This window comes from Pseudomonas tohonis, assembly GCF_012767755.2.
Taxonomy (GTDB): Bacteria; Pseudomonadota; Gammaproteobacteria; order Pseudomonadales; family Pseudomonadaceae; genus Metapseudomonas; species Metapseudomonas tohonis.
Window position 1 is genome coordinate 2313988 of the sequence record NZ_AP023189.1, and the last position, 56121, is coordinate 2370108.

Annotated in this window: 56 protein-coding genes and 2 other annotated features (2 of these 58 cut by a window edge); of the genes, 23 read left to right on the forward strand and 33 right to left on the reverse strand. The window is 56.5% G+C overall.

Annotated features, from left to right (window positions below; genetic code table 11):
* On the reverse strand, positions 1-1873 hold the 5' portion of the coding sequence (locus HSX14_RS10630) for a heavy metal translocating P-type ATPase (RefSeq protein WP_173178454.1). It extends 404 nt beyond the left edge of the window; 1873 of the gene's 2277 nt are visible here — the first part of the coding sequence; the start codon lies at positions 1871-1873; its stop codon lies off the left edge, out of view.
* A 191-nt stretch (positions 1874-2064) separates the two neighbouring features.
* Here HSX14_RS10630 and cadR (HSX14_RS10635) point away from each other — a divergent pair, with 191 nt between their 5' ends.
* Complete coding sequence (cadR, locus tag HSX14_RS10635; protein ID WP_074918645.1) at positions 2065-2517, forward strand: Cd(II)/Pb(II)-responsive transcriptional regulator; 453 nt, start codon at positions 2065-2067, stop codon at positions 2515-2517.
* Between the two features lie 238 nt (positions 2518-2755).
* On the forward strand, positions 2756-2956 hold the full coding sequence (locus HSX14_RS10640) for a heavy-metal-associated domain-containing protein (RefSeq protein WP_003246756.1): 201 nt from the start codon (positions 2756-2758) through the stop codon (positions 2954-2956).
* Between the two features lie 19 nt (positions 2957-2975).
* On the opposite strand, the gene HSX14_RS10645 is transcribed toward HSX14_RS10640, so the two are convergent.
* Genes HSX14_RS10645 through bufA2 form a run of 4 tightly spaced genes read right to left on the reverse strand, consistent with a single transcriptional unit; the run spans position 2976 to position 5273 of the window.
* Positions 2976-3290: a hypothetical protein gene (locus HSX14_RS10645; RefSeq protein ID WP_004374672.1), complete on the reverse strand. Its 315-nt coding sequence runs from the start codon at positions 3288-3290 to the stop codon at positions 2976-2978.
* 50 nt (positions 3291-3340) lie between these two features.
* Positions 3341-4135, reverse strand: a complete 795-nt coding sequence (locus HSX14_RS10650) for an HvfC/BufC N-terminal domain-containing protein (protein ID WP_062832780.1) — start codon at positions 4133-4135, stop codon at positions 3341-3343.
* Positions 4132-4968, reverse strand: a complete 837-nt coding sequence (gene bufB, locus HSX14_RS10655; RefSeq protein WP_003452318.1) for an MNIO family bufferin maturase — start codon at positions 4966-4968, stop codon at positions 4132-4134. The genes HSX14_RS10650 and bufB overlap by 4 nt, the downstream gene beginning before the upstream one ends.
* A 44-nt stretch (positions 4969-5012) precedes the next feature.
* Positions 5013-5273 carry a BufA2 family periplasmic bufferin-type metallophore gene (gene bufA2 / locus HSX14_RS10660; protein WP_004577564.1) on the reverse strand — a complete coding sequence of 87 codons (261 nt, stop codon included), beginning with the start codon at positions 5271-5273 and terminating at the stop codon, positions 5013-5015.
* A 290-nt stretch (positions 5274-5563) separates the two neighbouring features.
* On the opposite strand from bufA2, the gene HSX14_RS10665 reads away from it, so the two are divergent.
* The 6 genes from HSX14_RS10665 (at position 5564) to HSX14_RS10690 (ending at position 10480) form a co-directional block, all read left to right on the forward strand.
* Positions 5564-5770: a co-regulatory protein PtrA N-terminal domain-containing protein gene (locus HSX14_RS10665; RefSeq protein ID WP_003139535.1), complete on the forward strand. Its 207-nt coding sequence runs from the start codon at positions 5564-5566 to the stop codon at positions 5768-5770.
* A gap of 193 nt (positions 5771-5963) precedes the next feature.
* Entirely contained in the window at positions 5964-7787 is a 1824-nt protein-coding gene (locus HSX14_RS10670) for a copper resistance system multicopper oxidase (RefSeq protein WP_090432320.1), read from the forward strand.
* A gap of 12 nt (positions 7788-7799) precedes the next feature.
* Positions 7800-8114 (forward strand): hypothetical protein, encoded by a 315-nt coding sequence (locus tag HSX14_RS10675; RefSeq protein ID WP_024616826.1) that lies wholly within the window; start codon positions 7800-7802, stop codon positions 8112-8114.
* Positions 8104-9195: a copper resistance protein B gene (locus HSX14_RS10680; protein ID WP_173178435.1), complete on the forward strand. Its 1092-nt coding sequence runs from the start codon at positions 8104-8106 to the stop codon at positions 9193-9195. Before HSX14_RS10675 ends, HSX14_RS10680 begins: the two co-directional genes overlap by 11 nt.
* 9 nt (positions 9196-9204) lie before the next feature.
* Positions 9205-10047, forward strand: a complete 843-nt coding sequence (locus HSX14_RS10685; RefSeq protein ID WP_173178436.1) for a c-type cytochrome — start codon at positions 9205-9207, stop codon at positions 10045-10047.
* Positions 10037-10480, forward strand: a complete 444-nt coding sequence (locus HSX14_RS10690; protein ID WP_004574337.1) for a DUF411 domain-containing protein — start codon at positions 10037-10039, stop codon at positions 10478-10480. The genes HSX14_RS10685 and HSX14_RS10690 overlap by 11 nt, the downstream gene beginning before the upstream one ends.
* A 177-nt stretch (positions 10481-10657) precedes the next feature.
* Here the strand turns inward: HSX14_RS10690 and HSX14_RS10695 are convergent, their stop codons facing one another.
* From HSX14_RS10695 to HSX14_RS10725, 7 genes are all read right to left on the reverse strand, one after another.
* Positions 10658-11983: an OprD family porin gene (locus HSX14_RS10695; protein WP_173178437.1), complete on the reverse strand. Its 1326-nt coding sequence runs from the start codon at positions 11981-11983 to the stop codon at positions 10658-10660.
* 156 nt (positions 11984-12139) lie between these two features.
* Positions 12140-12472 carry a DUF2790 domain-containing protein gene (locus HSX14_RS10700; protein WP_003452302.1) on the reverse strand — a complete coding sequence of 111 codons (333 nt, stop codon included), beginning with the start codon at positions 12470-12472 and terminating at the stop codon, positions 12140-12142.
* 145 nt (positions 12473-12617) lie between these two features.
* The gene (locus tag HSX14_RS10705; RefSeq protein ID WP_003452300.1) at positions 12618-15767 is read right to left on the reverse strand and encodes an efflux RND transporter permease subunit; all 3150 of its coding nucleotides are present in this window, start codon (positions 15765-15767) and stop codon (positions 12618-12620) included.
* The gene (locus tag HSX14_RS10710; protein ID WP_003452298.1) at positions 15764-17224 is read right to left on the reverse strand and encodes an efflux RND transporter periplasmic adaptor subunit; all 1461 of its coding nucleotides are present in this window, start codon (positions 17222-17224) and stop codon (positions 15764-15766) included. The genes HSX14_RS10705 and HSX14_RS10710 overlap by 4 nt, the downstream gene beginning before the upstream one ends.
* A complete protein-coding gene (locus tag HSX14_RS10715; protein WP_003139513.1) occupies positions 17221-18483 on the reverse strand; it encodes a TolC family protein in 1263 nt (420 codons plus the stop codon). The genes HSX14_RS10710 and HSX14_RS10715 overlap by 4 nt, the downstream gene beginning before the upstream one ends.
* 730 nt (positions 18484-19213) lie before the next feature.
* Positions 19214-20436 (reverse strand): IS3 family transposase gene (locus tag HSX14_RS10720; RefSeq protein ID WP_100549386.1). Its coding sequence is split into 2 segments (ribosomal slippage): positions 19214-20151 and positions 20151-20436, totalling 1224 coding nucleotides; the frame shifts between segments, so codons are not numbered across the junction.
* Positions 20042-20158: a sequence feature (AL1L pseudoknot), on the reverse strand. Its footprint overlaps the gene before it by 117 nt.
* A gap of 340 nt (positions 20437-20776) precedes the next feature.
* Positions 20777-21670, reverse strand: a complete 894-nt coding sequence (locus HSX14_RS10725; RefSeq protein WP_175384247.1) for a cation efflux transmembrane domain-containing protein — start codon at positions 21668-21670, stop codon at positions 20777-20779.
* 101 nt (positions 21671-21771) lie between these two features.
* On the opposite strand from HSX14_RS10725, the gene cadR (HSX14_RS10730) reads away from it, so the two are divergent.
* The 6 genes from cadR (HSX14_RS10730) (at position 21772) to HSX14_RS10755 (ending at position 26145) form a co-directional block, all read left to right on the forward strand.
* Positions 21772-22179: a Cd(II)/Pb(II)-responsive transcriptional regulator gene (cadR, locus tag HSX14_RS10730; protein ID WP_044727166.1), complete on the forward strand. Its 408-nt coding sequence runs from the start codon at positions 21772-21774 to the stop codon at positions 22177-22179.
* A 106-nt stretch (positions 22180-22285) separates the two neighbouring features.
* Positions 22286-22633 (forward strand): DUF3703 domain-containing protein, encoded by a 348-nt coding sequence (locus HSX14_RS10735; RefSeq protein WP_044727165.1) that lies wholly within the window; start codon positions 22286-22288, stop codon positions 22631-22633.
* A 44-nt stretch (positions 22634-22677) separates the two neighbouring features.
* Positions 22678-23139, forward strand: coding sequence for a signal peptidase II (gene lspA / locus HSX14_RS10740; RefSeq protein WP_373874771.1), 462 nt, complete (start codon positions 22678-22680; stop codon positions 23137-23139).
* A complete protein-coding gene (locus tag HSX14_RS10745) occupies positions 23136-23882 on the forward strand; it encodes a helix-turn-helix transcriptional regulator (RefSeq protein WP_023083084.1) in 747 nt (248 codons plus the stop codon). The genes lspA and HSX14_RS10745 overlap by 4 nt, the downstream gene beginning before the upstream one ends.
* A 68-nt stretch (positions 23883-23950) precedes the next feature.
* On the forward strand, positions 23951-24859 hold the full coding sequence (locus tag HSX14_RS10750; protein WP_127839256.1) for a sterol desaturase family protein: 909 nt from the start codon (positions 23951-23953) through the stop codon (positions 24857-24859).
* 35 nt (positions 24860-24894) lie between these two features.
* Positions 24895-26145, forward strand: coding sequence for a cytochrome P450 (locus tag HSX14_RS10755; protein WP_069900667.1), 1251 nt, complete (start codon positions 24895-24897; stop codon positions 26143-26145).
* A gap of 157 nt (positions 26146-26302) precedes the next feature.
* Here the strand turns inward: HSX14_RS10755 and HSX14_RS10760 are convergent, their stop codons facing one another.
* Complete coding sequence (locus tag HSX14_RS10760; RefSeq protein WP_041013396.1) at positions 26303-26887, reverse strand: protein-disulfide reductase DsbD domain-containing protein; 585 nt, start codon at positions 26885-26887, stop codon at positions 26303-26305.
* Positions 26888-26904: 17 nt separating this feature from the next.
* Complete coding sequence (locus HSX14_RS10765; RefSeq protein WP_017246246.1) at positions 26905-28095, reverse strand: protein-disulfide reductase DsbD family protein; 1191 nt, start codon at positions 28093-28095, stop codon at positions 26905-26907.
* Positions 28096-28873: 778 nt separating this feature from the next.
* On the opposite strand from HSX14_RS10765, the gene HSX14_RS10770 reads away from it, so the two are divergent.
* From HSX14_RS10770 to HSX14_RS10780, 3 genes are all read left to right on the forward strand, one after another.
* A complete protein-coding gene (locus tag HSX14_RS10770) occupies positions 28874-29572 on the forward strand; it encodes an inovirus Gp2 family protein (protein WP_173178439.1) in 699 nt (232 codons plus the stop codon).
* A gap of 184 nt (positions 29573-29756) precedes the next feature.
* Positions 29757-30002 carry a type II toxin-antitoxin system Phd/YefM family antitoxin gene (locus HSX14_RS10775; RefSeq protein WP_132444928.1) on the forward strand — a complete coding sequence of 82 codons (246 nt, stop codon included), beginning with the start codon at positions 29757-29759 and terminating at the stop codon, positions 30000-30002.
* On the forward strand, positions 29992-30273 hold the full coding sequence (locus HSX14_RS10780) for a type II toxin-antitoxin system RelE family toxin (RefSeq protein WP_125861722.1): 282 nt from the start codon (positions 29992-29994) through the stop codon (positions 30271-30273). The genes HSX14_RS10775 and HSX14_RS10780 overlap by 11 nt, the downstream gene beginning before the upstream one ends.
* Positions 30274-30342: 69 nt before the next feature.
* On the opposite strand, the gene HSX14_RS10785 is transcribed toward HSX14_RS10780, so the two are convergent.
* The 6 genes from HSX14_RS10785 to HSX14_RS10810 form a co-directional block, all read right to left on the reverse strand.
* A complete protein-coding gene (locus HSX14_RS10785; protein ID WP_165362587.1) occupies positions 30343-30516 on the reverse strand; it encodes a hypothetical protein in 174 nt (57 codons plus the stop codon).
* Between the two features lie 10 nt (positions 30517-30526).
* The gene (gene radC / locus HSX14_RS10790; RefSeq protein WP_034019467.1) at positions 30527-31024 is read right to left on the reverse strand and encodes a RadC family protein; all 498 of its coding nucleotides are present in this window, start codon (positions 31022-31024) and stop codon (positions 30527-30529) included.
* Positions 30996-31946, reverse strand: a complete 951-nt coding sequence (locus tag HSX14_RS10795; RefSeq protein WP_173178440.1) for a recombination directionality factor — start codon at positions 31944-31946, stop codon at positions 30996-30998. Before HSX14_RS10795 ends, radC begins: the two co-directional genes overlap by 29 nt.
* A gap of 90 nt (positions 31947-32036) precedes the next feature.
* Entirely contained in the window at positions 32037-33041 is a 1005-nt protein-coding gene (locus HSX14_RS10800; RefSeq protein WP_173178441.1) for a YqaJ viral recombinase family nuclease, read from the reverse strand.
* Between the two features lie 78 nt (positions 33042-33119).
* Complete coding sequence (locus tag HSX14_RS10805; RefSeq protein ID WP_173178442.1) at positions 33120-34088, reverse strand: DUF932 domain-containing protein; 969 nt, start codon at positions 34086-34088, stop codon at positions 33120-33122.
* A 97-nt stretch (positions 34089-34185) separates the two neighbouring features.
* Positions 34186-34515, reverse strand: coding sequence for a hypothetical protein (locus HSX14_RS10810; RefSeq protein WP_228723569.1), 330 nt, complete (start codon positions 34513-34515; stop codon positions 34186-34188).
* Positions 34516-35061: 546 nt separating this feature from the next.
* Between HSX14_RS10810 and HSX14_RS31155 the strand changes: the two genes are divergently transcribed.
* The gene (locus tag HSX14_RS31155; RefSeq protein WP_228723616.1) at positions 35062-35271 is read left to right on the forward strand and encodes a helix-turn-helix transcriptional regulator; all 210 of its coding nucleotides are present in this window, start codon (positions 35062-35064) and stop codon (positions 35269-35271) included.
* Entirely contained in the window at positions 35268-36695 is a 1428-nt protein-coding gene (locus tag HSX14_RS10820) for a YfjI family protein (protein ID WP_173178444.1), read from the forward strand. The genes HSX14_RS31155 and HSX14_RS10820 overlap by 4 nt, the downstream gene beginning before the upstream one ends.
* A 4-nt stretch (positions 36696-36699) precedes the next feature.
* Here HSX14_RS10820 and HSX14_RS10825 read toward each other — a convergent pair whose 3' ends face one another.
* The 11 genes from HSX14_RS10825 to HSX14_RS10875 form a co-directional block, all read right to left on the reverse strand.
* Positions 36700-37344 carry a hypothetical protein gene (locus HSX14_RS10825; protein WP_173178445.1) on the reverse strand — a complete coding sequence of 215 codons (645 nt, stop codon included), beginning with the start codon at positions 37342-37344 and terminating at the stop codon, positions 36700-36702.
* Between the two features lie 131 nt (positions 37345-37475).
* On the reverse strand, positions 37476-38837 hold the full coding sequence (locus HSX14_RS10830; RefSeq protein WP_173178446.1) for a site-specific integrase: 1362 nt from the start codon (positions 38835-38837) through the stop codon (positions 37476-37478).
* Positions 38838-39188: 351 nt separating this feature from the next.
* Positions 39189-39848 carry a DNA cytosine methyltransferase gene (locus HSX14_RS10835; protein WP_228723570.1) on the reverse strand — a complete coding sequence of 220 codons (660 nt, stop codon included), beginning with the start codon at positions 39846-39848 and terminating at the stop codon, positions 39189-39191.
* A gap of 787 nt (positions 39849-40635) precedes the next feature.
* On the reverse strand, positions 40636-41415 hold the full coding sequence (locus HSX14_RS10840) for a DUF6339 family protein (protein ID WP_173178447.1): 780 nt from the start codon (positions 41413-41415) through the stop codon (positions 40636-40638).
* Positions 41412-42317, reverse strand: coding sequence for a hypothetical protein (locus HSX14_RS10845; RefSeq protein WP_173178448.1), 906 nt, complete (start codon positions 42315-42317; stop codon positions 41412-41414). The genes HSX14_RS10840 and HSX14_RS10845 overlap by 4 nt, the downstream gene beginning before the upstream one ends.
* Complete coding sequence (locus HSX14_RS10850) at positions 42314-44164, reverse strand: hypothetical protein (RefSeq protein WP_173178449.1); 1851 nt, start codon at positions 44162-44164, stop codon at positions 42314-42316. Before HSX14_RS10850 ends, HSX14_RS10845 begins: the two co-directional genes overlap by 4 nt.
* Positions 44161-45159, reverse strand: a complete 999-nt coding sequence (locus HSX14_RS10855; RefSeq protein ID WP_173178450.1) for a PD-(D/E)XK motif protein — start codon at positions 45157-45159, stop codon at positions 44161-44163. Before HSX14_RS10855 ends, HSX14_RS10850 begins: the two co-directional genes overlap by 4 nt.
* Positions 45152-47545 (reverse strand): Z1 domain-containing protein, encoded by a 2394-nt coding sequence (locus HSX14_RS10860; protein ID WP_173178451.1) that lies wholly within the window; start codon positions 47543-47545, stop codon positions 45152-45154. The genes HSX14_RS10855 and HSX14_RS10860 overlap by 8 nt, the downstream gene beginning before the upstream one ends.
* 50 nt (positions 47546-47595) lie before the next feature.
* A protein-coding gene (locus tag HSX14_RS10865; RefSeq protein WP_173180457.1) for an IS3 family transposase occupies positions 47596-48818 on the reverse strand; the annotation gives its coding sequence in 2 pieces (ribosomal slippage) (positions 47596-48533 and positions 48533-48818; 1224 coding nt in all).
* Positions 48424-48540 (reverse strand) — a sequence feature (AL1L pseudoknot). It overlaps the preceding gene by 117 nt.
* 12 nt (positions 48819-48830) lie before the next feature.
* Positions 48831-49109, reverse strand: a complete 279-nt coding sequence (locus HSX14_RS10870) for a hypothetical protein (RefSeq protein WP_173180434.1) — start codon at positions 49107-49109, stop codon at positions 48831-48833.
* 216 nt (positions 49110-49325) lie between these two features.
* Positions 49326-49784, reverse strand: coding sequence for a very short patch repair endonuclease (locus tag HSX14_RS10875; protein ID WP_173180433.1), 459 nt, complete (start codon positions 49782-49784; stop codon positions 49326-49328).
* Between HSX14_RS10875 and HSX14_RS10880 the strand changes: the two genes are divergently transcribed.
* Positions 49783-51471 (forward strand): DNA cytosine methyltransferase, encoded by a 1689-nt coding sequence (locus tag HSX14_RS10880; protein WP_173180432.1) that lies wholly within the window; start codon positions 49783-49785, stop codon positions 51469-51471. The two genes, HSX14_RS10875 and HSX14_RS10880, sit on opposite strands and share 2 nt — an antisense overlap.
* Before the next feature lie 508 nt (positions 51472-51979).
* Here the strand turns inward: HSX14_RS10880 and HSX14_RS10885 are convergent.
* On the reverse strand, positions 51980-52783 hold the full coding sequence (locus HSX14_RS10885; protein WP_173180431.1) for an XRE family transcriptional regulator: 804 nt from the start codon (positions 52781-52783) through the stop codon (positions 51980-51982).
* A 105-nt stretch (positions 52784-52888) separates the two neighbouring features.
* On the opposite strand from HSX14_RS10885, the gene HSX14_RS10890 reads away from it, so the two are divergent.
* From HSX14_RS10890 to HSX14_RS10900, 3 genes are all read left to right on the forward strand, one after another.
* On the forward strand, positions 52889-53740 hold the full coding sequence (locus HSX14_RS10890) for a helix-turn-helix transcriptional regulator (protein WP_175384248.1): 852 nt from the start codon (positions 52889-52891) through the stop codon (positions 53738-53740).
* A gap of 197 nt (positions 53741-53937) precedes the next feature.
* The gene (gene tcuC / locus HSX14_RS10895; RefSeq protein WP_173179392.1) at positions 53938-55242 is read left to right on the forward strand and encodes an MFS transporter; all 1305 of its coding nucleotides are present in this window, start codon (positions 53938-53940) and stop codon (positions 55240-55242) included.
* Between the two features lie 12 nt (positions 55243-55254).
* Positions 55255-56031 carry a molybdate ABC transporter substrate-binding protein gene (locus HSX14_RS10900; protein ID WP_173179394.1) on the forward strand — a complete coding sequence of 259 codons (777 nt, stop codon included), beginning with the start codon at positions 55255-55257 and terminating at the stop codon, positions 56029-56031.
* On the opposite strand, the gene HSX14_RS10905 is transcribed toward HSX14_RS10900, so the two are convergent.
* Positions 56017-56121: the 3' end of a LysR family transcriptional regulator gene (locus HSX14_RS10905; protein WP_173179396.1), read on the reverse strand. 804 nt of this gene lie beyond the right edge of the window; only the last 105 of its 909 coding nucleotides appear in the window; its start codon lies off the right edge, out of view; it ends in the stop codon at positions 56017-56019. The two genes, HSX14_RS10900 and HSX14_RS10905, sit on opposite strands and share 15 nt — an antisense overlap.

Here is a 56121-nt window from a genome sequence, read left to right on the forward strand (position 1 = left end):
CATCAATACCCACCTGCTGGGCTATCGCCAGGGCTGTGTGCTCGTTATCGCCACTGAGCATACATGTCTTTACCCCAAGCTCGTGGAGCTGCCGCATGGCATCGGCACTGGTCTCTTTCACGGTGTCTGCGACTGCGAATAGAACAAGGGGCTGTTGGCCGTCGCACAGGATGACGACGGTCTTACCCTGACGCTCCAGCCGCTCCAGCGTAAGCTCCAGCTCCTTAGAACAGAGCCCCAGCTCCTCAACCAGACGATGGTTGCCTAGATACAACAGTTGGCCTTTCACACGGCCTTTGACTCCCCGTCCAGGAAGCGCTTCAAACTCCTTGACGTCCAGTAGCGACACATCGTTATCCATCGCATGTCGAGCGAGTGCTTTTGATACCGGGTGATCAGAGCGAGCAGCTAGGCTAGCGGCACTGACACGATGCATTTCGATATCTGTTTCTTTGAGCGGCAGGAAGTCTGTCTGAACCGGCCTCCCTTGAGTGATGGTTCCAGTCTTGTCGAGTGCAAGCAGTGCCAGATCTTTGCCGCTCTCCAGATAGACCCCACCTTTGATGAGGATGCCTTTGCGAGCCGCCGCTGCCAGGCCGCTGACGATGGTAACGGGAGTGGAAATGACCAGCGCGCATGGGCACGCGACGACCAGCAATACCAGCGCTCGATAGATCCACTCCTGCCATGCGCCACTCAGCAATAGCGGTGGGAGCAAGGCGACCCCTAGGGACACCAAGAACACGGCGGGGGTGTAGATCTGAGAAAAGCGGTCAACGAAACGTTGGGTCGGCGCCCGAGAGCCCTGAGCCTCCTCCACCGCATGAATGATCCGAGCCAGGGTAGTGTTGGTAGACGCTGCTGTTACCCTGAACTCCAACGACCCTGCCTCGTTTATCGTGCCCGCAAAAACCTGATCTCCAATGCTCTTATCTACCGGCAAGCTCTCGCCGGTTATAGGTGCTTGATTGACGGTGGAGGTGCCTGCCGTCACCTCGCCATCCAAGCCAATTCGCTCACCTGGCCGTACCCGAACAACAGCGCCAAGTGCTACCGCCTTGATGTCCGCATCTAGCCAGGATCCATCCGCCTGCAAAACAGTGGCCCGCTCGGGGCTTAAGTCCATGAGTCCACGGATGGCGTTACGTGCACGCTCCAGTGAGCGCGCTTCAATAACCTCGGCTACCGCGAAGAGCACCATAACCATGGCCGCTTCGGGCCATTGGCCAATCAATACGGCACCGGTTACAGCAATGCTCATGAGGGCATTGATGTTCAGGTTGCGGTTCTTGAGCGCAATCCAGCCCTTCTTGTAGGTACCGAGCCCACTTAGCGCTATCCCCACTATTGCTAAGGCTGCAACCGCCCATTCGGGGGCCAACTGCCCAAAGTGGATTATTTCGGCTGAAACCGCAGCGATCCCCGCGATCGCCAGCGGCCACCAATGCTTCTTCTTCGTTGGGGTAGGTTCCTGGCGGTCGGCACTCTCCTCGACAACCGGTGAAAGCCCGAGCTCCTGGATGGCTGCCATGAGCTGAGGTAACAGCTCTGGAACATGGTCTACGACCAGAGTGCGTTGCAGCAGGTTGAACTGCAGATTGCTGATGCCTTTCTGGTTAGCGAGCTTGTCGCGAATGAGCTTCTCCTCAGTAGGACAGTCCATCTGCTCGATGCGAATTCGTGTTTGTACATGAGCGTCCGTGGGCTCGGCCTGCATACCCAGGGAGGCGATCACATCAATGATGGGGGTGACCGAAGGGAGACTGTGCTGTACCCCTAGAACGCGAGTCATCAAGTTAAAGTCGAGCTGGTGTATCCCGGCCAGCGAGCCAAGCTTGCTCTGAATCAGGCTCTGCTCTGTCGGACAGTCCATCGCCTGGATGTGGAAAGCGCTGAATGTCGTTCCTGGTGGCGCTGGCTCGCGCTTTTGGTCTTCAGGTTTATGATGATCCGAGTGGTCGTGACTGCAGCAACTGCTCATGGCGGGACCTCTTATCTAAGTCATTGCAGAGTCAACACCCTGAAGCCACTATAGGGTCAAGCATTGATCAGGAGATTCGTCCCATGAAGATTGGTGAGCTCGGAAAGCAGGCTGACTGTCAGGTGGAGACTATTCGTTACTATGAACGTGAAGGGCTGCTGCCTGTTCCTGGTCGAAGCGAGGGGAACTACCGGGTCTACGGGAAGGAGCACCTAGAGCGGCTCGTATTCATCCGTAACTGCCGAACCCTGGACATGACGCTTGATGAAATACGGCGGCTGCTTTTGCTCATCGATCGTCCGGAGGAGAGCTGCGATAGCGTTAACGGCTTGGTAGACGAGCACATTCGCCATGTGGAGCTTCGGATCAACAGTCTGTTAGCTCTGCAGAAGCAGCTCGTTGAGTTGCGCCATCGATGCGCCGCGGAGAGAAGTGTCGATGCATGCGCAATCATCCAGCAACTTAGTTCGAGCGGAGGGGTTCAACCTTTGCCTGAGGCAGAGCATACGCACGTTGGCAAGAGCCATCGCCACTGAAGCATCAATCAACTCGTTGCTGTGTTTCCCCACATGGAATGAGGTGTTCTGGGCCTATTCATAGCAAGGATCTTCATTGGCCTTCCTTGAGCGGACCAGTAGCTCGTCACTTCAGCCAGATCGCAGCCTGCATTGGCGCTTGAACCTCTTGTAGAGTACGGGCTTGACCTTGCCATCGTGTCAAGGTCGATGCTGTCCGTGCGGTAACTTGAGCCGCGGACGAAATGAGGTGAAAGACATGTTTAGTCTGAGTGTTGCGGGGATGGGCTGTGGCAGTTGCGTGAGCAAAATCACGAAGGCCATTCAAGCTCTGGATCAGGATGCACGAGTAGAAGTGGATCGAGCGGCCGGCAAGGTCACCGTTGAGAGCACAGAAAGTGCCGAATCGATCCGCGAACTCATCCAGGAGCTTGGCTATTCGGCCCAGGTCAGCGCTTGAGCGCTGACCTGCTATCCCACTAAATCTCCAGTTCTGAGAGCTCTTTTAGCCCTGGGATACTGGTGACCTCGTTGGTCATACCTTCTGAACCATCTCGGCCGCGAAGCCAGTTTGAGTGATCGCCTGGCTCGCGCATTTCCAGCGTGTCATAGGAGTACCGCTTGCGCTTGAACAGGCTTTTCAATGCAGCGAACTCGTGGCTTTTTTCGTCTTCTATGCCGACGACTTCTCCTGCAAGCCGCTCCCAGTGACCAACGCCGTCGGCCAGCATTGCCTGATAGGTCTCCGGGTCAAGCAAGGCTTGCTGTTTGAAATGAATGATGCGGTGAGTCATAGAAGCGCTCGGAGTGGCCAAAGAGAGAGCGCTAGCCTAAAGGTTCCGGGTCATTCGTGTAATAGCTGGCCGCGCTTTAGCAAACCGTCGTTGACCCACAACTTCAACCAGGTCGCGGCTTGCAAGGGAGCTTGCTCGCCATGCGTGGCGCTCAACGACTCGCAGAGTTCAGCGAACGATCCGCCCTCGATGAGAAACTGCAATGCCGAAGCCTCCGCTGGCTCCAGGCTCCGGTACTGGCAGACGAGTTCATGACGCCAAACAAGACAGGCTAGGTTCGTTGGCAGGCGGGTAATATCAGGCAGCAAGCTGCCGGACTTGGCGGCTTTCCACAACTCCAGCGTGTTGTACTGCAGCTGCAACCACCGGGCAGATGCAGTCAGGGAAACCCTGAGTGAAATCCAGTCTTCAGCCGAAAAATCACTGATGGCCTGCAGTGAAAGCACTTCGACGTCCTGAGCATCGAAAGCCAGTGTAAAAGCCCACTCAAGCTCCGCGAGTTCGCGCATCGGCGATAGTTGGGGTTCTTCGACGTAGCTGCTAATGAACTCGGGCAGCTTCTCGCCCAGCCAGCGAATGCTGAAATGTCGTGGTGGCCAGGCGGCCAAGTAGGCCAGTGCGAGCTGCTCGAATGATTCGTTGCCGATCCAGTGAAGCAGGGCAGGGAAGTCTTCTCGCAAGACCGCAAGCAGGCGCGAACGGTAAGCGTTGTGGTAGATCTGCAGGCCTTCGAGAGCACTCAGCGCTGTGCTACCTCGGATCTGCTCCAAAAGCTCGTTGGAGGGCAGGGCACTGCCACCTGTCAGGTAAGTTTCAAATGCAGTCTGTAGGGCGATCAGGCTCAAGGGGTGGCCCCCGATATCACAGATTTGGCGATAGCACGGGCATGTGCTAATTCGGACAACAGCTCTTCCAGCGGCGGAAACTGGTCATCCCGCTCGATCAAGGTCGATGTCGGGCCCAAGTAGCTCAAAGTCTTGCTGTAGAGAGACCAAACCGGATCAGCGATGGGCTGGTCATGGGTGTCGATGAGGTACTGCCCGTAATCGCTGTGCCCGGCCAGATGAATTTGACGAATCCGCTCGTGCGGCAATTCCAAGATGAACTGCCATGGGTCGAAATCCTGATTTCGTGCGCTGACGTAGACGTTGTTCACGTCAAGGAGCAATTCGCAACCGGTCAGGAAACTCAGTTCCGAGAGAAACTGCGATTCGCTCATGCTGGACGTCTTCCACTGCACGTAAGAAGAAACGTTCTCCAGCACAATGGGACGTTCCAGAACATCCTGCACTAGACGCACCCGCGCGGCGACATGCAGCAGGCTTTCTTGGGTAAACGGCAGCGGCAGCAGGTCGTGGAGTTGATGGGCGTTGCCGCGACTCCAGCACAAGTGGTCGGAAACCCACTGGGGCTGTATCCGGTCCGCCAGTTGCTTGAGCTGTCGTAGGTAGCCCATGTCCAGGTTATGCGAACCGCCGATCGACAGCGATACTCCGTGCATCACCAACGGGTATTGCTCGCCAATCGCATCGAGAAAGTAGAGGGCCTTGCCACCGCCCACCAGGTAATTCTCGGAAATGATCTCAAACCAGTCGACCGCAGGTCGCTGTTCAAGAATCTGCTGGTAATACTCACTGCGAAGGCCAAGACCGAAACCCAGTGTTTTGCGCTTACTCATTCAAGACTCCAGCAGGGGAGTGGCAGGCACTCCCCGCAACGGCATTATTCGCTGGTCTTGCCACCGGCCTCATCGCACTTGGCCTGAGTCATCAGCTTGAAGCCCTGGCCTTTGCATTCTCCCTGGCCTTTGCAGGCATTTTTGGCGGTCATGCAGTCGTTCTGGCCCTTGCAACCGTTGACGCCGAAGCACTTCACTTCAGCTGCTTTGGTGTCCTGGGCGGCCTGGACAGGCAGGGTAGCAAACAGGCTGGCGGCCACGAGAGCCAGAGCGGCACCGGTAGCGACGTTGGATTTATTCGACATAGTGACAATCTCTCTTAATTGTTGGTGGTCTTATCCGCGGGTGCGAATGACCCTGAGTAGCTTAGGCATCGCTGCCGAGCATGCCCTCTCAAGAAATTCGCAAGGCTTTATGAGGGCATGAAAGACAGTACCGAGCCTTCTGGATGGGCTACAAGAAAGAAATAGCAACCTGACAGAACTGTAATGTTCGGCTCAGGTTGCTGACAGGCCCTCTTAGTTAACGTGACATCGAGCCTAAAGCTCGGCCTCTGCAGTTGCAGGGACCACTTAACTTACGAGGAATACCCAAAATGAAATCGATCAAAGCTCTGCTTGTAGTTACTGCTCTGAGCATCTCCAGCTTGGCAATGGCTGAAGGTGGTGCTGACCGAACCTTCGCGCGCATGGAGCAGGCACGCCAGACGTCTCTGGAGGCCTACCGGGTGGCCCAGCAGCAGAAAGTTGAGGCTCCTGTAGCCAGCAGTCCAACCGAGCAAGCAGAGCACACCAACTGCTGAAGTCATCTACCTTACAGAAATGTAATCACCCGGATGGTTGGGATATGGCAGTTTCATACTGCTCATCGTCGGTAAGGCTTGTGCAATGCACCGACGTGGAAAGTTGAGGGGTAAATCCCCGACATTGAAGCAGCCATGAACCCGAGACCGGGCACACCATCACCGGCTCATTTGACGGATTGGACAAAACGGCATGCAAAGCAAAACCACAAGGCGCACCTTCGTCAAAGGCCTGGCAGCCACCGGTATTATCGGCGGACTTGGCCTGTGGCGCACGCCGGTCTGGGCGGTGAACAGCCCCGGCCAGCCCAACGTACTGACTGGTAACGAATTCGACCTATTCATCGGTGAAACCCCGGTGAACATCACCGGCGCAGCGCGCACGGCCATGACCATCAACGGCTCGCTCCCTGGGCCGATTCTTCGTTGGCGCGAAGGCGATACCGTCACATTGCGCGTGCGCAACCGCCTCAAGGAGGACACCTCCATCCATTGGCACGGCATCATCCTGCCGGCGAACATGGATGGTGTTCCTGGCCTGAGCTTCCATGGCATCGCCCCTGACGGCATGTATGAGTACAAGTTCAAGGTCAACCAGAACGGTACCTACTGGTATCACAGTCACTCGGGGCTGCAGGAGCAGGTCGGCGTATACGGCGCGCTGGTCATCGATGCCAAGGAGCCCGAGCCCTTCAGTTACGACCGTGATTACGTCGTGTTGCTGAGCGACTGGACGGATGAAAATCCAACGCGGGTACTGGCCAAGCTCAAGAAACAGTCGGACTACTACAACCAGCACAAACGCACCGTTGGTGACTTCATCGATGACGTAAGCGAGATGGGTTGGTCCGCCGCCGTAGCCGATCGCAAGATGTGGGCCGAGATGAAGATGAGCCCGACGGATCTCGCTGACGTCAGTGGCTACACCTACACCTACCTGATGAATGGCCAGGCACCCAATGGCAACTGGACCGGCATATTCAAACCAGGCGAAAAGATCCGCCTGCGCTTCATCAACGCCTCGGCGATGACCTATTTCGATGTGCGCATCCCGGGCCTGAAGATGACTGTGGTTGCGGCCGATGGTCTGCACGTCAAACCGGTCAGCGTCGACGAGTTCCGTATCGCCGTGGCCGAGACCTACGACGTGATCGTCGAACCAGACAGCGAACAGGCGTATACCGTGTTTGCACAATCCATGGATCGCACTGGCTATGCGCGCGGCACCCTTGCTGTACAGGAGGGGTTGAGTGCACCAGTACCCAGCCCCGACCCGCGTCCGCTGATTGCCATGGGCGACATGGGTATGGATCACGGCAGCATGGGCGGTATGGATCACGGGAACATGGCCGGGATGGATCAGGGCAATATGGCGGGAATGGATCATGGCAGCATGCAGGGTGGCATGGCTGGTATGGATCACAGCCAGATGGCCGGAATGGATCATTCAAACATGGCTGGCATGGCTGGCATGGCTGGCATGGCTGGCAACATGCAGGCACACCCGGCCTCAGAGACCAACAATCCTTTGGTCGACATGCAGACCATGACGCCGACGCACAAGCTGGACGACCCAGGTATCGGCCTGCGTGATAACGGCCGGCGCGTGCTGACGTACTCTGACCTGCGCAGCACCTTCCCTGATCCGGACGGGCGTGAGCCAAGTCGCACCATCGAGCTGCACCTCACCGGGCATATGGAGAAATTCTCCTGGTCCTTCGATGGAATCAAGTTCTCTGACGCCGAGCCTCTACGCCTCAAGTACGGCGAGCGTGTTCGCATCACGCTGGTCAACGACACCATGATGACTCACCCGATCCATCTTCATGGCATGTGGAGTGATCTGGAGGATGCGAACGGCAATTTCCTGGTGCGTAAACACACCATCGACATGCCGCCAGGTTCCAAGCGCAGCTATCGGGTGACCGCCGATGCGTTGGGGCGTTGGGCCTACCACTGCCACCTGTTGCTCCACATGGAAATGGGCATGTTCCGTGAAGTCCGTGTGGATGAGTAAAGGAGATTTCTGATGAGTACTTTTATGAAGCGTAATGCCCTGTTTGGCAGCGCAGCGATGTTCAGTTTTTTGGCTGCTTTGTACGCGCCGACGTCATTGGCAGGTGAGGGGCACAGCGAGCACGAACAACATGCTGCCGAGTCGGCTGCGCCCGAGGCCATCAGTGACAAGCCTGCAGATCAATCGAAAGGCAAGGCCGCTGGCCAGCAGATGGATCATGGCACCATGGATCATGAGGGCATGAACCATGACGATATGGGGCACGAGAAGATGATGGATAAGCATGGCGGCACCGAAGCCGAAGCAGGTTCGAACCATGACCACTAGGTTTTCACGCCCGTCCCTCATAGCGCTGGTCGTGTCGCTGAGTGCACTCAGCGGCGGCGTTACCCAGGCTGCGGAAGAAATGGATCATTCGGCAATGGGGCACGGCTCCATGTCGATGGACCACAGCCAGATGGGCCACGGTTCCGCCAAAGCGCCGATGGAGGGCATGGATCACAGCAAGATGGATCATGGTGCCATGCAGAGCGAATCGGGCAGCATGGACCATAGCCAGATGGGCCACAGCCAGAGCCAAGAGAAGGCCCCAGCCATGGATCACAGCAAGATGGGGCATGGCGCCATGCAAGGACAGATGGAGGGCATGGATCATTCAAAGATGAACCATGGCTCCGCTGAAGCCCCGAGAACCACCAGCCGTACGCCGATTCCCGTTCTGACGGATGCTGATCGCCAAGCGGCTTTCCCGCCATTACCTGGCCACAAGGTTCACGACAGCGCCATCAACAGTTTTTTCCTGCTCGATCAGCTCGAATACCAGGACGCAGATGAGGGCAGCACCCTGGCCTGGGATGCGTCGGGCTGGGTAGGCGGTGATATCAACCGGGTCTGGTTCCGCTCCGAAGGCGAGCGTACCAACGGCGTGACCGAGGATGCTGAATTACAGCTGCTGTACGGCCGCTCGATCGGCCCTTGGTGGGATGTCGTCGCGGGCGTTCGCCAGGACTTCAAACCGGAGTCGCCGCAGACTTGGGCCGCCTTCGGTATCCAGGGCATGGCGCTTTACGCCTTTGAGGCCGAAGCCACGGCCTTCGTCGGCGAGAATGGCCAAACTGCTGCCCGACTGGAGGGCGAGTACGACATTCTGCTGACCAACCGGCTGATTCTCCAGCCAACTGCCGAAATGAACTTCTACGGCAAGAACGATCCTGAACGAGGTGTGGGGTCTGGGTTGGCCAATACCGAACTCGGTTTGCGTTTGCGTTACGAGATTGTCAGACAGTTTGCCCCCTATATCGGGGTTTCCTGGAGCCGCTCCTATGGCAACACGGCAGACATGGTGCGTGACGAGGGCGGTGATGTAGACGAGGCGCGTTTTGTCGCCGGTATCCGGATGTGGTTTTGAGAACCTGACATGAAAAGAACAATTAAAACTTTGGTGGCGGCCGGCGTGGTCGGTAGCACAGCTGTCCTGGCCGGCGCCTACTTTGGCGTGGTCAACGTGGGGGCCGATGATCCCCATTTTCCTGCAGTGTATGCGTTTCTCACGATGGCCCGCGACCGCTCTATCGAAGTCCGTTCGCAGGACATCGAGGTTCCCAACCTGGATGATCAAGCTCTTATTCGCGCCGGTGCGGGCAACTACAACTCCATGTGTATCGGCTGTCATTTGGCGCCAGGTGTGGCGGAGACCGAGCTAAGCCAATCGCTTTACCCTGCGCCTGCCAACCTCGCCAAGATCGGTGTCGATGGCAATCCGTCAGCAGCGTTCTGGGTGATCAAGCATGGCATCAAGGCAACGGGTATGCCTGCGTGGGGCAAGAGCATGGGCGATGAGTACATCTGGGGCATGGTTGCCTTCATTGACCAATTGCCGACGATGGATGCCAAGCAATACCAAGCACTCGTCGCATCCAGTGGCGGCCATCAGCATGGTGGTGGGGAAACGCAAATGCACAATCATGAAGGTCAGCACGGCGACAACAAGCCTGGCCATCATGGCAATAGCGGCGGTGGCGAAGACCATCATGGAACAGGTGATGCCGGAGAGCCTGGCCATCACGATGCCGCGGCTACTGATAGCGAGGGTGGCTCCGCACCTGAGGCAGGTCACCATTCGGACACGAGTGGCGATGATCACCATGCCGGGGATGAGGCCGCCCCAAGCGGCGGAGACCATCATTCCGAGCAAACTCCGAATGCCTCGCCCAAGACCCACACCCACGCCGATGGCAAAGAGCACGTGCATGAAAGCTAAATATCTGGCCTTGCTGGCCGCTCTCTCCGTCACAACTGGAGTTCAAGCCGCTGATGCCCTGACGATTGATGTCCATCGTGATGCTAATTGCGGATGTTGCAAGAAGTGGATCTCACACCTCGAAGCGAATGGCTTCAAAGTCGTCGACCATGTCGAAAGCAACATGTCGGCAGTGAAGCAAAGTCTGGGCGTTGCGCCGCGGTTGGCGTCTTGTCACACCGCGGTGATTGACGGCAAGTTCGTCGAAGGTCATGTGCCGGCGGCTCAGGTCATCGAGCTCACCAAGCGCGATGATCTCGTGGGCATCGCTGTTCCCGGGATGCCGGCGGGCTCCCCCGGTATGGAAGTCGATGGCGTACAGCATGCCTACCAGGTCATTGGCTTGACCAAGGCGGGGTCTGATCAGGTCGTTGCAGAATATCCCGCTCAGTAGTACTGCCTGCCAGCACGGCCGCTTGTGTGTAGTGGCCGACTCTTTTTCATACGCCCTTTAACCTAAGTAAAAAAGGCGCCCGAGGGCGCCAAGGGCTGTCTCCAAACCAAAGGAGCACTACGAGGGGACAGCAGGACCAAGGCGCGAGCGAGCAATCAACCCGCCCGCTTGCCAGGGTTAGAGAACTTCCAGCGGGTACTCGACAATCAGGCGGACTTCATCCAGATCCGACTCGTAATCGGTCGCGCGAGTGGTCATTTGGCGAACACGGAAAGACATATCCTTCAGTGATCCAGTCTGCACAACGTACTTGGCCTCGATGTCCCGCTCCCAGCGCTTCTGGTTGGTCAACGGATCGCCGTTGTCATCACGGCGCATATAGACTTCGTTGGCCTTGCTGTAGTCGGCATCCCAGCCTTGGGCATATCGAGTCATGAAGCTCAACCCAGGCACACCGAAAGGCTCCATATCCAGGTCATAGCGCACTTGCCATGACTTCTCCTTCGGCGAGTTGAAGTCGCTGTACTGGATGGAGTTGTCGAGGTAGATGGAGTCCGATTGGTGCAAGTAGTCGAAGTCATCATCGCCATTGTTGCGCTGGAGACCCACCAGCACTGTGTGAGCGCCGAATTGGATGCCGACCTTGCCGCTCCAGATGTTGTTATCGAAGCTCCCGAGGAGCTGCTTCCCTTCATCGACCGCCTTGTAGTAGTTCAGCCCGCCGATCAAGGCGACATCGTCCGCAAGCGGGTAGCTCAGCGTGGTGCCCGCGTAATATTGATTCCAGGCATCCTTGAGGCGGCTGGTGTAGAGACTAAAGCCGACGTTGTCATTAAGCGTGTAATCACCACCGAAATAGGCGATCCATGGCGAGTCCACTTCGCCTGCGTAGAAGGTAGCGAAGCCGTCGCGCATGCTGCTGGTATTGGGTTGGCTCATCGAGTGGAGGCGACCACCTTGAAGCGACAGTCCTTCCACGCTGCTGTTGAGCACGGTGATACCTCGGAAACTCTCCGGTAAAAGCCGCGCATCACCGTATTGGACGACAGGGCTGACAGGAAAGACGTCGCCTACCTTGATCTCGGTATCCATGAACCGAGCTTTCACCGCGCCACCCAGTTTGGAGTAGTTATCCTCAGCCTGCCCGAGGCTGTTGTAAGGCAGCACATCGACTGAGCCACCGGCTCCTGAACGGCCGTCGCCGGTGTCAAGTTTGAGTCCTAGCATGGCAAAGGCATCGACACCGAAGCCTATGGTGCCCTCGGTGAAGCCAGACTCGAATCGGCCTATCACGCCATGCGCCCACTCTTCCGAATAGCCATTACCCGAGCTGCTGGACTGGCCTTTGCGGAAGTCACGGTTGAAGTAGAGATTTCGATTGAGGATGGTCAGGCTGCTGCCTTCGATAAATCCCTCGCCTTTCTCGTCGGCGGCCATTGCAGCTTGCCCGGTACTGATGCTCAGAGCGAGTAGAGAAAGTCCTAACAGGGTTCTGTTATTCATAAATGCTCCTGATGTTATTGGCAGTTGTCACTGTGTGGTCGCATATATGTGCCAAGCGCGCCGGGCATAACCAGGCGCGCCTTGGCCATATTTCCACATGCCAAATAACGTCAGGGTGACTTGAAAATTACTTTTCAGTCAGCGCGATGTCATTTATTAGTTTTGGTTCCGGCAACCTGTTCCGGCTGCACGGTATTCAAGAATATTCAGATCGCCGTTGGAGTCCTCGTAGGTCATCTGGGCTGGCATCACATTGCAGCTAGAGTCCGTTGAGGTAGTGGCCACGACCCTGGCGATATCGAGCTTCATGCCGTAGCGGTAATGAATAACTTCAGGCGGATTCTTTCCGTTAGCGGCAGCATACTCTTGCATGGCCTGCTCATTGGCCTGAATCATCCGACCATAAACACGATCAGCGCCGCCTTCTGCCAGAGTGGCAGAGGAAACAACCATAGCGGCAAGGGCTGCAATAACTTTGAGGCTTTTCATGTTTAATCACTCCTTCAAGGTGGTGATTAAAATATATCCGCTCAACCTGTCATAAAAATGAAGTCAAAGTTACATCGCCGTAATGCTTCCTGCCGCGTTACCCGGGCGAGTCAGCTTGGCGCGTGGCTTGCCCGGGTTTGTAAAGCTATAGCTCCTGCGGTGCGCGAACCTTCTGTGTACGCTGCCTTCGCATCAGCCAGTACGCGGCCGGCAAAACCAACATGGACATCAGCGGCGCGGTAATCATGCCGCCGACCATGGGCGCGGCGATGCGCTTCATCACTTCAGATCCGGCACCTCCGCCCCAGAGGATTGGCAACAGGCCGGCGATGATCACGGCCACCGTCATCACCTTGGGCCGCACGCGCAGCACTGCGCCTTCACGAATTGCCTCCAGTAGTGCCGGGTCACCGCTGCGCCCGGCATCCATACGTGCATGCCAGGCATTCTTCAGGTACAGCAGCATGATCACCCCAAATTCCGCCGAGACGCCGGCCAAGGCGATAAAGCCGACCCCAGTGGCAACCGACAGGTTGAAGCCGAACCAGTAGAGCAGCCAGATGCCGCCCGATAGGGCGAAGGGCAGGGTTGCCATGATCAGTAGGGCCTCACCGAAGCGGCTGAAGGTCAGGTAAAGCAGCACGAAGATGATCAACAAGGTCGCCGGTACCACCCAGGCCAGCCGTGCATTGGCGCGCTCCAGGAACTCGAACTGACCGGAGTAGGAGACGGTCATGCCAGCATCGAGTTGTACCTGCTCAGCTACGCGTTGCTGCAACTCGCGCACGGTCGATGCCAGGTCGCGCCCACGGACATCGACATAGACCCAACCGGACAGACGCCCGTTCTCGCTGCGCAGCATTGGCGGCCCTTCGGTCAGACTAACCTGGGCGACGGTGCCCAAGGTGATCTGCTGGCCGGCTTGCGTGAGGATCGGCATACGCCGTAGTGCCTGCGGACTGTCTCGCCACTCCTTGGGATAGCGCAGGTTGATCGGGAAGCGGGCCAGTCCTTCAACCGTCTCACCAATATTGCTGCCGCCGATGGCGCCCGATACCACCGCCTGCACATCGGCGATGCTCAGGCCATAGCGCGCCGCGGCCAGTCGATCGATCTGGATGTCCACGTAACGGCCGCCAGTAAGGCGTTCTGCCAAGGCCGAACTCACCCCAGGCACCTCTTTGGCCACTGCCTCGATATCGCGCGTTATGCGCTCGATGTCGACCAAGGAGGTTCCGGATACTTTCACCCCAATGGGGCTCTTGATCCCCGTCGCCAGCATGTCGATGCGGTTGCGGATGGGCGGCACCCAGATATTGGACAGCCCCGGAACTTTTACCGCGCGATCCAGTTCCTCGATCAGCTTTTCGGGTGTCATCCCCGCGCGCCATTGATCGCGTGGTTTGAACTGCACCGTGGTCTCGAACATTTCCAGCGGTGCTGGATCGGTGGCGGTCTCTGCTCGCCCGGCCTTGCCGAATACCCGTGCCACTTCGGGCACCGTGAGGATCATCCGGTTGGTTTGCTGCAGCAGCTGGGTGGCCTTGCTGGCCGGCAAGCCGGGCAGGGCTGATGGCATGTACAACAAGTCGCCCTCGTCCATCGGCGGTAGAAACTCTCCTCCGAGTCTGCTGAGGGGCCAGAGACTGGACAAAAACACTAGCAAGGCCAGCGCTAGGGTCACCTTAGGCCAAGCCAGCACCCACTCCAGCACCGGCCGGTATGCACCGATCAGCCAACGATTCAAGGGGTTCTGTTGTTCGCTGGGGATATGCCCACGAATCCAATAGCCCATCAGCACCGGTACCAAGGTGATCGAGAGGCCAGCAGCGGCAGCCATGGCATAGGTCTTGGTGAATGCCAGCGGGCCAAACAGGCGACCCTCCTGGGCCTCCAGGGTGAAGACCGGGAGGAAAGACAGGGTGATGATCAAAAGGCTGAAGAACAGCGCCGGCCCGACCTCGGCCGCAGCTTCGCCGATCACCCGCCAGTGCGCCTCGCCCTGAAGCGGTTCACCGGGGTGTCGAGCCTTCCAGGCCTCGATGTGCTTGTGCGCGTTCTCGATCATCACCACGGCGGCATCGACCATGGCGCCGATGGCGATTGCGATCCCGCCGAGCGACATGATGTTGGCATTGACGCCCTGGTAGCGCATGACGATGAAGGCCATCAGGATGCCCAGGGGCAGGGTGATGATCGCGACCAGCGACGAGCGCAGGTGCCAGAGGAAGATCAGGCAAACCAGGGCAACCACCGCGAACTCTTCCAGCAGCTTGTAGCTGAGGTTATCGATGGCGCGGTCGATCAATTGCGAACGGTCATAGGTGGTGACCACCTCGACGCCGGCCGGCAAGCTGCCCTTCAGGCTGTCCAGCTTGGTCTTCACCGCGGCGATGGTATCGCGGGCATTCTTTCCGGAGCGCAAGATGACCACGCCGCCTACCACTTCACCCTGGCCATCCAGCTCGGCAATGCCACGACGCATCTCTGGCCCCAGCTGAATGGTGGCCACCTGACCCAGCAGCACCGGAACTCCGCTGGCCGAAGCCCGCAGCGGCACATTGCGGAAATCCGCCAGGCTCTCTAGATAGCCTGAAGCCCGCACCATGTACTCGCGCTCTGCCAGCTCCAGGATGGCGCCGCCGGTTTCCTGATTGGCGCTCTTCAGCGCCGCTTCGACCTCCTGCTGAGTTACCCCATAAGCCACCAGCTTCTGCGGATCGAGCAGCACTTGGTATTGCTTGACCATGCCGCCGAGGGTGGCCACTTCGGCTACGTTGGGCAGGCTCTTGAGTTCGTACTTGAGGAACCAGTCCTGCAGTGCCCGCAGCTGGGCAAGATCATGCTGGCCGCTGCGGTCGACCAAGGCGTACTGGTAGATCCAGCCCACGCCGGTGGCATCCGGCCCAAGGGTGGTGGTAACACCCTCGGGCAGGCGTTCCTGCGCCTGGTTGAGGTACTCCAGCACCCGCGAGCGCGCCCAGTAGAGGTCGGTGTCGTCCTCGAACAGCACGTAGACGAAGGAGTCGCCGAAGAACGAGTAGCCGCGCACCGTCTTCGCCCCCGGTACCGAGAGCATGGTTGTGGCCAGTGGGTAGGTCACCTGGTTCTCGACGATCTGCGGTGCCTGTCCGGGAAAGCTGGTTCTGATGATGACCTGGGTGTCAGATAGGTCCGGCAGTGCATCCAACGGCGTGTTGCGCAGCGACCAGAGGCCCAGGGCGGTGATGAACAGGGTGGCCAGCAGTACCAGGAAGCGGTTACCGATCGACCAATGGATCAGGCGCGCGATCATGGCTGGTCTCCTTCCTTGCGGAGCTGCTCGATCAGCAGGCCGGAGTTTGTCTGACGTGCGGCGATGCGTACGTGATCTCCTGGCTTAAGTCCCACAGCTACTTCGGAGCTGACCAGAGGAAAAGCCATGGTCATACCTGGCATATTCAGGCTCTCGAAGGGGCCATGCTCCAGGGTGACTTGTTTCCCGTCCAGTGCGCGAATAACGCCGTGAGACACATGCAGCCCCTCCGTGCTGTCCTGTTCTGCATTGCCGGCCAGGATGCCCTGCAGGCTGGCTTCCGAATCGATGAGGAACTGGCCGGAGGTAACGACCGCCTGACCTTCCTCAAGACCGGAAAACACCTCCAGACGCCCATCGGCCTCGCGGCCCAAGGTGATTTCCTGGGGACGGTAGCGTCCGTCGCCTTCGGCCAGCATCACCAATGCACGCTTCCCGGTGCGAATCACGGCTTCACTCGGCACAAGAAGCGTGGATTGTTCGACGGCACTGTTCAGGCGTACGGCGGCGAACATGCCGGGGCGCAACTTACCGGCAGGGTTGGGTAGCTCGCTGCGTACCGTGAGCGTGCGCGTTTGCGGATCGGCACTCGGCAGCAAGGCTATGACGCGGCCCAGCAGCGGTCGATCAGGAAAGGCCGTCAGGTTGGCGCGGATCTCGTCCCCGACCTGGATACTTCCGGCCATGGCCTCGGGTATCGCCGCATCGAGCCAGACACTGGACAGCCCGTTGATCAACGCCAGATCCTGCCCGGCTTCAACGGTCATCCCGGCGCGTACCTGCAAGGCTTGGAGCTCGCCGCTGATAGGTGTGGTGAGGGTTTGCACTGCCCGCGGTTTGCCGCTGCGGCGAACCTGCTCTATCAACGCTTGTGGCATGCCGAGCAGGCGGAGGCGCTCTTGGGCCGCAGTGATCAAGCGGGCGTCACCGGTACGCAGTACCGCGAGGAACTCCAACTGCGCGGCGGACCACTCGGGAATCAGCAGGTCGACCAGGGGTGTTCCAGCTGGCAGTACATCGCCAGGGGCACGCCCGTAAACCCGCTCGACGAATCCGCCAGCGCGGGCCTGGAGGTTCGCTACCTCTCGCTGGTTATAGGCCAGGGAGCCGACCACCTCGATATCCGAGGGCAGTACACCGCGGATCACCGTCGAGGTCCGCATTCCGAGGTTCTGCACGGCTTGAGCGGGGACGCTCAGGACAGACGGATCTTGCTCGGATCCTGCGTATTTAGGGACAAGCTCCATATCCATGAAAGGTGACTTGCCCGGTTTATCGAAGCGCTGCTCAGGCTGCATCGGGTCGTACCAATAGAGCACCTTGCGCTCGTCCGTCGGTGCGGAGCTAGGCAGTAGCTCGTGTTTGGCTTGCCGCTGGGCCAGCCAGTAGCCACCGCCCGCCGCGCCAATGCCCACGGTCAGCACGGCGACCGCAAAACCAAATGTCGATATCTTCATTTCAGGCCCTCCACATAGGCGTAGTACAGGCTTGCGGAGAGCTGGCTCAACTTGCGCTGTTGTTCAATCTGCCGCAGTTGCGCATCAATCAGGTCGCGCTGGGCAGTAATAACGGATGTGAGCTGGCTGTTACCGGCTTGGTAGGCGGCCAGTTCGAGATCGGCACGTTTGCTTGCAAGCGGGATCAAGGTTTTTTCGGTGCGTGACAAGGTCCTGCGCAGTTGCTCAAGCTCGGCAATACCGCCTTCCAGCTCAGCCTGATGGGCGCGCAGTAATGCTTCCTGCTCGGCTTCCATCTGCGACACGCTTTGTTGTCTGGCGTTGATCTTGGGCCCCTGACGTGTGCCTACGAACAACGGCAGGTCGAAGGTAAATTGCACCATCACCATATCGCCGAACTGGTTGTCGCGATTGTTGTAGGCAAACTCAACACCCCAGTCGGGGGTCTTCTCGGCGATGGCCTCGTTCAGCTCGGCGCTAGCCTCGCCGACTCGGGCGGAGGCAGCGCGCAACTCAGGGTGTGAGGCAATGCGTTGCTGCAGGTGCGGTGCCACCAGGTTCAGACTGGGAACACCTCCTTGCAAAGGCTGGTCAGCCTCGTTGCCTATCCAGCGGCGCAGCTTGGCACGAGCTACTGCCACATCGCGATTCAGTTCATCTCGCCGATCTTGTAACGCCAAAGCTTCCTGGTCGGCCTGCAACAGCTCGCCAGGCTGAGCACTACCGCCGGCAATCAGCGATTGCACGGTCGAGCGGAGCATCTCGATCTGACGGTCCAGTTGATCGAAGAGGCCAACACTGCGTTCGGCGTAGTACACATCCAGCCAGCTCACTGCCGTCTGGCGCTTGATCTCCAACTGCATGGCACGCTGCTCGGCCTCGGCTCGGCCTACTGAAGCCTCGGCCAACTGGCGCCGAGCCTGACGCTTGTCACTGTTGGGGACTTCCTGCATGAACCCAATGCGGCGCATGGTCATGGAGTCACGATTAAGCGTGTAACGGTCAGGGCCTTCGATCGGCAGGTTGTCGATGCCTAGAATCAGCTTGGGATCGGGCAGGGCGTCTGCGGGCTCGACAGCCTGCTGTGCCGATGCCACCTGCGCCTGGCGCGCGAGGTTCTCAGGGGCACTCTGCTCGGCCAGAGCTTGGGCTCGTTCGAAAGTTAGGGGCTGCGCCTGCGCGGCAAGCCAGGGAGCTGCCCAGAATGCGGCAGCCAACACACCGAGAAAGCCACGGCGTGGAAAAAGGAAAGCGGACATGCTTTCGCCTCCAATGCGATTGATCGAAGTCGCGACTACGAAACGTGACCGCGACGATGCGCCTGACTGTAAGGCGCGGGATGATCACTGCATTAGACGAAACGAGGAGGGCGCCAGAGTCCTGCGGGCTCTCGCTTAATCACCGACTGGGTCAGCAATATCTCGGGGCGTGAGGGGAGAGGGGATATGCTCTTGATCACGGTGGTCTGGAGAAGTCCTCCGGTCTTGCATTCCTGGCCGGGTTTGCAAGGGGACTTCTTGGCCACCCCATCAGACTTGTCCATTTGCTCGCAGCACGGAGCATCGGCCATTGCATGGCCCTGATGATCGGCGCTCTGCATCGGGCAAGGTTGTGCCGGCATGCTGAAAGCCACACCGCCGAAGGTCGGCAGCACGAGGCTAGCAATCATTAGCAGGATCAATCCAATCCGACGCACAGCAATTCACCAGGCGGGGCAATAGGCCGACGATAGCAGATTGCCCCCGAGCCATGAATGCTCCTTTTGACGATAACAGCACTTCGTTGATTTGGATCAAATAGAGTGTCTAATCTCAAAGGGGGAGCTGATTTTGTAGCGGCGAGGATTGAAGCGCGGGAAAGGATCTGAATGACTCTGTTCGACTAACCAGAGGGCGTTGTGCATCAGGCTCTAGCGAGCCTTGGCCACCATCAACTGAGACCAGCGAGTGGTGAATCGCCCCGGGTTTCGTGGAGGCCGTTTCGTTAAAGTCAGGCCGCCATGGCCTGACCTGCTTGTTGCTGGTGGAAGTTTGCCTCAGCCTCCGCAGGCGGGATATAGCCGATTGAGCTCAACAGGCCCTGGTGGTTGTACCAGTGCACCCATTCCAAGGTCGCCATCTCAACAGCTTCGCGGCTCTTCCACGACTGACGGTAAATCAGCTCGGCCTTGTACAGTCCGTTGATGGTCTCAGCCAAGGCGTTGTCGTAGCTGTCGCCCTTGCTACCGACCGAGGGCTCAATACCGGCCTCTGCCAGTCGCTCGGTATAGCAGATCGAGACGTACTGACTGCCACGGTCGCTGTGATGGATCAGGCCGCCAGTGCGATGCGGTTGGCGGGCGTATAGGGCCTGCTCCAGGGCATCCAGCACGAAGTCGGTCTTCATGCTGGTACTGACTCGCCAGCCGACGATCCGTCGCGCAAATACGTCAATCACGAAGGCCACATACAGCCAGCCCTGCCAGGTCGACACGTACGTGAAGTCCGACACCCACAACTGGTTCGGGCGATCGGCATGGAACTGGCGCTGTACGCGATCCAGCGGGCAGAGCGACTTGTCGCCGGCCACCGTTGTCCGCACGACCTGGCCGCGCCTAATGCCCTGCAATCCAGCCCGACGCATCAACCGTTCCACCGTACATCTGGCCGTCTCGATGCCTTCTCGCCGGAGCTGCTTCCAGACCTTCACCGCGCCATAGCACTGCATGTTGGTGTTCCACACCCGCTGGATTTCCAAGATCAACGCGTCATCGCGCCGAGCACGGCAACAGCGCAGTTCCGGGTTGCGCTGCTGCGCCGCGTGCCGGCGGTAACCGGACGGGGCGATCTGCAAGACACGGCAGATCGACTCGACCCCGAGACGGTCACGATGCTGATCGACAAATGCCCTCAGGACTTGGTGCGGCGGTCGAGCTCCGCCTGGGCAAAATACGCACTGGCCAGGCGCAGAATCTCGTTGGCTTTGCGCAACTCACGGTTCTCACGCTCCAGGGCTTTGATGCGTTCGCGCTCTTCGGTGGTCGGCCCAGGACGCTGACCGGCATCAGTCTGGTGGCGACGAATCCAGCCATGCAGGGTTTGCGCTGCACAACCAATCTTCGGGGCGATGGCCTCAATGGCCGCCCACTCGGAGGGGTAGTCGTTCAGGTGCTCCAGAACCATGCGCACAGCACGTTCACGGACTTCGGGGGAGTAGGTCGTAGTCTTTCTCATAGCCTCATCTTCTCAAGAGTTGAGGCCTCCACGAAACCCGGGGCGATTCAGTAAAACAAAGCGCCGCAAGGGCACGAGCATCAAGTCTACAGATATCCTGATAGCTCCGCCGCAGAGACCCATCTTCTATCTGCCTCCACTAAGAAAGCCCGAGTCAAAAGGCTGAGCTTTGAGATCAATGGCAATCAATACGGCCCCGAGCTGTACCGGCCAGAGAACAGCTCGTGTGCGATGCAACAGGGTTCTCCCTCCCGTTTAATTTCATCACGGTCTAGGCTCTTACTCGGGCAATCGGCACTCGCTACGTTCGGGAACACGGGGTAGCTGTCGATCCAGATAATCAGGCTTTCAATGCCAGGATTCGGCGCGCACCATTCAGTACGATGAGGCCAACGACCGTACCAATCACCAAATCTGGATAGGGAGAGCCTGTCCACGCCACCAGAGCTCCTGCAGCGATAACACCAATATTCGCAAGCACATCGTTGGCCGAAAAAATCCAACTCGCTTTCATGTGTGCACCGCCTTCGCGATGGCCATAGATCATCAACAGACAGCTGACGTTCGCGACGAGTGCAACTAAGCCAATCCCCATCATCAGCATCGACTCAGGTTCGCTGCCATACATGAAGCGTCTAACCACCTCCACGAGTACCCCCAGAGCCAACACGATCTGGAAGATACCCGCCAGGTGCGCAGCGCGAACCTGCAACCGCGCAGCTCGACCGACCGCAAAGAGAGCCAGGCCATAGACGGCTGCATCAGCAAACATGTCCAGCGAGTCGGCGATCAGGCCCGTCGACTGAGCGATCAAGCCTGCGCCCAGCTCGATGACAAACATCGCAGCATTGATACCGAGCAAGATTTTGAGCGTGCCGGCCTCCTTGGAAGCAGTCAGCTCTTCACTGGCGCTATTGGCCGAAGCTGCTTCCTGGCTGGCCGGTTGAGTACCGAGCAATGTTGCCCCTAAACCAAGTGATTCCAGCTTGGTCGCGATCTGGTCAACCGGACCGTCATGGAAAGCGCGTACCTGTCTGCTGCTCAGATCAAAGGACAACGAATTGAGCTCAGGAAAGCCATTGAGCGCGAGCCGAATCATGCGCTCTTCTGAAGGGCAATCCATCTTCGGCACAGAAAAACTGCTGACCCAAGTCCCTTCATTCGAAGGCGCGGTTGCCGCTTCAGTGGTTGCCGGCTCAGGGCCACAGCCACAGGATTTATCACAAGAAGTCATGACTCGCCTCTCCTATAGGACTTGATTCTACCGATTAAAAACCATGTAGTGGCTATAGGGTCAAGCCTGGATATACTGGCTTTTTTACCAAGGGACAGACCATGCGCATCGGTCAACTTGCACAGCAGACAGGAGTGGACACTCAGACGATTCGTTTTTATGAACGTCAGGGACTGCTTCCACCGCCCGAACGCGAGGACAATGGCTATCGAACCTATAAAGCAGGCCATGCGGACAAACTGCTGTTCATTCGCCGATGCCGCTCTTTTGGCATGTCACTGGAAGAAATTGGTGTTTTGCAGAGCTATCAGGAACAGCCGCAGCAACCCTGCGTTGCGGTCAATGAGCTCCTTGATAGACATATCGCACAGGTAAGGGCTCAGATCGCATCCTTACATGCTCTCGAAAACCAGCTGGTGACGTTGCGAGGTTGCTGCGATAACGAACGACAAAGTCTGGACTGCGGGATACTTTCGGGCCTGCTGGGGGGCGACAAACCTCTTTCGTAATCCGGCATAAAGTCATTTTTGCGTCGTCTTGAATCGCCCATAGCGCTTGACCCTATAGCAGCTATAGGGTGTTCACTCGGGCATCTACTGCGTAAGTGAGATCCAGATGAATACCGCTCTCAGCATTGCCATTGATGAGGCCTTCTTCCAGGCTAGGAAAGCACTTAATGAAGAGGCGCCAACCGAGGCTTTCTCCTGGCTGGAGCGAGCCCACATATTGAGCCAGCGAATGCCTATTCTTCATGCTCAGAGCCATTGGCTGATGCTGAGGGCCGGCTGGCAGTTGCGCGACTTACGAAAGGTGCTCAGCCAAGTACCGCGAATCATGGCGGCCCTGCTGTTCTCGAAGATCTGGGTGCCGCTCGGAAACAGCGGGCGCGCCAGGGTCAGTGCTTTTGCGCCGATGCCTATTTCACCGGAGCTGCAGCGACTTCTTCAAGGAGAAATGCAATGAGGTCGTCTCCTAGATCACCTCTTGTTGCTCCTGGGTTCTGGTGGATGCTATCGCTAGCCATTGCCTCGGCCGACCTAGCGTTGAAAAGCGCAATTGCGGGTTCGCTCCCGGTCGGCACCGTGATTCCTCTCACCCCGTTCTTCAACCTGGTTCACTTCTGGAATACCGGTGCAGCGTTCAGCTTCCTGGCTGACGCGGGTGGTTGGCAGCGTTACTTCTTCATTGTCATAGCTTTGGTCGTTTCGATCGTGCTGGCTCTGATATTGCGTAAACGCAGAGCCAAAAGCGAAGCCCTAGGCTATAGCCTTATCTTGGGCGGGGCAGTTGGGAATCTGATTGATCGCGCATTTCGAGGCCATGTAATCGACTACCTGGATTTTTACTGGCTGTCCTGGCATTGGCCTGCGTTTAACCTGGCGGATATTGCTATCGTCGGTGGCGCCGCCATGTTGATCCTGAGCAGTTTACTAAGCCCAAATGCGGAAGCCGGCCGAGTCAACGAATGAAAGGCTCGCTCTCAACGGATACCGTACGCTGGGCAGGCCAGGCCTGGATAGGGCCCGGCATCGGCATCTTTCATGGCCGTGCCGGCCACCAGGAGTGGCACCACCATCAGGCGCATCAGATTTCAGTGGGCCTCGATTCACCTGTATCGGTTGAAACCCCGTTGGGCATTCAAACAGGGGCTGCCATCTTCATCGCCGCGGGCCTGAAACACCGGATCAGTGCTGGTCGAGTGCTGTCGATCTATCTGGATGCACTATCCGATGAAGCCCCAACTATGCGGGGTACCGAAGAAGCAAGGGTAGTCGTGATCGCCCCGGCGGACGTAGTAGCGATTATCGATATGCTGCGCGAGACAGGACATACCGCTCTCCAGGTTAGGACGGGGGTGCGCCAGGCACTGCGGCTACCCGATCCACCGATTCCAGATCCTCGCTTGACAAAGGTGATTGAAGCGCTGCATAGAGGCCAAATGAGGCGCGAAGAAATGGCCGCGTTGGTGCATTTATCCCCTACACGGTTTTCCCATTGGTTCGTGGAACAGACAGGCTTGCCGCTGCGCAGCTATGCGAAATGGTTACGTCTCACACAAGCCCTACAGCACCTAGCCAAAGGGGGTCTACTCACTGAAGCGGCCCATGAGGCGGGCTTTTCTGACTCGGCACATTTCTCCCGGACATTCCGGGCACTGCTGGGCATCGATCCTTCCTCCGCCCTGGCTGAAGTCGATCTTCAGGGGTCGTAGCTCTTTCGTTCAAGCCGAAAGCGGACCTTCCCACATACAGTCATGGCTCCCTACTCAGGAGCTGAGCGATGTCTATTCCCTTGCGATTCGCCATACGGTGGCTGAGCTATCCACTTGTGTTTGGCGGCTGTGCCTCCTTCATGATTTGGGCGCTGTATGCAGGTATACCGTATTGGCCCACCACACCCATAGTCGCCGCGGCGGGGCTGCTACTCATTGCTGGCTTGGAGCGCATCCAGCCTTTTCGGCGAGCCTGGCTGGAAGATCATCAGGACACCCTGACGGATCTGCTGCACATGCTGGTGAACCTGTCTGTCATTCAATTTACTGCAGAATTTCTGGCTAAGTTAGGCGATGCGGTACCGGCTTCGGTTCGGCTCTTTCCGATCGAGAGCCCATTGTGGCTGCAATTGCTACTAGTCGCCGCCGTGCTCGACTTGAGCCTGTATGTGATGCACCGCATCAGCCACCGGGTGCATTGGCTGTGGCGCTTTCACATGATCCATCACAGCGCTGAGCGGCTCTACTGGATGAACGGAGAACGTCGACATCCTCTGCATGCGGCGTTGATGGCCGGGCCGGGGCTGGTGGTTTTGCTCATATCTGGAGCTCCGTCTGCCGTAGTCGCAACGTGGTTTGGGATCCTAACCGTCCATCTGGCCTTTCAGCATTCGAACCTGGACTACAGCGTGGGTTGGCTGCGGCATGTGCTAGGGGTTGCTGAGGTCCATCGTTGGCACCATAAGCGCGACTTCGAAGACGCCCAGGTCAACTTCGGTGAGTTTTCAACCGTGTGGGATCGGCTATTCGGAACCTTCTATGACAGTGCCGGGAAGCTGGGCAAAGCTGAGGTTGGGCTGCATGAAAAGGACTACCCCAGAAATTATTTCGGGCAATTTATTGATCCTCTTCGTCCAACATCTGCTTACCCGGCCGGTCACAATTCTTTAGAACAGGATGAAAGCCGCAATACGTAGCTAGAACGGGTGGAGTCTCAACGGGAGTACAAGCGATGCCAAACATACCGCGTGACACCGGATTGGACAGTACTTGGGCCTTCTTGCGAGATCCCTACCGATTTATCTTTGCGCGCAGTCAGTTTCATCAATCGCCGGTGTTTCAAACTCGCTTGATGTTACAGAAAACTCTGTGCCTAACAGGTGCCGAAGCTGCTCGCTTGATTTGCGACCCTGACCGATTCGTTCGCCAGAACGCTGCGCCCAAGCGACTGCAAAAAACCTTATTCGGACAAGACGGTGTCCAAGGTTTGGACGGTGATGCGCATCGTCACCGAAAGGCCCTCTTCATGGGAGTGCTCACACCCGCGAACGTGCAGGAACTAGCAGAGTTGAGCGAGGTTCGTTGGAGGGAGTATGCGCGAACTTGGCGTCCCGGTGAGTCAATCGTCCTCTACGAGATTGCTCGCGAAATTCTATGCCGCACCGTATGCGACTGGGCCGGTGCTCCAATCGCTGAAAGAGATGTTCAACAATGGACTCAAGATCTTGCAGCTCTCTATGATGAGCACGCCGGCGCGATCGGTCTGCAGCACTGGCAGGCACGGAAGGCACGTCGCCGATTGGAGCAATGGGCGGCAGAACTTGTCGAGTCCACTCGCGCCGCTCCCCCTACACCCGAGCAATCGCCTCTCGAACGCATCGCCCATTACAAGGACCAGCACGGACAGCCGTTGGATCTACATACCGCATCAGTGGAACTACTAAATCTGCTGCGGCCGACGGTAGCCGTCTCTGTATTCATAACCTTTGCAGCGCTAGCGCTGCACAAGCACCCGTTCTGTCTGAGAAACCTGCAGTCGGGAGATGAAAGAGATATAGGTTGCTTTGTGCAGGAAGTGCGGCGTTTCTACCCCTTCTTCCCAGCGATCAGCGCTCGCGTGAAAGAAGATTTTCTATGGGAAGGATTTGCCTTTGGCAGGGGCACCTTAGTCCTGCTGGACTTATACGGAACCAATCACGATTCCCAGCTCTGGGAGGAGGCAGATCGTTTCAAGCCTGAGCGCTTTCGATCCAACTCTCCGTCGCCATACTGCTTCATCCCACAAGGACCAGGCGACCCGCATGTTAACCATCGCTGTCCAGGTGAAGGCGTCGCCGTCGCATTGATGAGCGTTGCTGTTCGCTTCCTGGCTCGCTCGCTCCAATATGAGGTTCCCGAACAGGATCTATCAATCACCTGGGACCGATTGCCGGCACTGCCCCGAAGCCACTTCGTCATGCGGAATGCGCGAATCACAATGTAAGTTTGGTGTTTAACGAAGCGAGTCTCGCCCATCTCAAGATATGAACGGTGGGGCATGGCGTTGAGCTGCCCAGCGCAACCACGGCAATCGGGGAATACTCAGAATAAGCTGTTCACAGTCATTCCCCAATTGAGTCATTTCCGAGGGCCGTTCTGACTTATTGTCGCTTGGTATCGTCCAGATTCAGCGCAACGGGCAGGTCAGTCGGTGCCAGACAAATGCCCTCGTCACTGCAGGCCTGCACCCGTACAATCATTTCGAGCCTGCCTGCCTTTTCCAGCACGGCGGTCTGTTTTTCGTCGGGCCGCAGCCGAATACTTGCACCGTCGTCATACACCTCTAGGGCGGTGTCACTCAGCACAATGTCACTGACCCGGCCGCGCGGGTACTGCGTCGGGATTATAAGCGCCTGGCCGTTGACTGAAGAGCTGACGACGGTGGGAATCAGGAATTCCATGGAGGCCGGATTTGCATTCACATGCCAGCCCGGTTGAATGTTCAGTGTTAAAACGAAATCACCCGTCTTTCCCGCCATTGCTGCGGCGCCTCCCGCAACAGTGAGGCGGACCTTATCAGCGGAATTTGCCAACCCTGCTCGGGTCGGCACCGGGACTTCAAGACCGGCACGTTCAGTCTGGGCAGCGTCGAGGTTGTTTCCGTTGGTGTCGATCAACATGAACGCAGCGATCGCGATCGCAAAAACCACTACTCCAGCTAGCAATCCTTTTTGTCGAATCACCATGATTGGGTCTCCAGTATCTAAGGTTGTGGGTTTCCGGTGCGATTGATAGCTTCGACCAAGCTGTCGGTGTCAAAAAGCCCCGTGAAACGGGCGATAACGGTGTCGTCACGGTCAACAACCACTGCGAAGGGTAAGGCCTGCCCGCCGGTCGCAGTTAATAGCGCATCTTTTTCTGGGTTGCTCGCTGTCACGTCAACTTGTATGGGCACCATCTTGGTGCGCCGCACGGCTTCGGCCACAGCGGCCTCCTGGTAGACCGTGCGCTCAAGTATCTTGCAGTTGATGCACCAGTCGGCGGTGAACTCCAGCAAATAGGGTGTGCCCTGGGCTTTTGTCTCCGTCAGTAGTTTTGCGGAGTAGGGTTGCCAGACGAGTTCGTCTTCGCTGTTGCCCAGCGGGGATGCGAATTCCACAGTCATCGCAAGGGCAAGGCCTGCCGCCGTTGTGGTGATCACACGCACGGTACCATTACCCTGGACGAAACGGCGGGCACCCCAGGCCAGCACCAGGGCCAGCCAAGACCACCATAGCCAGGTATAAACCGCTTTGGGCACCAGGCTCGCGCTGAAAAAGACGGCTGCGGCCAGCAAGACCAACGCGAGCACTTCTCTAATGACCAGGGTCCAGGGCCCCGCCTTGGGCAACCGGCTCAGCCAATCGGGTTTGAGCATCAATGCTGCGTAGGGCAGCGACAACCCCAGCCCGATACTGCCGAATATCCCCATACTTACCGGCGTCGGCTGGGTAACGGCAAAGGCTAGGACTCCACCAAGGAAAGGACCGGCGCAGGGTGCGGCCAAAACCGCACTCAATAACCCAGATACGAATGCTTCAAAGTAGCGCCGGCCATGGACCGAGGCGGCGAACGCCGGGATCGGGATGGGCAAATCCAGCCAGGTGACCACCGCAAACCCGACCATCAAGGCAACAAGGACACCAACGAACACCGCAGACTGAAACAAAGTGCCCCAGCTCCACTGCAGAAGTGCGGTCAGTCCGCCCAACGTCAGGAAAAACGCGAGCGTTCCTGCGGTGAACGCCAATGCCGCCAGCACGCGGTGCGATCGTTGGCTGCCCGCCTCTCGTAAGATGGTCCGGACCTTAATGGGAATTGCAGGCAAAACGCAGGGCGTCAGGTTGAGCAGCAAACCTGCCACTATCGCCATTAAGAGCTGGCCGGCGATGAGTAAAGAGGGAATTTGATCCATCACTCAGCTATTCCCAGCCCCTTCCCACCCTTCCTGGCCGGAACGTCCGGTCTGACCCCGCCATTGGCTGCTTGCATACTTAAACAGCAGATTTTTTGAGTGCTCATATCTCTTCTCCATATAGACCCCGTCCTTTGAGTTATTGGCAAACGTCAGCTATCGGTAACCATTATCGCATCGGCTTCAGGCATCGCGAAGAGCTGAGATGACATTAAAGAATTTTACACAGGCGAGGCAGATGCTTGGTTAGTGCCACTCTGGGTATGCTAAAAACCTAGCGGCTTACCATTTTCAAGAGTTGCAGGGCTGAATATTCCCGAGGATCAAGGCATGACTCATGATGACTTCACTCAATGCTGTATGCATGTACAGTATTTGTTCGGTCGACATCACGCAAGAGCTATCCATCGATCTGGCACCCTTTGAGCTACGACCCATGGCTGAGAGCTGGTCGATAGCCTGATGCACTGCTGAGTTGGGGTAGACGGTTTCCAACCGATAGTCATTTGGCAAGTCTACAAATGTAAATTAATGGATAACTTATGATGATTTAATTCCGGAATTGCATTGGGAAATAAAATGCTGTAATTGCTTAGTTTTGCTCTAGGTTCTCTTCGTGTTTTCTGGGTCTTTTGTTTTTTTAAGTTTGCGGCGGGAGTATTATGTTTTTATTATTAGTTATTAGTATTATCTAGGGTGATAGATTTTATAGTAAGGGGGTGTTAAATAATTAATAATGGCATATGTGTTATGAGTCAAATTAATTGGAGTCATAACCATGTTAAGCAATACCTATACTGCCCGGCACTCCCCACTACGTCATCCCGATAATGCCAATCTTCATTTGCACTACGGGGAGACCTTTGAAGGATTTCCCATTCAAGCAAAAGTAGGCCCCTTTGCTCTGGAGTACCTCTATGCTCTCAAACATACCATCGACTTGGCTCTGGCTGAGTATCCGAGAGTCCTAGCCTTTAGAGTAGATCTTTATGTTCCTAAGGATATTGAACTGCCCGACTATGCATACACGAATAAGGTCATAAGCAAGTTCTTTGACTCGTTTACGAGTAAGATCAAGTACCATCAGGAGCGGGTGGCTGAGCGTGGTTACTCGCGTGGTTGCAAAGTACGGTACGTCTGGTCGAGAGAGATTGGCCAGGGAGGGCGACAGCATTATCACCTGCTGATCCTGTTGAATCGCGATGCATACTACACATTAGGTCGCGTCGGGTCGGAAAGGATCAACATCTTCAGGCGGATTAAAGAGTCTTGGGCCAGCGCACTTGGATTATCAGCTGCCCAGGTAAACGGCTTGGTTAACAGGCCCCCGAACTCTGAGTACTTTATCAATCGTGAAATTCGTCGAGAGAAGGTCGATGAGTTGCCTGAACTGTTCTACCGAGCCAGCTACCTGTGTAAGAAAGCGACCAAGCACTACGGGGATCGCCAGCGGAGTTTCGATACCAGTCGGGGGTAGGGAGCAGTCCGCGCAAGCCGCATGGGCTCACACCTGGATGGGAGGCTTCAGGGCAATCAGTGCTCCCAGATGGCGGCGGTTCAAAATTGGACGCCTCGTGCCATTCGGAAGATTGCCCATGGGGATTCCTTGCTATGCTATGCACCTTAAGACCAAAATAAAGACCTAAAAAAGGAGCTATGGTATGCAGAGTGTTTTGGCTGACGTTGCCGTGAGCGTTTCTGAGCTGAAGAAAAACCCCACCGGTGTCATGGCTGGTGCTGGTGGCATGCCGGTCGCCGTTCTCAATCATAACCGCGTGATGGGGTACATGGTGCCAGCCGAGCTGTACGAGCAGATGCTGGAGCGTCTGGACGATCTGGATCTGATCGATGTCGTTAATGCACGCTCTGGTGAGAAGGGTGTGCCGGTGAACCTGGATGACCTATAAGCTCGAGTTCCTGCCCTCGGCGCTGAAGGAATGGGAGAAGCTGGGTCATACGGTGCGTGAGCAGGCAAAGAAAAAACTGCGTGAGCGGCTGGAAGCACCAAAGGTTCAGGCTGATGCCCTCAGGGATCTGCCTGGGCACTACAAGATCAAGCTCCGAACAGCAGGCTATCGATTGGTCTATCGGGTCGAAGATGATCGTGTGGTTGTGATGGTGGTCGCAGTGGGCAAGCGTGAACGAAGTGCAGCTTACAAGGCAGCAGGTAAGCGTTAGCTACCAGGGCAAAAGAAAAAGTGAGAGCCATTGCAGGCAGTCTTTCGACTACCTACGCTGGCTCACCGTTCAAGGGTTCATTCTTACTTTCTGCTTCCGGTAGATCCAGCACGCCAACACCACGGCAATCAGCAATGGTGGAAAGCGCACCATCAGAATCACCAGCAGCAATATCGCCAGACAACCGGCCAAGATCCCGGCAAACATGAATGCCGAGGCAACAGTCCGTAACAGCAGTTTCATTGGCATCTCCTTACAGGTAGCCGCGCTCAGCCAACGACACACAATCCTCCTGGCCTACCACAACGTGATCGAGCGTTCTGACTCCGACCAGGTTGAGCGCGTCCTGCAGTTTCGTGGTGAGGTTTCGATCCGCCATGCTGGGTTCTGGGTCACCCGAAGGGTGGTTGTGCACCAGGATCAGGGCGGCGGCGTTGTGCTCCAGGGCGAGCTTCACGACCTCCCTGGGATACACGCTGGCTCCATCAAGAGTCCCCCTGAACAGCTCCTCGAACGCAATCACCCGGTGCCTGCTATCGAGCATGAGCAGGGCGAACACCTCGTGCTCATAGTCAGCCAGCAGCGCCTGTAGGTGACTGAACACCTCCTTAGGCGACGTCAGGGCACGTCCCTTGCGCAGACGCAGGCTGGCCAGTTGCCTGGCCATCAGCAGGATGTCGTTTTCCGTCACCGGGGACTCGACTAAGTAGGTGCCGGCCGTGTCACTGGCTTTCAGCTTGTGCAGGTGCATGGCGGCCTCCTTGGTCTTGGTCTGTGGGTGGGGTGTGACGAGCAGCCTGTGCATCGAGCTTTTCAGCCAGGCTGGGTTTGGTGGGGTTGAGTTGGGAAATTGTTGCTGCAGCAGGAGCTTCACCCTCGGGGTAGAACTCTTCCACGATGGCGCTGGCATCCTCCTCGCTGTCCTCGAAGGCTCCGTTGCCGAAGCCGCGTCGTGCAGCCTCATCCAACGCTGCTTGATTGAAGCCGGCAGCTTGCCGCCGCGAATCGAGTTCACTGGCGGACACCAGTGCTTCAGACATGTCCATGCCACCACGTACCGTCAGATCGGCGTAGAAGATCGGCGTGCCATGGCTCTGGCGAGTCGACTTACCACGTAGACGTAGTTCCAGTGGCAGGCAGGCCAGGCGGTTGCCCGAGATGGCCTGGAAGTAATGCAGGCGAGCGGCGAGGGTGCGGATGCTGTTGAAGCCGGTGGTGCGGAACACAAAGCTGCCCAGCGGATCCTCATCGCCAATGACTACATTCAGCCGGCCATAGGGCTTGCAGGCACCACCTTTCGCCAGTGGGCAGGCATCCGGCGACGGGCAAGGCAACGACTGCATGCCATCCTGAGTGACTCGTTTGCAGGTCTCGCCATTGCCGACGCAAACAGGTCGGCCCGATTGTCGGTCGAACAGCGTGTAGTCGGCTCGGAAATTCAGCTCCGGCTCGTTGAACAGCAGGCGTATCGGGATGCTGCGCAGCTTGTCGTCCTTGCCCTGACGTAGCTCGTCATTGATCGGGTGCAGTAGCCAGCCGTCCTTACCCTGCACCTGGGAGGTGATGGTGAACTGGTCATCCTTCTCCGGCAGTCGCTTGCCGTTCTTCTCGATGACCTTGCCGATGGAAATCCGCCCGAGTACCGGCGGGGTGATAGCCAGACCTTTGAGCATGGTGAGTCTCCTGGAAATGAAAAAAGGCCAGCCACGCAGTGCGAACTGCATGGTCTGGCCAAGGGAGGGAAGGGATGTAAACGTTGGGTTTCAGCCGACCAGGAAGCGCCGTGCACCTGGTTTCAGCAGCGGGTACTTGGCCTGCAGGTAGGGCTTGTCCTTGAGCAGTTGAGCGACATCGAGGCCGATGCTGTCCTTGGCCTTGCGCCAACTGACGTAGCCATTGGAAAACTCCGCTCTACTGGCATCGCCCATGGCTTGCTGCAACATCTGCTTAAGCTCGGCCTCGCGCTTTTCCTTATCGGCAATCGACTGGCGAACGGCCTTCAGTTCAATAAAGGCTGCGGCCAGTCCGGCATGTCCGCTGAAGTCGACGACCTGACCGTTATCCTCCGGGTAGAGGCAGCGCAGGGCTGATTCAGCGGAGGCGGTGCCATCAGCCGGTGGTGGCGTATCCGTTTCCACGTAGTGCCAGAACTTGCGCTCCAGCTCGATCAGGCGAGCGATCATCTGCTCATCCCGCTCGATGCGATGGATCTCCAGCGACTGACCACCCAGCAGTACTGCTACATCCGCCGCCTGCTTGCCGGTGACGGCGAGCTGGTGCATCACCTGCAGCTGCACATACTCCGGCACGCCATCTTTCCAGAGGCGTGCCCCGTTTATGCCGGCTGTCTTGCATTCAAGGATCTGCACATCGTCGGCCCCGATAATCTCACGGTCGATGTTGGCCAGCATCCACGACAGCTCCGGGTCCGGATGCTGCAGCACAGCGTTGATGCGCCGTACCTTGTTCTTCGTGCGCTTGCTGTAGTGCCAGGCCACGATGGGCTCCAGCACGTTGCCCCAGTACATCGGGCTTTCCTCATCCAGAGGATCAGCCTTGGGCATACCGGCATCGCGGCCTGTCTTCTCCATCCAGAGTTCCAGCTGCGATTTATACGGATTGAGTCCTACCGCAGCAGCGGCATCCGAACTGCCGATGCCTTGCTTGCGAATCTGCAGCCAGTCCTCGCGTGGCAATTCCTTGGTGCTGATCAGACGCAAAGCCGGACGGGGTTTGCTGGTACTGCGGTTCAATGAAGTCGCTTTCATCATGCTTCTCCTGCAGACATAAAAACGCCCAGCCAGCACGAAGCTGACCGGGCGATACGGTTGAGGTGGGGAGACGGGTTAGGCGGCGAGTTGCAGCGCTGCATCCAGGGCGCGTTGCTTGATCTGTGCGCCTTGGCCGAACCAGGCAGAATCCAGCCGATATTCGGTGCTCCGCGCACGACGCTCATGATCGACATACTCGGTCACGGCATTGAGCAGGCCCCAGGCGGTGCCTTTGGCCGATTCCAACTGACTGCCCCGGCCACGGCCTTCGTACAGTTCCTGAACCCTGCGCAGGGCGCGCTCGTTGGGCAGCTGTTCAGGAAGCTGGCCTGTCGGGCTGACCTCGCACATGACGTTCATAAAGAAGCCCATTGCCTCATGCCACTGCACCTTGCGCTCTGCCAGATGGCGCATGCGGTACATGAAGTCGTCCCATTGCGAGACGGCGATACCGAGCTGCTTCTTCACCAGATTTGGATCGAAGCGAGTGTTGTGCGGCACCTTGATCGCTCGGCTGGTGCCGTTCAGGGCGATGGTCAGCGTGTTGTTGCAGACCACGCGGATGGTGGTTGGTGTTGCAGTGGTGGCCAGGGTGCCGTCGCAGGAAGTCGCCAGCAGCAAATAGCCATTCACATGGTCGTTGCCCTTGAGTGCGGCGCCCTGTCCGGTACGCGCCAGCGCCCAGAACTTACGACCGCCTTTGAGCACGCCGGCGGTTTCCAGCTCGTAGCCGGAGACCTCGGTCAGGTCCCGGTAGAACTCCAGGACATCCTTGGGTTGCACGGTGTGGTAGCGCTGCGAGACCACCGACAGCGGTGCCTTGGTGTCCGAGCGGTAGAGCACCTTCTGTTCGGGGAACGAGTGGATCGCGCCCAGATGGCCGATGGCATCCGACTTGAAATGCACTGGGCTTTCCAGGATCTGCCAGTCCATACCGGCTTCGCGTTGCCAGACTTCGATGGGCTGTTTCTGCGGCAGGTTGTTACCCAGGCCGTGCCACGGAGTAGCGCCAACGTAGGCCATTTGTTCGATTTGATGAGCCATAACGAATTTCCTTTGGGTGCAGGCCGGCATAAAGCGCCGCGCAGAGCGCAGCACCGGCAATCAGTGATGTGTAAGGAATAGGAGGGCGATATTCGGATCAGGCCGGCAGGTTAAAACGGTGACCGCAGAGCAGGCAGAGGTTGTGAGCCAGCACATGGCGATCGAGCGATTCGCCAAGCTGAGCGCCGAGCGCGCAGCCACCGACGCTTCCGGCCAGGCCACCGAGGATGGCGCCCGATACCGAGCCGAGTGTGATACCGACAGGACCGGCGATTACGCCGAGCGCTGCGCCGGCCTTGCCGCCTGCCAGAGCAGCACTGACGCCGCGTGCGAGACCACCGACCGCGCCGATAGCAGCGCCGGCTTTCATGGCGTGATGGAAAGAAGCGACTTTGGGTGAGTGACAGCGGGGGCACTGCAATGACATGGGGCGAACCTCCTTGGTGCTGATGTCATGGCAGTAATGTGTGGCTGAGATTTTTTCGAATCGAATTTCTGCTTTGCGGCAGCGCTCGACACCTTAAGCAAGGTTAAACCCCAAGTGGTTTGAACAATAGCCTTTACGAAAATCAACCCAAAGCCCTGGTAAGGGGTCCAGCGAAAGCGGCTATTCCGGCTATTTTCAGCCGGAATAGCCGGAATAGCCGGGGATATCGAGAATTCTCGCAACACAATGGAGCTTTCTTTCTTGTTGAGTCCGGAAAGTCAATAGGCGTGCTTTATTATTTTACAATAAATTTAAGCACATTCGGTGTCCTGGAAAAATATCTTTTAAATCAATCTGTTAGTTTGATTATTAAAAAGTCAATAGTGTTGCTTGAAATTTGTTCGCTTTATTTAAGCAGTCCTGATGTTTGCCTGCGACGAGGGACATAGCATTTGTCTTACGTTTGTAAGGAGGGCATATGCGGTGAAAGGCAAAGCTGTAAACACGCAGGTCGATGGTGAGTGCAGGCCTGATAGTGTTCTTAGAATGCGCAAGGTGGTTGATCGATTGGGTATATCGAGATCCACGATATACGACTGGATGAACCCTAAGTCACCCCGTTATGACTCAACATTTCCTTTACCAATAAAGCTATCTGGTAAATGCAGCCACGGAGCTGTGGGCTGGTTGGAGTCGGATATTATTTTCTGGATCCAATCTAGGAAAGTGATCACCATGAATGGTGCTAGGGCATGACGTACTTTTACCGAATACTACCTAAAATTGGTGCTGATTTTCCAAGCCTAACGTCATTGCCGTTGCTGAAGTCTGTCACGGATGAAGCTGAATTTATTATGAAGGCTCCCAGGGATCTGATTTTCCAAGCGGAACTAGCAGCAATCGCTATTGCTTGTCAGGGTATTTATGATGTTTTAAAGCCAACTGGGCTGATTGCCCCAACTTCTCTAATGTTGCTTACAATTGCTGATTCTGGTGAGCGAAAAACCTCGGTGGGTAATTTTTTCTTGGACCCAATTCGCGAGTTTCAACGGGAAATGGATATAGCTTTTGCCGAAGAACTTAGGGTGTGGGAGGTTAAGCAAAGTATATGGGAGATGAAAAATAAAGAAATTTTTAGGTGCATAGTCAAATCTACCCGAGAAGAAGAGTCTTCATTGTTTTGGGAGGAGGAAGCTATTGAGCATGCCAAGCTAAAACCAATGCGCCCGCGACGCTTCAAAATGATTTACGACGACACAACCTCAGAAGCCTTAATGTTTGGAATGTTCCAGAATATACCATCAGCAGGATTAATCTCGACTGAGGCAAATCTGAAAAATAAGGCTTTCCGTGATCTTCCTAAGATGAATTCGTTGTGGGGCGGAGATCCAATAACTGTTGATCGGAAGACGGCCGAAAGCTATGAGCTGAACGATGCGCGGCTGACGGTTGCGTTCATGACCCAGCCAGCCGCATTTGGTAGTTTTGTGAGTGACAATGGTGAGATTCTTCGTGGATCTGGATTGTGGGCGCGATTTTTAGTTGGCAAGCCCATTTCTACTCAGGGTTATCGTGGGTTTGATTATTCTACAGTTTCTCTGGAGCACAGAAAAAAATTTGAAGAACGAATTAAAGCTTTGCTTGAATTAAATTTTGATGTGCTGAAAAAGGGTAAGCGCGCACGCCAGACTATTAGCTTCTCTCCCGAAGCTGCTGACCTATGGGTCAAAATGTTCAATGAAATAGAAGCGGGGATTAGAGTTGGCGGGCGATTCGAAGGTGCGGGAGATCTAGCCTCTAAGCTGGCAGATAACATATCAAGAGTTGCTGCGCTGGTGCATATTTTCGAGGGCGAAAGTGAAATAATATCTCTGGCTTCGTTAAGGTTCGCTATTGACTATTGCACTTGGTGTTCGGATGAGTTCTATCGCATATTTATGCCGGCGCCTGAAGCTGAGGTGAATGCTGCAAGGCTTTTGCGGTTTCTGAAGGATGAAAGGCAAGCGGGTTGTCTTGAAATAAAAAAGAATGACATTTTGATTTATGGTCCTAAATGTGTCCGGAAGAAGGATAAGCTTAATCCGGCGCTGGATGAGTTGGTTTCGGCTGGGTATGTGTCTATTTTTCGACGCGGTAAAACTTGTTTTGTTGATATTTCAGGCGTGGGCTATGGTTTTTAGATGATTAACTTTCTTTGTCATGTGGGGTGGTGGTTTTCGAGCGGAGATTTTGAAGTGTCTTCTGGTTTTTTGGATTAAACACCACTTCAGACGTAATAAATTCTTTCATGTCCTTTATGGTTTCTTCAGCTTTAATACTGGTAATGAACTCTTTAAATTCTTGATTGTTCAGTATGTGATCTACAATGGATGATTCACTGCCCCAGCCTCTGGTTGGGGGCTCTTTCAATATTTCGCTAATCTTTTCTTTTAATTTTGATTTCTTTGATGCTAATGCTTTCCCGCCATCTGAGGCACGCTTTTCTTTAAATTGTTTTTCTTCTTTTTGGTGCTTGTAACCCTCTAGAAAACCAATTAGGTGGACTGAGTGAAAAAGTAAGATCCAGGCTTCATCAATCTTGCCTTTTTCATGGGCGCTGGTAGCGCATAAATAGTAAAGTTTGGCATAGAAGAAGTTTAGTTTAAAAATGCTTCTCTTGCTCTCTTTGTATTCGTGATTCCAGCATTTTGAGATATCCGACCATTTTATTTTTTCGTTCTTAGAGAGTGCGTATATTTCTTTGTCAATATGTCGTTCTAGTTCTTTCGGCCAGTTGTTTTTTAAAATGCTTCTAAGTGTCAGATTGGTCTGTGTAAGTACTGTTTGCATCGAGGCTCTGCTGATGCTGGTAGGAGATTTAGGAAAGTTTGACACTGAGCTTATCCTTTTTATGCTAGTCAAGTAGTTTTGATTTTATATATAGTTTTCTACTGAGTACTGTCTGCTTTGATTTGGAAATTTCAGTTGGCGTTCGACTGCGCTTTGCTGACTAATTGGTCGAGGTGCTTGCCAAGAATATGCCATGCCTCTGCCATTTCCTTAGCATAGCTATGGCGTTGGTAGGTTCGTTTAACCTTGTTTTCTTCGGTGTGGTTAAGACAGCGCTCTGCTACTTCTGGCAGGACGCCCAGGGAAGTCATGATTGTTGCGCCAGTCCGTCTCAAGTCGTGCGGAGTCCACTTTCCTCCGGGAAGAAGTAGGGCCTGAGCGTTGGCGCTTCTGTTTCGTAAAATCCCCTGATCCGGCAGTCGTTGCCGATCACCAAGCTGCTTTGTCACCGTTTTTGAACATACAGGTCCGCTGTTTTGGGTGTTGGGATAACACCAGTGACTGTCGGAGCTGAATGCTAGGACTCTCTTAAAGTGCTGTATAGCGAAAGGTGAGAGGGTTATGTTGTGGGCCTTACCGTTTTTGCTTTGTTCACCAGGGATATGCCAGTTTGCTTTTTCGAGGTCGACATTTTCCCATCGAGCATTTAGTAGTTCACCAATGCGGCAGCAGGTCGATAGAGCAATCCAAATCGCAGCCTCTGAGGATGGAAGCAGACCTGCCTCAGGGGCGAGCTTTGCTAATGTGCGGATTTCTTCCTCGCTCAAAACGCGATCACGCTCGACCTCTTTACCTCCGATCTTAGCTTTGCGAATGCTCGAAGTAGGGTCGTGATCAATTAGGTCCCGGTCTACTGCGAATCTGAACATCTGTCGCATCAGGCTGAAGATCATCTTCGCCATTCGGTTAACGCCGCGCGCAAGCAGCGCATCAGTAACTTCCGTGATGTGACCTTTTTTCACGTCTTCGACTGCAAGCTTGCCGAGATAAGGCAAGACATCCTTTTCGAACATCCGGCGAACTTCTGCACCACCGTCCTTGCGGTTGATTAGGTCGACATTGGCCCAGTGATCGAACAAATTTTGGACGGTTTTCCTGGCTGCCTGTCGGGATTTGGCTTCCTCCAGCGCTGCTTGCTCCGCAGCAATCCGTGCAAGTTTAGCATCACGAGCTGCCACACGAGCAGCTTCCTCGGCCTCTAAATGCTCTTTTATATCCCTTACCCCAGACTTGTGGAGTCCTGCTAGCTCCTTGGCTCGCTGTCCTGCCTCTGCCAGGGTCATTGTGCCCTCGCTACCATCGCGGCTGTACGTGCCTATGGGGAAGGTGATGCGTTCACTGCTGCTGTTTGTGTAGCGGAAATAAAAGAGCCGCTCACCGCTGGGTGTTATGCGAGCTACCAGGCTGCCATGCCCCCAGATGGCGACTTCGCTAAGCCACTTATCGTTCGCACCGGGTTTGGCCGTCATCTGGCGGTCTGTGATCTTGGCCATATGGTCAGCTTCCCCGTTGCCAATTGGTTGCCAATTGAGATTCTCTGGTTGCCAATTCGTTGCCAATTGAGATCGGCTTTCTTCGAATCACATCGTGCTATTTTGGACGATGAAATGGCTGCAGGCCAGTAAAATCAAGGCCTTTGCAATTGTTTATTGGATTTGGTTGAATCTGATTGAACAGGTTGTTACCTGTATGGGGTGCAAGGGGTCGAGTGTTCGAATCACTCCGTCCCGACCATATTTAGAAAAAGGCCCAAGTCGAAAGACTTGGGCCTTTTTCGTTTCTGCGGATGGTCAGAGAGCTAAAGGCGTTAGGGTTCTCGGTCCCATCGTCTATTGGTGGGCGGATTAAAAGGCATGGCTGGATTCTTGGATCAAGGGCAGTCGTTGCGATTCGACCAGAGTTGCCGGGACCGACGAACCCAGTTGCTCAAGGACGTAACGGCCCCATTGCTCAGCCATGGCATCCGCGATTCCTTGATAGGTGCGACTGCGGTTCTTCCATCGATCCGGACCAGGCGCCATATAATGGACCACTGGTTCTCTACCAGCGACGATATCTGTAGGGTGCAGTTTCGGTAGGTTCTGTAGCCATAGATGAGTTTCCTTTCGCTCGCCATGGCCGAACATCCAGGGCTGGATGATCTGGTCCGGCTTACGAATATGGCTAGAGATGACCGATTTGGGATTTTCTAGGGCCTTGAAGTGGATGGGGGCAGCCATCAGGGCGCGGACGAAATCCAAGGCGCGTCTCTGCCGGCCGTCAGCGATCTTTGCGGCAAAGTACCGGGCACCAGACGTGGCAAGATCGGTGCAAGGTGGATGTGCAATCAGTAGATCCCAGCCCCAGTCCAGTAATCCCAAGACGTCGCCTTGGAAGTGCTCCCCAGGTTGCTCGGTGGGCAAGAGGTCACAGCTGACAGCGTAAAAGCCGATGCGAGTCAACGCGTCGCGGACCCGGCCGGAGAATTCGCAGGCAACCAAGGCGGTGGGAAAATGTTTACGCATGAGTTAACCCTCCAGCTCGGAGGGTGTGTGCGGCCGCCTGTTGCTGTCGTAGACCGTACGTCAGTACTGATGCGGTTAGGAGGGGTATCTCCTCCAGTGATTTTGTGACGGTGAATCTCACTTTTCCAGACTCTTCCATGCGAACCCCCTATAATCGCGGGCATCTACCCAATTTTACTGGGTGGAATATTTCCACAGGGCTTGTTGAATAATACCACTTACTGTGGCTTGTGGAATAATTCAACGATCATTTTTAGATCAATATGGAATCAACGCAGGAAAGAGTGAGATATTTTATGTCCAAGTTGGGGCACCGCGAGGTAAGCCTTGCTACTGGCATAAAGGAAGAGCGGTGTAAAACCATTCGCTATGATAAGAGAGCAAATCTCCGAACAAATGAGTTAGATCTCATTGCCGAACACTACCCCAAGTATTCTCTTTGGTTGCGCACGGGCAGAGTTGACCCAAGTAATGGGGAAGTTAGCCCTGAGTACGATGATGCAAATAGAGAAATGGTCGAACGAGGTGAGGAATAGAGGTAACTCTGTTGGTCGCTATACGTCACTTCCCCGAAAGGTGTTCACTAGATCGAGGTAGGCAGAAGCAGGTTCCAGTCCGGGGCGACTTGAAATAAGATGATTAACTGCCACTTGATTTTCACTGATTTATATTCGTAGGATGTAAGTAATCCATGCTGATAATGGATTTTTGCTCGGTGTATCTTGGTTGTATAAATACCACTAAGCAATTTTCAATCTGCAATATAGTCTATTCAAAAAATAGACGTTCAGTTTTTGCTATTTTCCCAAGCCGCCGTAGCAATATCAAAGATTTGGGAAATGACTCGTTTTAGTTCTTCAGGCGAGAGATATGCAAGGTCAATAATCTGATTTTTTACCCTAATAACTTTTGTGGCCGAGCGCATGATGTCTTCCATTGGGCCGCGTCCAACCTTTTCTGCTGTTCTGAGCCAGCACTCTGCTACTGCGTTGGCCAGCGGGGGATTGCCGCCAATTGATGCACGCTCGAATATCTGAACCATCGCATCTTCAGTGAGCTGCTTGACGAGCTCCCAGCGCTCAGGGGCTTCATCGCCTCGGTCCAAGATTGTTCCCCTTACCCAGAGTCTCTGGAAAGCGTTACGAACACCTCCCGCAAAGCGGGCCACCCGTTCACGGGAGTTATCTGCAAAGCGCCATGCCACAACGTCTGGTGCGAGAACTGTCGCCATGAATGCCCAGACATCGTCGCGAAGGGCTTCGCCAGACTTTAGCTCTTTCTTCTGCGCGAGATAGATCGCTGCCTCCTGATCAAACTGCGATCTGGCTGATTGCGAGTTGGTGTTGGGGAAGCCGGATCTCTGGGCGATTCGTCTCAGCTCTACCGCTACGTCGACCGCAACTGCATCAGCTCTGGCGCCACCGCTCGGGGCGATGGATTTCAGCGATGCATACTCACTGAGCAGGTCTATTCCAGTCTTACCGCCGGGAGGTACTTCCTTGAGACGTTCAAGGATGGTGGTGATGCCGTGAGCCTTCAGGCGTGGCAGGAGAGAAACTCGCGTCATTCCATTTCTCCAAAGTCAGCAATGGCCAAGATCGAGGCCCTGAACTTGCCAGGCTTGTAGGTGTGCATTTGACGAATGCTGTCGAGGCTTTGGCCGGAGAAGGCCATTTCCATCCAGACTCTGGCCTGATAGCCAATCGAGCCTTCCTCATACTGGGCAAGCTCTGCTTCATCTTCGCTTGCTAGTGCGGCCTCGATCATCTGCGTCATCACATCGGCGACCATGACCTGGAGCGTCAGAGGATCTCCCTCTACGAACCTTTCGGTTATGTGCTCGTTGTCCGAGTTGATGTAGAGCCTGACGTTACCGCTGAAGTCAGCATCAAGGGTTGTCGGATTCCATTCCACAAGCCAAGGGGCGTGTTGCTCCGGCCTGCCTTTGAAGCTGTCGGAGAAGCTTGCAAGTTCTATGGGGAATCTTGAGTCGCCACCGTCTTCGATGAGGATGTTTTTCTGGCTCTGCCAGAGACGGGCTCCTCGCTGTTTCGGCGAAAGTGCGTTCCCGGCATCGGTGGGAGACTCTAGGAGAATTCGAAGGCTCAGCTGAAGTTGCCCTGAAAGCGTTCTGCCGGGTACGACCGCGTCAACCTCCACGGAGGTGTTGTCCGCGTCAATGATCGTGGTTTGAAGGCGATCGAGTCGGCGTGGCAGGGTTCCGGCTCCGGTCCCCGTAGCCATCACCACCGCAAGCCTGAGGGTTCCGGGATCGATCTCCAGCATTTCTGCAGCTCTCGGGAAATCAATCGCGATATGGGCATTTACCTGAATGTCCTGTTCGTAGTCCCAGTTTTCCAAGATGTCCGAAGCAGGAGAGAGCGGCTCATTCGGTGGACCAATCACCCAGCCGCTGAAGTTCACCACTTCGTTCGAGAGTGCTAGAAAGGGGAGGGCGATCCGGCTCATTGGTTATCCCTGCTCAAGAATTGCAGGCGAACGCCAACGGCAGCTTCTGGTGGACTGAGGACGGAAACTCTGACAATGCCGCTCTGTATCCCCACTATGAGAGTCGAGTCATTGATTGTTTTGCCTGTTTCTATGAGTGACATCTCGATGACTCTTGTTTCGTAGCCCGAAGGAAGATCTCCTGCGTCGGCTTTAGCTCCATCGGCAATCAGATGGGGTTCAGCAAAAAGCTCAAGCGAATCATTGCCTTCATCATTCTGAAGGTCTGCTTCGAACACGGCACAGCGTTGGCCCTGCTCGTCGATTTTCAAGCGAATGAAGCGTGCAGGAGAGATGAAGAGTTCGTTTCTCCTGGATGGGCTTCGCGGTGCTGGTTTTGGCTTGCCTGGTCCCTTCCCTGAAACGGAGTCAAGCAAGCGGCCGAGGCGGGTGGCTGTGCTTGCGAGGGATGGGCCGCGTTCGCCCGCGTTGGCGTTGGGTTGCAACACCGGGGTTGCGTAAGTGCTTGCGATTGATTCGATGCGCTTGAGTGCAACTCGGACATACGTTTTTGCATTGCGGTCAGGCAGATTGTCCGGGATCCAGTCGTCATGAGCTGGTGGTTCGGACAGCGCGAAGGCTGACTCCACGTCATTTTCATCCGAGCAGATAAAGACGCCGGCCCATTCGAACCGTGAGTCAGGATAGGGGTTGCCCTCTACATACTTCACGATCAGCTCGACAGGGCGCATTAGCGCTATATGTCTGGCCTGCTTTGGTATGACAGAAAGCTTGTCCAACGCAGCTCCAGAACGGGCAGCGCAGAGCCCCTTCGCAATAACTAACTTCCCGAGATTCTTCTTGGGGCGTTCACTCCTGATGATCTCTACATCGCGATCTTCGCGATAAGCCGCCATGGCTGCTGCAAAGCGATCAAACGGGGGGAACTCTTCTGGAATTGGCAATGGCACTTCATTACCTTCGATTTCCACTCGAATGTTGAGCTTCTTTGCTTCAGGAGTAGAAGCAGTGAGTCTGGGCCAGAAGTTCCACAGGATGATCTCCTGAATGTAATGATCGACAGGCCGTGCCTCGTCACCTTCCTCAAGATGGGGTGCGAGAATCATGATCGAGGTTCCGGTATTGTTGATGTCCCGCTCTGGCATTCCCAGTGATGCTGCTGTGGTGGCGGCTGACTCTTCCGTCAACGGGTCAATACCGCCTTCTCCGTCGCTCACTCCCCACCAGTGCCGTCCAGTGAAGCGCTTGCGCCTACCATCGCCGGCGTCTCCATCGAAAGCAGAACCCAGGTGGCAGCCCATGAATCTGCGTATTGGCTGACCCTCGCAGGTGGTCTGGCTGTCGACTAGGATGGTTGAGCAGGCGCTCATCGCGTACAGCGAGGTTTTGCCGTAACCGTAAGTGCCGCCGCCGTGATGCGTATCGCGAGCGACCCCCACGTTTCGCAGGAAGTTGACGAAGTCGAGGGACTCTTCACCGTCCGATGCCACATCTCCCGAGGTCGGACCGCCAAGCCCCGTGGAATTGAAGTCGCAGATCTCCAAGACCTTGAGGTTCTGCTTGTTGATTGCTGCGACTATGTCCTCACGGGTCTGATCGTCTTGAGGAAGATCACCTAGCACCCGGTCTTTGAGTGCGCTGCACTGTTCGGCTGTCAGCGTTCTCAAGCGAATCTGCAGGGAGGGGCCGTGTCCCATTCGAGCAGCATCAATGCTGTTCTGAATGGACTCTCGGAGGACGGTCTGAAGCAGATCTTGGGCAGGGCTCCCTAGGAGCCGCTTGAACCCGTCTGCAGCTATGTTTCCTGTCTTGGCGAACGGTTCGCTGAAAAGTTCCAGTCGTGTCATCCAGCAATCCTTTTGAGTGCTGTCTCACTATCAAGGGGGGAGAGCTCGAAGGATTTCGAATGGCTGAGATCAACCCAGTATTCCAAGGCGAACACACCAGCTGGAATGGCCCCTGCCACGAAGCTGGAGCTGACAATCCGGGGAAAGCCATCCGTAATAACGTAGAGCGTCGTTCCTTCTAGGGTGAAGGTGAGGCGATTCCACTCTGGCGAGTGCGGATCGGCACACTCCAGCGCTTCAAGCCCTTTTTTTATTGAGCCTTTATCGACACCGAGTTTGATGAGGTCGTCAAAGAGGACTCTCACGGAAAGGGGGCCTTTCTCTACTCGCTCCAGACGAATGTGGGCCAGGTGCAGGGTGCCTCCGGCAGGTGGGTCCAGTTGATCAATGCCGTGAATGGCCACTCTGGTCGCGTCGGAGCGGCCGGAGGTCTTCACCTCCAGTGCGTGGACGTCCCGTCGAAAGTCATGACGCAATTCGTGGGGGCCGGTCCAGACTTCTGCGGCAGCCGTGTTGTAGCTGGCCAGGCGTCTTAGAATTTCCAGTTCGCCGATTAGGCCTTGGATCTTGATGTCGGGGATCTCGTCACGAGACTGTTCCCTAAGAAGCTCCCTGAAGTCGTCAATGGCCTCGACCACGGCTTTGAGGGGAGCATGGCCTTCGGTAATCCGTCGCAGAATTTCCTCTGCTAGCTCAGCGAACACTAGGTCCAGAGAGCGATCTAGGGACATGATGTCGATGAACAATGCCCTTTTTCCGGCGACGTTGAAATTCGACGTCGTTACTTGGAGCTTCGAGGTGGACGAGAGGCTTTTTAGCGAGGCACTTACTGCAACAGGAATCAGAAGGCGCGGCTGCCCTTGGGGACCGATCGCGTATCGCGCCTTGCCGAAGCCTGTCGTTATGCCGGAGTCGATGCTGGGGACTTCGATTACTCCGTCACCAGCACCGGTTGCGTTCAGCCTCTTCCAGCGTTCGATGGCACGTTTAGTCATCAAGCGCCTCTGCTAGGGCCTCGGCGAGTGCTTCTTCTTCCGAACCAGCCTGCTCTGGGACTGGGGCGTCCAGTTCGACCGAGAAGTAGTCACCGGCCTGATCCTGGGTGCCTGGGAAGACAATGCCGATACCGATCAGATCGCCAACGGCATCGAGGTCGGCACGATTATCCGATTGTTTTTTCGACTTCCCATCGATTACATAAAGCAGCAGTAGAGGGATATTCGGGCGCCGCTCTTTGTATCCAGACCAGCCTTTATCATCTGAGGTGGTGGCACTGGAAGGGTCGGCGTCGATGAGGATGTCGCTCTTCGACATCAGAGCCTTGATGTCGGCATACCCTCTTTCGTTTCCAGGCAACTGAGAACGACGAGCTGCGTTTACTGTGCCAAGAACGCCCAGAGGCTTTGCAGAAATATTTTCCCCGCTCGGGGTGATGATGCCGACGTTCCATTGTCGAAGGCTATCTGATGCTTGGTCGATATAACCGAGCAGGAGATCCTTCTTCAAGTCCATGTGGTGCTCGCTGATGTCATATGCGAGCAGGAATTTGCGAATCTCCTTGAGGGATACGTCTCGAACGAGCCAGCGCTTGCGCTTGTTTTGCTCCTCAATCACCCGTTCGCCCGAAATTTCATTAATGAAAGCGACGGCTGCATCCCAGTTTCCCGCGACTTTACTGTGGCTCTGATGGTCGAAGCGAATGGTCTGCACGTGGCGACCTTCGAAGCTGATGTTGCTGCGATAGGCGTGTCGCATCTTGGATGCTGCGGTGATTGCCATCCCTGGGATGGCACGGACCCGAACCGCGAATTCTTTCGGCGTCACATTGTCCTTCTGATAAGTGCTGATGTCTTCGCGGATCTCCTCCTCAATGCGAGCGAGCGCTCTGAAGTTCGAAGCCAATTCTGCAGTAGTCCAGAGACGGGGCAGATCTTCATAGCCCTGCCTGTAGCCGAACCAGCGGCCCATCTGCAGTAGTGTGTCGTACTGCATGGAAGTGCGCAGGAAGAAGGACACTGACAATCCTTCTAGGGTAAGGCCACGGGCCAGAACTGTGCCGCCGACGACGATGTAGACCTTCGGTTCTTTGGTGAAGTCCAGCCGTTCCAGACTCTCGCCATTCTCGACAGCAAACTCCAAGGCATCCAGTACGCTACTAAGATGGGGAATCAGATCGTCTAATGAGTAAGCATCTTTGTATTCGAATGGAACCAGACTCGATTCTTCTTGGAGCAGCTGATTCATTTTGTTGTGCAGATCACCGGACTTGCTGATCAGTGCGTCTTGGTTCTCTTTGATCCAGCCTTCTAAAAGCTTGGCCATTCTGGTGTGCTGGATAATGTAAGGGGAGGTGTGGACAAGCATGGTCATATGCTTGTCTTGTTGGCCTCGAGCACGCCGGATCGCGCAGCTGAGCAAGAACCAGAGGGTGGCTTTCTCCAGTTCGTCGGTCATCTGAGGATGGAAGGTGTCCTTATCGCCTGCGCGAGCAGGACGCAACTTACCCAACTTCTCTGTCGGGACGTTGCGAATCATGTTCCTGCCGGCTTCTTCAGGAGATTCTGGATTGTCGGGGTTGTCCGGGCCGAAACCAAACACCTCGCGCGCGCCGAAGTACCCTTCTGTTCTGGGCAGTGCGGTGATGAAGTCTTCTGGGTAAAGATCGTCTAGGTCGTTCTGATTCAGTGGATATGGATCGATAAATACGTTGGCAAATGGAGTCGCCGTATAGCCCACGTATGAGACCGACGGCAGTGCTTTGAGAATCTTGCGGATCTCGGCGTTGATCCGGGTCATATCGTAATCGTTGTCTGAAGAATTGACCGAGGCTTGGTCGCATTCATCATCAATCAGCAACACCTTCAGCTGCCGGAGGATCGCTAGCGGTGTCTTCGGTTTGCCCTTGTCGTCCACGATCGTCTTACGGAATGTCTCCAGTCGCGACGTGACCTTCTTCATCACAACGAGCTGTGCACGCCCCTCGACAGGCATGGTGAACGAGCCATTCATTGGGTAGGTGAAATCACCGTCATCTTTCTCGGTGGTGTAGAGCTGCCACAGCGGTCGATGGCGATTGACGATGTCGTTCTCTATGCGTCGCTGAGTTTGAGCGCGCAGCTTGTTCGTCACCCCGCCCAGTAAGACAATCAGGTTGTACCCAGCATCCACGGCCTTGGCGATCACAGCCGTCATGTTTGCCGTCTTACCGGACTGAACATACCCGACGACCAGGCCTCGATGGCGGAAGCTCTCGCTCTTGGGGTTGGCGAGCAGCGAGACTACCTCTGACGAGCTTTCGTCAATGGATGCAATGGCATCTTTATTCCAGCCCTTGCTGTTCGACAGATAGCCTTTTAGGGCCGGCCAATGAACATCCTTCATCGCCGGGCCCGTGAATCGCCCCGGCTTTTGTGGAGGCCGTTTCGTTTAAGTCAGGCCGCCATGGCCTGACCTGCTTGTTGCTGGTGGAAGTTTGCCTCAGCCTCCGCAGGCGGGATATAGCCGATTGAGCTCAACAGGCGCTGGTGGTTGTACCAGTGCACCCATTTCAAGGTCGCCATCTCAACAGCCTCGCGGCTCTTCCACGACTGGCGGTAAATCAGCTCGGCCTTGTACAGCCCGTTGATAGTCTCAGCCAAGGCGTTGTCGTAGCTGTCGCCCTTGCTGCCAACCGAGGGTTCAATACCGGCCTCTGCCAGCCGCTCGGTGTAGCGGATCGAGACATACTGGCTGCCACGGTCGCTGTGATGGATCAGACCACCCGTGCAATGCGGCTGGCGGGCATACAGGGCTTGCTCCAGAGCATCCAGCACGAAGTCGGTCTTCATGCTGGTACTGACTCGCCAGCCAACGATCCGCCGCGCAAACACGTCAATCACGAAGGCCACATACAGCCAGCCCTGCCAGGTCGACACGTACGTGAAGTCCGACACCCACAGCTGATTTGGACGGTCGGCATGGAACTGGCGCTGCACACGATCCAGCGGACAGAGCGACTTGTCGCCGGCCACCGTTGTTCGCATGACCTGGCCGCGCCTGATGCCCTGTAATCCAGCCCGACGCATCAACCGCTCCACCGTGCATCTGGCCACCTCGGTGCCTTCTCGCCGGAGCTGCTTCCAGACCTTCATCGCGCCATAACACTGCATGTTGGTGTCCCATACACGCTGGATTTCCAGGATCAATGCGTCATCGCGTCGAGCACGGCAGCAACGTAATGCCGGGTTGCGCTGCTGAGCCGCGTGCCTGCGGTAACCGGACGGGGCGATCTGCAAGACACGGCAGATCGACTCGACCCCGAGACGGTCACGATGCTGATCGACAAATGCCCTCAGGATTTGGTGCGGCGGTCGAGCTCCGCCTGGGCAAAATACGCACTGGCCAGGCGCAGAATCTCGTTGGCTTTGCGCAGCTCGCGGTTCTCGCGCTCCAGGGCCTTTATGCGCTCGCGCTCTTCGCTGGTCTGACCAGGGCGCTGACCGGCATCGGTCTGCTGGCGGCGAATCCAGCCATGCAGGGTTTGCGCTGCGCAGCCGATTTTCGGCGCAATGGCCTCAATGGCCGCCCACTCGGAGGGGTAGTCGTTCAGGTGTTCCAGAACCATGCGCACAGCACGTTCACGGACTTCGGGGGAGTAGGTCGTAGTCTTTCTCATGGCCTCATCTTCTCAAGAGTTGGGGCCTCCACGAAACCCGGGGCGATTCACCGTGTACCAAGGGTCACGCTTCTTGACGAGAGAGTTGCGACGAAGAATTTCGACATCCTCAAGCGAAGCTACAACCTGCTCCAAGGCGAATGTCAGGCTCTGCTCCATTTCCTCGGAGAACGAAATTCCCATGCTGGTGATGTCCTGCCTCAAGGCTTGCGCGGCTTGCTCAGGCGTGTCGTGGGTAGGGAGTTTGTCGCGAATCTGACGAACGAAGGCTTCGATCTGCGGGGTTGTCACGGCAGCATTCCTTACTTGCAGTCCAGAGTTATCAACGGTCCTGGTTCGCTGGACGGGTCGTTCCGTTCGACATCCAGGCCGCTCCTTTTGGTGTCACTTTGCCATCTTGTGGCCGGAGAGCCCAGCCCGAATTACTTAGGTTGGCGCATCGGGGTAAGCGTATAGGGAATATCGTGACACCGTCCCATCGAACCCAGCAACGGCAAGCCTCAACCGTCAGGCAGTGACTGGGGCAGGAAAGGCGGGCCAGGAGATATATTTTTGATTACAATCCGGCACGGTTTCCAAAAGCCAGTTCATCTCTGCTTCCGGCCCGCGTATCCCGCACTCCCACAGCTCCAGCACTCGCCACCCCATGGCCAGCAGGGCATTCTTGTTCCTGGTATCTCGGGCGACGTTCTGGTCAAATTTGCTCTGCCAGAATTCCGGGCGGGTACTGGGGGTAGTCGCATAGCGACAACCGAGGTGCCGATGCCAGAAGCACCCATGCACAAAAATGCATACGCGATAGCGCGGAAGCACCAGATCCGGCCTTCCAGGGAGGTCCTTTTGGTGCAGGCGATACCTGAAGCCGTGTCGATGTAACAGACGCCGGACTTTCATTTCCGGCGATGTGTCACGGCTACGAATGCCCGCCATCATGCGAGACCTGATTTCTTTACTGACTATGTCCATGACTCAAGACCAGCAGAACCTCTTCGAAGATACGCTCAAAGACCCAACAGAAGAGCTTGCCCGTGCTATCCAAGTGGTTGACCTCTTCGCGGGCCCCGGGGGCTTGGGAGAAGGTTTCACTTCGTTCGGCGAAGGCAACCGCTTTGACATCGTCGTGTCTGCGGAAAAGGATCCTAAAGCCTGGCAAACTCTTCGTCTGAGGGCCTTTTATCGGCTGCTCAAGAAGGAGCGGCGTGACCGCCTCCATGAGTACTATAAGTACTGCAATGACCCATCCGCATCCGGTGAATTCACTCCTTCGGACGAAACAAGAGAGCTATGGGAGAAGGCAGCCAAAGAGGCCCAGTGCATCACCCTTGGTAGCGTCGAGGGAAACGCGGCTTTAGACAATGCTCTGGATCAACGTCCTGGCGGCCTCCAGCACGAGCGCCCGTGGGTTCTTATTGGTGGTCCGCCCTGTCAGGCTTACTCCGTCGTCGGGCGTGCCCGTAATCAGGCCAAGGTCGACTACGTGGCTGAAGAGGATCACCGCCACTTCCTCTACAAGGAATACCTGCGAATTATTCGAGAGAAGCAGCCGACCATCTTCGTGATGGAAAACGTGAAGGGCATTCTCTCCTCCAAGATCAACAACGAGCGGATATTCTCCAACATACTGAAAGACCTGTCTGCGCCCCCTGAGGGTGAGGCCGGTAAGCGCTACCACATCTATTCGTTGGTGACTGGGACACATTTTGCCCCGGATGACGATGTCGACAAGATTGATCCGCGGGCATTCATCATCAGAGCTGAGGACTACGGCATTCCTCAGGCTCGACATCGCGTCATCCTATTGGGGATCGCAGAAGACTGCCTCCCTGATGATGTGACCCAAGTAAAGCTGAGCAAGGACAGCCCGGTGGCTACTGTGGGGCAGGTTCTGGGGAATTTGCCAAAGCTGCGTAGCAGCTTGACCAAGATTGAGGATAGCCAAGATGCGTGGGCCTCTGTCGTAGTAGACCAAGTGAGGTACTTGCGCGATCAGGTCGATGTTAAAGAGGAGCTGTGGCGAGCTTTGGGCGATGTCACGAAGGACTTCAATCCTCCGGCAACCCCTGGTGCAAGAAGGGTTCCGCGAGCTCCCGGCAACGTTGATGGCGCGACTGGCAATCAAGCTCTTGATGAGTGGTACCGAGACAAGGATCTGAATTGCTGGCTTAACCATGAGGTTCGAGGGCATATGCCGACCGATCTGCGTCGCTATGTTTTTGCAGCTGCCTACGCCAAGCTCAATGGTTTTTCCCCAAAGGGACACAAAGGTTTCAACCTTGAGGGCTTGGCGCCCGACCATAAGAACTGGGAGAGTGGCGTATTCAGCGATCGATTCCGAGTACAGACGGAGAATCTGCCGGCTACGACGATCACCAGCCATATCTCCAAGGACGGGCACTACTTCATCCACTATGACCCGCAACAGTGCCGCAGCCTGTCTGTGCGTGAAGCAGCTCGTATTCAAACCTTCCCAGATAACTACTTCTTCCAAGGAAATCGAACCGAGCAATTCCATCAGGTTGGCAATGCCGTTCCACCGCTATTGGCATCTAAGATCGCCAGAGTCGTCTTCCGATTGCTCTTCGAAAAAGTGAAAGCGTTCGACGAGAGGACAGCTGCGCTTGAGCAGGTGGAACCTAAAGCTGTGTGCGGTTGATTTGAGTAGCTCTTCGTGATTTTTCTAGCTCTAGGAGCTAAGGAGCTAAGGAGCTGAGGGGCATGGAGGGGAGAGTCATGACCTTTTCCGCAACCTAGGCTTCCTCTTCGAAAGAGGGCTCCCCTCACTTTCCGCGATTAAAGGCATGATCGGCAGCCAGGCATACCAAGGGTATGCATGTGCTTGCGCGCTTCGCGCCCACCATTGAGCGTTGAGGCGTATGAACCGAAAACCAGCGCCTGCGGCCATCGAAGCCTATCCAGCGTCCTGCGGGCGCTCTGCTGTCATACGTGAATTGCTGGAGAGTTGGATCATGTTGACCAACGCGGCACACTGGCCTGCGCTCTGATCGCCTGACTCTTCCGTTTCAGGTTGGAGCTGCTCGCGCACCTGGCGCGGATATGCCGAAAGAGAAGACCGGATGTTCACTACAGCAGATGGATTGGCCTGAATAGCGCAATCTGTCGGATGTGGCTCTAAGCGAGCCAAAATATCAGAGCGCAGCGGATCAGAACTTCTTGATCGCAAACCCCACCAACACCCGCCCACGCACCTCCACATCCGCCATCGGCACTGTGCGCGGCTTGTGGCTCGGGTTGTCCGCAATCAGTTCAAGCTGCTCTTGTCCCGCTAATTGCAGGCGGCGGATGAACAGGTGGTCGGCCCAGTTGATCAGGTAGACGCCGTCGCCATTGAAGGTGCTCACGCCGCAATCGACGATAACGGCGTCGCGGTCGTTGAGGGTATCGGCCATGCTGTTATCCCACAGGACGACAATGGCCAGTTGATCCGCACTCGAATACGCCGCAGCTTTTTCCTGCAGAAAGGCTTCATTGAGCGTCAGGCTGCTGATGGTTTCGCTGTAATCAGCCGGTCTCGGAGCGCTGGAGGGCGATTGATTGAAGTTGTAGTGAGAGATTGAAATCTCTTTGCGATCGCCACTAGTTGGGTGAGTGGCGACCCCTTTCAACTCTTCCAGCACGACTTGAATCGCGTCTGCCGTGATGGGCTCTTCGAGTTTGCTGAATCTGGCCTGCGCAGTGGTTAACCAGGACTGGATATCCACCGATGCGGTGTCTTTGCGTGGCGGGGCACCGGTGCCGGTCAGCAGCCAGTCGATGGTGGTGTCGTACTTCCTGGCAATGGCGATAAGGTTGTCATTGCGCAGGTTCTCGGTATTGCCGCTGTACCACCTACGCACCGCTTCGTAGCTGACTCCACATGCATCGGCAATATCCCTCTTTATCCGCCGCACATCGATATCCGGCTTCCGTGCCTGCACGAGTAGATCTAAGCGGTCGGTAATTTTCATGCGGCGCAATCTACAAGAGCGCACAGCAAGCAAGATTGTGTTTATTTCACAACTATGCTTGTATTTTGAGGTGCATGTTTTCTAAATGAGAGGGAGCTCAATTTCATGAACGCGCGTCTCGCTGAATGGACCCAAGACATCATCACCATCCTCACCCAACCCCCGGGCCAACCCCAGCTGCAGGCTTTGACCGACTGGCTGCAGCGAACCGCCCCGGTCGATCACGTCTCGCTGTTCCTCTTCGAAGGCAGCGATGCGCCCTTGCCGCTGTTCCACACCTTGCCCGCCGAGCTGCAGGCCACCTTCATCGACGACTACCGTGGCGGTTCGTACCTGTTCGATCCGTTCTTCCTCGCCTGCACCTTCGAGCGGCCGGATGGCCTCTACAGCATGCGCACGCTGGCGCCGGGGAGCTTTCGGGACAACCACTATTTCCAGCTCTACTACCGCCGCCTGGAATTGAGCGAGGAGCTGGGCTTCTTCACCACGCCCGCGCCGGGTTGCCGCGCGGTGTTGTCGTTGATGCGCGGGCAGGGTGGGGCGGTGTTCAGCGAGGAGGAGCTGGAGCTCCTGGGCATCGCGGCGCCGGTGGTGCAGGAGGTGGTGCGCCTGGCCTGTGAGGCGCGGGGCCAGCCGCCGGTGGATGCGCTGCAGCCCAGCGACCATGTGCGCGAGGTGTTCAGCCTGTTTGCGCGGGAGCTGCTGACGCCGCGCGAGTGCAAGGTGGTGCAGCTGCTGTTGCAGGGCTATTCCAGCAGCGAGATCGCCCAGCAGCTGCGCATCACCCGGGGCACGGTGAAGGTTCACCGGCGCAACCTCTACGACAAGCTGGAGATCGGCACCCAGGCGGAGCTGTTCGGGTTGTTCGTGCGTGAGCTGATGGGCGCGCGGATGTTCAGCCGGCCGCAGCGACGCGGCCGTGCCCAGTCGCGCTCTGCTGTCAGCCGGAGCCAATGAGCACCATCCCTGCGCGCCATCGAGCGCTGCATCCCTGCATCTTCCTGCCTGCCTCGGCGGGCCCGATCCAGGCGCATTGATAAATTCCATGCATCAATGGATGCAAACAAAGCACTTATCGTTTCAAAGTGTGTCAATCAGAATCCGGCGGCAGAAAGCGCTAATAAGCCCAAACAAGACCGCTGGAGAAACACCTCATGCATGCCTCCCCCAAGCCAGGCTCGTCTGCCGCCCGTTCCAAGGCGGGCGCTGTATTCCGAGTCACGTCCGGCAACTTTCTCGAACAGTTCGACTTCTTCCTCTTCGGCTTCTACGCCACGCAGATAGCGGCCGTCTTCTTCCCTGCCTCGAGTGAGTTCGCCTCGCTGATGATGACCTTCGCCGTGTTCGGCGCCGGCTTCCTGATGCGCCCGCTGGGGGCCGTGATCCTGGGCGCCTACATCGATGATGTCGGCCGCCGGAAGGGGTTGATCGTCACGCTTTCCATCATGGCCAGCGGTACGCTGCTGATCGTTCTCGTGCCGGGCTACTCGAGCATCGGCCTGTGGGCTCCGCTGCTGGTGCTCGTCGGGCGGCTGCTCCAGGGCTTCTCGGCGGGCGCCGAGCTGGGCGGTGTGTCGGTCTACCTGGCGGAGATGGCCACGCCGGGGCGCAAGGGCTTCTACACCAGCTGGCAGTCCGCCAGCCAGCAGGCGGCCATCGTCGTAGCCGCCGCGCTGGGGTACGGCCTCAACCAGCTGATGGCGCCGTCGATGGTCGCCGACTGGGGCTGGAGGATTCCGTTCGCCATCGGCTGCATCATCATCCCCTTCATCTTCTTCCTCCGTCGCAGCCTCCAGGAAACCGAGGAGTTCACCCGCCGCACCCAGCGCCCGACGATGAAGCAGGTCTTCGCCACCCTGGCCGCGAACTGGAGCATCGTCCTGGGCGGCATGCTGATGGTGGCGATGACCACGACCGCGTTCTACCTCATCACCGTGTATGCGCCCACATTCGGCAAGACGGTGCTGAATCTCAGTACCACCGACGCCTTGCTCGTCACCCTGCTGGTCGGCCTCTCGAACTTCTTCTGGCTCCCCATCGGCGGGCACCTGAGCGATCGCTTCGGGCGCAAACCCATCCTCATCGCCATGACCACGCTGGCCATCTTCACGGCCTACCCGGCGCTGTCGTTCCTCGCCCAGGCGCCGAGTTTCGAGCACATGCTGGAAGTCCTGCTGTGGCTGTCGTTCATCTATGGCCTCTACAACGGCGCGATGATCCCGGCCCTCACCGAAATCATGCCGGTGGAGGTCCGTGTCGCCGGCTTCTCGCTGGCCTACAGCCTGGCCACCGCCGTGTTCGGCGGCTTCACCCCCGCGATTTCCACCTGGCTCATCCACCTGAGTGGCGACAAGGGCGCGCCGGGCTACTGGGTGACCTTCGCCGCGCTCTGCGCCCTCTGTTCCACCCTCGTGCTCTACCGCCGGAGCGCCTCGCGCGCGCCCGTCCCCGCTTGCTGAGGATTCATTTCGATGAAGGTATTTTCAAAACGTCTCGTCGCGCTCGCCCTCGGCCTGTGCGCGATCCATGCGACCGCACGCGCGGAAGAGCTGAACGTCATGACCTCGGGCGGCTTCACCGCGGCCTTCAAATTGCTGAGCCCGCAGTACGCGCAGAGCAGCGGCGATACGGTGAACACCATTCTCGGCCCCTCCATGGGCAATGCTCGCGAGGCCATCCCCAATCGCCTGGCGCGAGGGGAGCACGCCGACGTCGTGATCATGGTCGGGTATGCGCTGGATGAGCTGATCAAGCAGGGCAAGGTGGACCCGGCCTCCAGGGTCGAGCTGGCGGATTCGCGCATCGGCATGGTCGTGAAGCAGGGCGCCCCCAAGCCGGCGATCGATACCGAGGAAGCGCTGAAGCGCACGCTGCTGAACGCCCGGTCGCTCGCCTATTCCGATAGCGCCAGCGGGGTCTACATCCAGAACGAGTTGTTCAGGAAGCTCGGCGTCCAGCAGCAGGTCGGGCCGAAGGCAAGCATGATCGAACGGATTCCGGTTGCCTCCACCGTCGCCTCGGGTGAGTACGAGATGGGCTTCCAGCAAGTCGCCGAACTCTTGCCCGTGCCGGGCGTCACCTTCGTCGGCAAGATCCCGGAGTCGCTGCAGTCCGTAACCCGCTACTCCGCCGGTATTCCCCGCAATGCCGAGCACCCGGAGAGGGCGAAGGCGTTGCTGGCCTACCTGTCCTCGTCGGCGGCACAACCCGTCGTTCGCTCCACCGGCCTGGATTCAATCCCCCGCTAGCCTGGCCGGCATGCTCCGGACCAGCCGTTCCAGCTCGAGCGCGGCGGGCGTCAGCGTACGCCCGCGCCGCTTGATCAGGCCCACGTTGCG

Coding starts and splice junctions, on each gene's coding strand:
- HSX14_RS10885 (WP_173180431.1), bottom strand. CDS start 52,783: ATGAAAATTACCGACCGCTTAGATCTACTCGTGCAGGCACGGAAGCCG.
- HSX14_RS10795 (WP_173178440.1), bottom strand. CDS start 31,946: ATGCTCAAAGGTCTGGCTATCACCCCGCCGGTACTCGGGCGGATTTCC.
- HSX14_RS10840 (WP_173178447.1), bottom strand. CDS start 41,415: ATGACGCGAGTTTCTCTCCTGCCACGCCTGAAGGCTCACGGCATCACC.
- HSX14_RS10705 (WP_003452300.1), bottom strand. CDS start 15,767: ATGATCGCGCGCCTGATCCATTGGTCGATCGGTAACCGCTTCCTGGTA.
- HSX14_RS10770 (WP_173178439.1), top strand. CDS start 28,874: ATGTTAAGCAATACCTATACTGCCCGGCACTCCCCACTACGTCATCCC.
- HSX14_RS10875 (WP_173180433.1), bottom strand. CDS start 49,784: ATGGACATAGTCAGTAAAGAAATCAGGTCTCGCATGATGGCGGGCATT.
- HSX14_RS10675 (WP_024616826.1), top strand. CDS start 7,800: ATGAGTACTTTTATGAAGCGTAATGCCCTGTTTGGCAGCGCAGCGATG.
- HSX14_RS10810 (WP_228723569.1), bottom strand. CDS start 34,515: ATGTCATTGCAGTGCCCCCGCTGTCACTCACCCAAAGTCGCTTCTTTC.
- HSX14_RS10750 (WP_127839256.1), top strand. CDS start 23,951: ATGTCTATTCCCTTGCGATTCGCCATACGGTGGCTGAGCTATCCACTT.
- HSX14_RS10725 (WP_175384247.1), bottom strand. CDS start 21,670: ATGACTTCTTGTGATAAATCCTGTGGCTGTGGCCCTGAGCCGGCAACC.
- bufB (WP_003452318.1), bottom strand. CDS start 4,968: ATGAGTAAGCGCAAAACACTGGGTTTCGGTCTTGGCCTTCGCAGTGAG.
- cadR (WP_074918645.1), top strand. CDS start 2,065: ATGAAGATTGGTGAGCTCGGAAAGCAGGCTGACTGTCAGGTGGAGACT.
- HSX14_RS10820 (WP_173178444.1), top strand. CDS start 35,268: ATGACGTACTTTTACCGAATACTACCTAAAATTGGTGCTGATTTTCCA.
- HSX14_RS10665 (WP_003139535.1), top strand. CDS start 5,564: ATGAAATCGATCAAAGCTCTGCTTGTAGTTACTGCTCTGAGCATCTCC.
- cadR (WP_044727166.1), top strand. CDS start 21,772: ATGCGCATCGGTCAACTTGCACAGCAGACAGGAGTGGACACTCAGACG.
- HSX14_RS10830 (WP_173178446.1), bottom strand. CDS start 38,837: ATGGCCAAGATCACAGACCGCCAGATGACGGCCAAACCCGGTGCGAAC.
- HSX14_RS10670 (WP_090432320.1), top strand. CDS start 5,964: ATGCAAAGCAAAACCACAAGGCGCACCTTCGTCAAAGGCCTGGCAGCC.
- HSX14_RS10785 (WP_165362587.1), bottom strand. CDS start 30,516: ATGAAACTGCTGTTACGGACTGTTGCCTCGGCATTCATGTTTGCCGGG.
- HSX14_RS10680 (WP_173178435.1), top strand. CDS start 8,104: ATGACCACTAGGTTTTCACGCCCGTCCCTCATAGCGCTGGTCGTGTCG.
- HSX14_RS10780 (WP_125861722.1), top strand. CDS start 29,992: ATGACCTATAAGCTCGAGTTCCTGCCCTCGGCGCTGAAGGAATGGGAG.
- lspA (WP_373874771.1), top strand. CDS start 22,678: ATGCTATCGCTAGCCATTGCCTCGGCCGACCTAGCGTTGAAAAGCGCA.
- HSX14_RS10685 (WP_173178436.1), top strand. CDS start 9,205: ATGAAAAGAACAATTAAAACTTTGGTGGCGGCCGGCGTGGTCGGTAGC.
- HSX14_RS10715 (WP_003139513.1), bottom strand. CDS start 18,483: ATGTCCGCTTTCCTTTTTCCACGCCGTGGCTTTCTCGGTGTGTTGGCT.
- HSX14_RS10695 (WP_173178437.1), bottom strand. CDS start 11,983: ATGAATAACAGAACCCTGTTAGGACTTTCTCTACTCGCTCTGAGCATC.
- HSX14_RS10690 (WP_004574337.1), top strand. CDS start 10,037: ATGAAAGCTAAATATCTGGCCTTGCTGGCCGCTCTCTCCGTCACAACT.
- HSX14_RS10855 (WP_173178450.1), bottom strand. CDS start 45,159: ATGACTAAACGTGCCATCGAACGCTGGAAGAGGCTGAACGCAACCGGT.
- HSX14_RS10825 (WP_173178445.1), bottom strand. CDS start 37,344: ATGCAAACAGTACTTACACAGACCAATCTGACACTTAGAAGCATTTTA.
- HSX14_RS10765 (WP_017246246.1), bottom strand. CDS start 28,095: ATGGATCAAATTCCCTCTTTACTCATCGCCGGCCAGCTCTTAATGGCG.
- HSX14_RS10700 (WP_003452302.1), bottom strand. CDS start 12,472: ATGAAAAGCCTCAAAGTTATTGCAGCCCTTGCCGCTATGGTTGTTTCC.
- HSX14_RS10775 (WP_132444928.1), top strand. CDS start 29,757: ATGCAGAGTGTTTTGGCTGACGTTGCCGTGAGCGTTTCTGAGCTGAAG.
- bufA2 (WP_004577564.1), bottom strand. CDS start 5,273: ATGTCGAATAAATCCAACGTCGCTACCGGTGCCGCTCTGGCTCTCGTG.
- tcuC (WP_173179392.1), top strand. CDS start 53,938: ATGCATGCCTCCCCCAAGCCAGGCTCGTCTGCCGCCCGTTCCAAGGCG.
- HSX14_RS31155 (WP_228723616.1), top strand. CDS start 35,062: ATGCGCAAGGTGGTTGATCGATTGGGTATATCGAGATCCACGATATAC.
- HSX14_RS10735 (WP_044727165.1), top strand. CDS start 22,286: ATGAATACCGCTCTCAGCATTGCCATTGATGAGGCCTTCTTCCAGGCT.
- HSX14_RS10860 (WP_173178451.1), bottom strand. CDS start 47,545: ATGAAGGATGTTCATTGGCCGGCCCTAAAAGGCTATCTGTCGAACAGC.
- HSX14_RS10845 (WP_173178448.1), bottom strand. CDS start 42,317: ATGAGCCGGATCGCCCTCCCCTTTCTAGCACTCTCGAACGAAGTGGTG.
- HSX14_RS10755 (WP_069900667.1), top strand. CDS start 24,895: ATGCCAAACATACCGCGTGACACCGGATTGGACAGTACTTGGGCCTTC.
- radC (WP_034019467.1), bottom strand. CDS start 31,024: ATGCACCTGCACAAGCTGAAAGCCAGTGACACGGCCGGCACCTACTTA.
- HSX14_RS10850 (WP_173178449.1), bottom strand. CDS start 44,164: ATGACACGACTGGAACTTTTCAGCGAACCGTTCGCCAAGACAGGAAAC.
- HSX14_RS10640 (WP_003246756.1), top strand. CDS start 2,756: ATGTTTAGTCTGAGTGTTGCGGGGATGGGCTGTGGCAGTTGCGTGAGC.
- HSX14_RS10745 (WP_023083084.1), top strand. CDS start 23,136: ATGAAAGGCTCGCTCTCAACGGATACCGTACGCTGGGCAGGCCAGGCC.
- HSX14_RS10710 (WP_003452298.1), bottom strand. CDS start 17,224: ATGAAGATATCGACATTTGGTTTTGCGGTCGCCGTGCTGACCGTGGGC.
- HSX14_RS10880 (WP_173180432.1), top strand. CDS start 49,783: ATGACTCAAGACCAGCAGAACCTCTTCGAAGATACGCTCAAAGACCCA.
- HSX14_RS10900 (WP_173179394.1), top strand. CDS start 55,255: ATGAAGGTATTTTCAAAACGTCTCGTCGCGCTCGCCCTCGGCCTGTGC.
- HSX14_RS10805 (WP_173178442.1), bottom strand. CDS start 34,088: ATGGCTCATCAAATCGAACAAATGGCCTACGTTGGCGCTACTCCGTGG.
- HSX14_RS10835 (WP_228723570.1), bottom strand. CDS start 39,848: ATGCGTAAACATTTTCCCACCGCCTTGGTTGCCTGCGAATTCTCCGGC.
- HSX14_RS10890 (WP_175384248.1), top strand. CDS start 52,889: ATGAACGCGCGTCTCGCTGAATGGACCCAAGACATCATCACCATCCTC.
- HSX14_RS10645 (WP_004374672.1), bottom strand. CDS start 3,290: ATGACTCACCGCATCATTCATTTCAAACAGCAAGCCTTGCTTGACCCG.
- HSX14_RS10800 (WP_173178441.1), bottom strand. CDS start 33,041: ATGAAAGCGACTTCATTGAACCGCAGTACCAGCAAACCCCGTCCGGCT.
- HSX14_RS10760 (WP_041013396.1), bottom strand. CDS start 26,887: ATGGTGATTCGACAAAAAGGATTGCTAGCTGGAGTAGTGGTTTTTGCG.